General features: G+C 61.8%; 67 protein-coding genes (2 of these 67 only partly in view). 31 read left to right on the top strand and 36 right to left on the bottom strand.

The genetic code is table 11. The features are described from left to right. The 4 genes from ACR9ZQ_RS14425 to ACR9ZQ_RS14410 all read right to left on the bottom strand — a co-directional run. A protein-coding gene (locus ACR9ZQ_RS14425; protein WP_310387805.1) for a porin crosses the window boundary here: on the bottom strand, positions 1-213 show its start. The gene continues 828 nt to the left of window position 1, outside the view; 213 of the gene's 1,041 nt are visible here — the first part of the coding sequence; its start codon is at positions 211-213; the stop codon falls past the left edge of the window. An 869-nt stretch (positions 214-1,082) separates the two neighbouring features. Beyond that, positions 1,083-1,571 carry an Lrp/AsnC family transcriptional regulator gene (locus tag ACR9ZQ_RS14420; RefSeq protein ID WP_007816294.1) on the bottom strand — a complete coding sequence of 163 codons (489 nt, stop codon included), beginning with the start codon at positions 1,569-1,571 and terminating at the stop codon, positions 1,083-1,085. A 70-nt stretch (positions 1,572-1,641) separates the two neighbouring features. After that, positions 1,642-2,283: a uracil-DNA glycosylase family protein gene (locus ACR9ZQ_RS14415; protein WP_481429321.1), complete on the bottom strand. Its 642-nt coding sequence runs from the start codon at positions 2,281-2,283 to the stop codon at positions 1,642-1,644. Beyond that, positions 2,283-2,828, bottom strand: coding sequence for a thermonuclease family protein (locus tag ACR9ZQ_RS14410; protein ID WP_481428144.1), 546 nt, complete (start codon positions 2,826-2,828; stop codon positions 2,283-2,285). The genes ACR9ZQ_RS14415 and ACR9ZQ_RS14410 overlap by 1 nt, the downstream gene beginning before the upstream one ends. A 106-nt stretch (positions 2,829-2,934) precedes the next feature. Here ACR9ZQ_RS14410 and ACR9ZQ_RS14405 point away from each other — a divergent pair, with 106 nt between their 5' ends. Beyond that, positions 2,935-4,470: a sensor histidine kinase gene (locus ACR9ZQ_RS14405; protein WP_310388016.1), complete on the top strand. Its 1,536-nt coding sequence runs from the start codon at positions 2,935-2,937 to the stop codon at positions 4,468-4,470. A gap of 14 nt (positions 4,471-4,484) precedes the next feature. Here the strand turns inward: ACR9ZQ_RS14405 and ACR9ZQ_RS14400 are convergent, their stop codons facing one another. Then, positions 4,485-4,865, bottom strand: a complete 381-nt coding sequence (locus ACR9ZQ_RS14400) for a diacylglycerol kinase (protein WP_310387812.1) — start codon at positions 4,863-4,865, stop codon at positions 4,485-4,487. A gap of 123 nt (positions 4,866-4,988) precedes the next feature. Then, positions 4,989-6,005, bottom strand: a complete 1,017-nt coding sequence (gene cobT, locus ACR9ZQ_RS14395; RefSeq protein ID WP_481428143.1) for a nicotinate-nucleotide--dimethylbenzimidazole phosphoribosyltransferase — start codon at positions 6,003-6,005, stop codon at positions 4,989-4,991. Positions 6,006-6,179: 174 nt separating this feature from the next. Here cobT and ACR9ZQ_RS14390 point away from each other — a divergent pair, with 174 nt between their 5' ends. From ACR9ZQ_RS14390 to ACR9ZQ_RS14380, 3 genes are read left to right on the top strand one after another with little or no spacing between them, the layout of a single operon-like run. Beyond that, positions 6,180-6,959, top strand: coding sequence for an adenosylcobinamide-GDP ribazoletransferase (locus tag ACR9ZQ_RS14390; protein ID WP_310387815.1), 780 nt, complete (start codon positions 6,180-6,182; stop codon positions 6,957-6,959). Between the two features lie 18 nt (positions 6,960-6,977). Next, positions 6,978-7,175, top strand: a complete 198-nt coding sequence (locus tag ACR9ZQ_RS14385) for a DUF1289 domain-containing protein (RefSeq protein ID WP_310387816.1) — start codon at positions 6,978-6,980, stop codon at positions 7,173-7,175. Continuing rightward, on the top strand, positions 7,175-7,873 hold the full coding sequence (locus tag ACR9ZQ_RS14380; RefSeq protein WP_405049769.1) for a TIGR02281 family clan AA aspartic protease: 699 nt from the start codon (positions 7,175-7,177) through the stop codon (positions 7,871-7,873). Before ACR9ZQ_RS14385 ends, ACR9ZQ_RS14380 begins: the two co-directional genes overlap by 1 nt. Here the strand turns inward: ACR9ZQ_RS14380 and ACR9ZQ_RS14375 are convergent. Then, positions 7,870-8,859: an aldo/keto reductase gene (locus tag ACR9ZQ_RS14375; RefSeq protein WP_481428142.1), complete on the bottom strand. Its 990-nt coding sequence runs from the start codon at positions 8,857-8,859 to the stop codon at positions 7,870-7,872. The genes ACR9ZQ_RS14380 and ACR9ZQ_RS14375 overlap by 4 nt on opposite strands. A gap of 301 nt (positions 8,860-9,160) precedes the next feature. Here ACR9ZQ_RS14375 and ACR9ZQ_RS14370 point away from each other — a divergent pair, with 301 nt between their 5' ends. Next, complete coding sequence (locus tag ACR9ZQ_RS14370; protein WP_481428141.1) at positions 9,161-10,006, top strand: NAD(P)-dependent oxidoreductase; 846 nt, start codon at positions 9,161-9,163, stop codon at positions 10,004-10,006. Positions 10,007-10,011: 5 nt separating this feature from the next. Here the strand turns inward: ACR9ZQ_RS14370 and ACR9ZQ_RS14365 are convergent, their stop codons facing one another. Beyond that, a complete protein-coding gene (locus tag ACR9ZQ_RS14365) occupies positions 10,012-10,983 on the bottom strand; it encodes an alpha/beta fold hydrolase (RefSeq protein ID WP_481428140.1) in 972 nt (323 codons plus the stop codon). 147 nt (positions 10,984-11,130) lie between these two features. Here ACR9ZQ_RS14365 and ACR9ZQ_RS14360 point away from each other — a divergent pair, with 147 nt between their 5' ends. Both ACR9ZQ_RS14360 and ACR9ZQ_RS14355 read left to right on the top strand, forming a co-directional pair. Then, positions 11,131-11,568, top strand: a complete 438-nt coding sequence (locus ACR9ZQ_RS14360; RefSeq protein ID WP_037102938.1) for an Rrf2 family transcriptional regulator — start codon at positions 11,131-11,133, stop codon at positions 11,566-11,568. A 158-nt stretch (positions 11,569-11,726) separates the two neighbouring features. Then, on the top strand, positions 11,727-12,164 hold the full coding sequence (locus ACR9ZQ_RS14355) for a hypothetical protein (RefSeq protein WP_477922176.1): 438 nt from the start codon (positions 11,727-11,729) through the stop codon (positions 12,162-12,164). 8 nt (positions 12,165-12,172) lie between these two features. Here the strand turns inward: ACR9ZQ_RS14355 and ACR9ZQ_RS14350 are convergent, their stop codons facing one another. After that, complete coding sequence (locus tag ACR9ZQ_RS14350) at positions 12,173-12,562, bottom strand: Rap1a/Tai family immunity protein (protein WP_481428139.1); 390 nt, start codon at positions 12,560-12,562, stop codon at positions 12,173-12,175. 148 nt (positions 12,563-12,710) lie between these two features. Beyond that, positions 12,711-13,331 carry a TetR/AcrR family transcriptional regulator gene (locus ACR9ZQ_RS14345; RefSeq protein WP_481428138.1) on the bottom strand — a complete coding sequence of 207 codons (621 nt, stop codon included), beginning with the start codon at positions 13,329-13,331 and terminating at the stop codon, positions 12,711-12,713. Between the two features lie 121 nt (positions 13,332-13,452). Here ACR9ZQ_RS14345 and ACR9ZQ_RS14340 point away from each other — a divergent pair, with 121 nt between their 5' ends. Beyond that, positions 13,453-14,310, top strand: coding sequence for an MBL fold metallo-hydrolase (locus ACR9ZQ_RS14340; protein WP_481428137.1), 858 nt, complete (start codon positions 13,453-13,455; stop codon positions 14,308-14,310). Positions 14,311-14,358: 48 nt separating this feature from the next. Here ACR9ZQ_RS14340 and ACR9ZQ_RS14335 read toward each other — a convergent pair whose 3' ends face one another. Further along, positions 14,359-14,811 (bottom strand): pyridoxamine 5'-phosphate oxidase family protein, encoded by a 453-nt coding sequence (locus tag ACR9ZQ_RS14335; RefSeq protein WP_481428136.1) that lies wholly within the window; start codon positions 14,809-14,811, stop codon positions 14,359-14,361. A 147-nt stretch (positions 14,812-14,958) separates the two neighbouring features. Between ACR9ZQ_RS14335 and ACR9ZQ_RS14330 the strand changes: the two genes are divergently transcribed. Then, positions 14,959-15,381, top strand: coding sequence for a helix-turn-helix domain-containing protein (locus ACR9ZQ_RS14330; RefSeq protein ID WP_481428135.1), 423 nt, complete (start codon positions 14,959-14,961; stop codon positions 15,379-15,381). 16 nt (positions 15,382-15,397) lie between these two features. Further along, positions 15,398-15,778 carry a DUF4180 domain-containing protein gene (locus ACR9ZQ_RS14325; RefSeq protein ID WP_481428134.1) on the top strand — a complete coding sequence of 127 codons (381 nt, stop codon included), beginning with the start codon at positions 15,398-15,400 and terminating at the stop codon, positions 15,776-15,778. Between the two features lie 41 nt (positions 15,779-15,819). On the opposite strand, the gene ACR9ZQ_RS14320 is transcribed toward ACR9ZQ_RS14325, so the two are convergent. After that, positions 15,820-16,812, bottom strand: a complete 993-nt coding sequence (locus ACR9ZQ_RS14320) for a squalene cyclase (protein WP_310387836.1) — start codon at positions 16,810-16,812, stop codon at positions 15,820-15,822. A gap of 178 nt (positions 16,813-16,990) precedes the next feature. On the opposite strand from ACR9ZQ_RS14320, the gene ACR9ZQ_RS14315 reads away from it, so the two are divergent. Next, a complete protein-coding gene (locus ACR9ZQ_RS14315) occupies positions 16,991-17,914 on the top strand; it encodes a LysR family transcriptional regulator (protein WP_310387838.1) in 924 nt (307 codons plus the stop codon). Here ACR9ZQ_RS14315 and ACR9ZQ_RS14310 read toward each other — a convergent pair. The 3 genes from ACR9ZQ_RS14310 to ACR9ZQ_RS14300 form a co-directional block, all read right to left on the bottom strand. Next, positions 17,877-18,614: an SDR family oxidoreductase gene (locus ACR9ZQ_RS14310; RefSeq protein WP_310387840.1), complete on the bottom strand. Its 738-nt coding sequence runs from the start codon at positions 18,612-18,614 to the stop codon at positions 17,877-17,879. The two genes, ACR9ZQ_RS14315 and ACR9ZQ_RS14310, sit on opposite strands and share 38 nt — an antisense overlap. Before the next feature lie 111 nt (positions 18,615-18,725). Continuing rightward, positions 18,726-20,123 carry a chromate efflux transporter gene (gene chrA, locus ACR9ZQ_RS14305; RefSeq protein WP_481428133.1) on the bottom strand — a complete coding sequence of 466 codons (1,398 nt, stop codon included), beginning with the start codon at positions 20,121-20,123 and terminating at the stop codon, positions 18,726-18,728. Between the two features lies 1 nt (position 20,124). Then, positions 20,125-20,940: a chromate resistance protein ChrB domain-containing protein gene (locus ACR9ZQ_RS14300; RefSeq protein ID WP_481428132.1), complete on the bottom strand. Its 816-nt coding sequence runs from the start codon at positions 20,938-20,940 to the stop codon at positions 20,125-20,127. 265 nt (positions 20,941-21,205) lie between these two features. Here ACR9ZQ_RS14300 and ACR9ZQ_RS14295 point away from each other — a divergent pair, with 265 nt between their 5' ends. After that, a complete protein-coding gene (locus ACR9ZQ_RS14295; protein WP_481429320.1) occupies positions 21,206-21,802 on the top strand; it encodes a demethoxyubiquinone hydroxylase family protein in 597 nt (198 codons plus the stop codon). 6 nt (positions 21,803-21,808) lie between these two features. Here ACR9ZQ_RS14295 and ACR9ZQ_RS14290 read toward each other — a convergent pair whose 3' ends face one another. After that, complete coding sequence (locus ACR9ZQ_RS14290) at positions 21,809-22,546, bottom strand: SDR family oxidoreductase (RefSeq protein ID WP_481428131.1); 738 nt, start codon at positions 22,544-22,546, stop codon at positions 21,809-21,811. A gap of 196 nt (positions 22,547-22,742) precedes the next feature. Between ACR9ZQ_RS14290 and ACR9ZQ_RS14285 the strand changes: the two genes are divergently transcribed. Next, positions 22,743-23,366 carry a TetR/AcrR family transcriptional regulator gene (locus tag ACR9ZQ_RS14285; protein ID WP_310387848.1) on the top strand — a complete coding sequence of 208 codons (624 nt, stop codon included), beginning with the start codon at positions 22,743-22,745 and terminating at the stop codon, positions 23,364-23,366. A 153-nt stretch (positions 23,367-23,519) separates the two neighbouring features. Here the strand turns inward: ACR9ZQ_RS14285 and ACR9ZQ_RS14280 are convergent, their stop codons facing one another. The 6 genes from ACR9ZQ_RS14280 to ACR9ZQ_RS14255 all read right to left on the bottom strand — a co-directional run bounded on the left by ACR9ZQ_RS14280 (position 23,520) and on the right by ACR9ZQ_RS14255 (position 27,397). After that, positions 23,520-24,053 carry an AAA family ATPase gene (locus ACR9ZQ_RS14280; protein ID WP_310387850.1) on the bottom strand — a complete coding sequence of 178 codons (534 nt, stop codon included), beginning with the start codon at positions 24,051-24,053 and terminating at the stop codon, positions 23,520-23,522. A gap of 49 nt (positions 24,054-24,102) precedes the next feature. Further along, positions 24,103-25,422, bottom strand: a complete 1,320-nt coding sequence (locus ACR9ZQ_RS14275) for an ATP-binding protein (RefSeq protein WP_310387852.1) — start codon at positions 25,420-25,422, stop codon at positions 24,103-24,105. Continuing rightward, positions 25,419-26,096: a response regulator transcription factor gene (locus ACR9ZQ_RS14270; protein WP_025669134.1), complete on the bottom strand. Its 678-nt coding sequence runs from the start codon at positions 26,094-26,096 to the stop codon at positions 25,419-25,421. The genes ACR9ZQ_RS14275 and ACR9ZQ_RS14270 overlap by 4 nt, the downstream gene beginning before the upstream one ends. After that, positions 26,093-26,659, bottom strand: coding sequence for a cytochrome b/b6 domain-containing protein (locus ACR9ZQ_RS14265; protein ID WP_310387856.1), 567 nt, complete (start codon positions 26,657-26,659; stop codon positions 26,093-26,095). Before ACR9ZQ_RS14265 ends, ACR9ZQ_RS14270 begins: the two co-directional genes overlap by 4 nt. A gap of 3 nt (positions 26,660-26,662) precedes the next feature. Then, on the bottom strand, positions 26,663-26,929 hold the full coding sequence (locus tag ACR9ZQ_RS14260) for a PepSY domain-containing protein (protein WP_310387858.1): 267 nt from the start codon (positions 26,927-26,929) through the stop codon (positions 26,663-26,665). Positions 26,930-27,028: 99 nt separating this feature from the next. Continuing rightward, the gene (locus ACR9ZQ_RS14255; protein WP_310387860.1) at positions 27,029-27,397 is read right to left on the bottom strand and encodes an NIPSNAP family protein; all 369 of its coding nucleotides are present in this window, start codon (positions 27,395-27,397) and stop codon (positions 27,029-27,031) included. Position 27,398: 1 nt separating this feature from the next. Here ACR9ZQ_RS14255 and ACR9ZQ_RS14250 point away from each other — a divergent pair, with 1 nt between their 5' ends. After that, a complete protein-coding gene (locus tag ACR9ZQ_RS14250; protein WP_481428130.1) occupies positions 27,399-27,659 on the top strand; it encodes a hypothetical protein in 261 nt (86 codons plus the stop codon). A gap of 372 nt (positions 27,660-28,031) precedes the next feature. Next, on the top strand, positions 28,032-28,742 hold the full coding sequence (locus ACR9ZQ_RS14245; protein ID WP_310387862.1) for a DNA helicase: 711 nt from the start codon (positions 28,032-28,034) through the stop codon (positions 28,740-28,742). A 69-nt stretch (positions 28,743-28,811) separates the two neighbouring features. On the opposite strand, the gene ACR9ZQ_RS14240 is transcribed toward ACR9ZQ_RS14245, so the two are convergent. Continuing rightward, a complete protein-coding gene (locus ACR9ZQ_RS14240) occupies positions 28,812-29,729 on the bottom strand; it encodes a LysR family transcriptional regulator (protein WP_481428129.1) in 918 nt (305 codons plus the stop codon). A 191-nt stretch (positions 29,730-29,920) separates the two neighbouring features. Between ACR9ZQ_RS14240 and ACR9ZQ_RS14235 the strand changes: the two genes are divergently transcribed. Continuing rightward, positions 29,921-30,604 (top strand): glutathione S-transferase family protein, encoded by a 684-nt coding sequence (locus ACR9ZQ_RS14235; protein ID WP_113321543.1) that lies wholly within the window; start codon positions 29,921-29,923, stop codon positions 30,602-30,604. 2 nt (positions 30,605-30,606) lie between these two features. On the opposite strand, the gene ACR9ZQ_RS14230 is transcribed toward ACR9ZQ_RS14235, so the two are convergent. After that, a complete protein-coding gene (locus ACR9ZQ_RS14230) occupies positions 30,607-31,500 on the bottom strand; it encodes a LysR family transcriptional regulator (protein ID WP_310387867.1) in 894 nt (297 codons plus the stop codon). Positions 31,501-31,608: 108 nt separating this feature from the next. Between ACR9ZQ_RS14230 and ACR9ZQ_RS14225 the strand changes: the two genes are divergently transcribed. From ACR9ZQ_RS14225 to ACR9ZQ_RS14210, 4 genes are all read left to right on the top strand, one after another. Continuing rightward, on the top strand, positions 31,609-32,016 hold the full coding sequence (locus ACR9ZQ_RS14225; RefSeq protein ID WP_481428128.1) for a (R)-mandelonitrile lyase: 408 nt from the start codon (positions 31,609-31,611) through the stop codon (positions 32,014-32,016). Then, positions 32,016-32,999: an aldo/keto reductase gene (locus ACR9ZQ_RS14220; RefSeq protein ID WP_481428127.1), complete on the top strand. Its 984-nt coding sequence runs from the start codon at positions 32,016-32,018 to the stop codon at positions 32,997-32,999. The genes ACR9ZQ_RS14225 and ACR9ZQ_RS14220 overlap by 1 nt, the downstream gene beginning before the upstream one ends. 25 nt (positions 33,000-33,024) lie before the next feature. Next, entirely contained in the window at positions 33,025-33,765 is a 741-nt protein-coding gene (locus tag ACR9ZQ_RS14215; protein WP_481428126.1) for an SDR family oxidoreductase, read from the top strand. Positions 33,766-34,162: 397 nt separating this feature from the next. Beyond that, positions 34,163-34,798 carry a DUF1062 domain-containing protein gene (locus tag ACR9ZQ_RS14210; RefSeq protein ID WP_481428125.1) on the top strand — a complete coding sequence of 212 codons (636 nt, stop codon included), beginning with the start codon at positions 34,163-34,165 and terminating at the stop codon, positions 34,796-34,798. Between the two features lie 69 nt (positions 34,799-34,867). Here the strand turns inward: ACR9ZQ_RS14210 and ACR9ZQ_RS14205 are convergent, their stop codons facing one another. From ACR9ZQ_RS14205 to ACR9ZQ_RS14195, 3 genes are all read right to left on the bottom strand, one after another. Next, positions 34,868-35,401, bottom strand: coding sequence for an NUDIX hydrolase (locus ACR9ZQ_RS14205; protein ID WP_481428124.1), 534 nt, complete (start codon positions 35,399-35,401; stop codon positions 34,868-34,870). Between the two features lie 137 nt (positions 35,402-35,538). Beyond that, positions 35,539-36,543 carry an inorganic phosphate transporter gene (locus ACR9ZQ_RS14200; protein ID WP_481428123.1) on the bottom strand — a complete coding sequence of 335 codons (1,005 nt, stop codon included), beginning with the start codon at positions 36,541-36,543 and terminating at the stop codon, positions 35,539-35,541. Next, positions 36,543-37,187: a DUF47 domain-containing protein gene (locus ACR9ZQ_RS14195; RefSeq protein ID WP_481428122.1), complete on the bottom strand. Its 645-nt coding sequence runs from the start codon at positions 37,185-37,187 to the stop codon at positions 36,543-36,545. Before ACR9ZQ_RS14195 ends, ACR9ZQ_RS14200 begins: the two co-directional genes overlap by 1 nt. Before the next feature lie 111 nt (positions 37,188-37,298). Here ACR9ZQ_RS14195 and ACR9ZQ_RS14190 point away from each other — a divergent pair, with 111 nt between their 5' ends. Together ACR9ZQ_RS14190 and ACR9ZQ_RS14185 are read left to right on the top strand one after the other, a co-directional pair. Continuing rightward, the gene (locus ACR9ZQ_RS14190; RefSeq protein WP_481428121.1) at positions 37,299-37,853 is read left to right on the top strand and encodes an NUDIX hydrolase; all 555 of its coding nucleotides are present in this window, start codon (positions 37,299-37,301) and stop codon (positions 37,851-37,853) included. A 156-nt stretch (positions 37,854-38,009) separates the two neighbouring features. Further along, positions 38,010-39,035 carry a DUF1254 domain-containing protein gene (locus tag ACR9ZQ_RS14185; protein WP_481429319.1) on the top strand — a complete coding sequence of 342 codons (1,026 nt, stop codon included), beginning with the start codon at positions 38,010-38,012 and terminating at the stop codon, positions 39,033-39,035. Positions 39,036-39,085: 50 nt separating this feature from the next. Here ACR9ZQ_RS14185 and ACR9ZQ_RS14180 read toward each other — a convergent pair whose 3' ends face one another. The 3 genes from ACR9ZQ_RS14180 to ACR9ZQ_RS14170 all read right to left on the bottom strand — a co-directional run bounded on the left by ACR9ZQ_RS14180 (position 39,086) and on the right by ACR9ZQ_RS14170 (position 41,721). After that, positions 39,086-39,928: an isocitrate lyase/PEP mutase family protein gene (locus tag ACR9ZQ_RS14180; protein WP_481428120.1), complete on the bottom strand. Its 843-nt coding sequence runs from the start codon at positions 39,926-39,928 to the stop codon at positions 39,086-39,088. Positions 39,929-40,036: 108 nt separating this feature from the next. Beyond that, entirely contained in the window at positions 40,037-40,798 is a 762-nt protein-coding gene (locus ACR9ZQ_RS14175; protein WP_481428119.1) for an ABC transporter permease, read from the bottom strand. After that, positions 40,795-41,721, bottom strand: a complete 927-nt coding sequence (locus ACR9ZQ_RS14170) for an ABC transporter ATP-binding protein (RefSeq protein ID WP_481428118.1) — start codon at positions 41,719-41,721, stop codon at positions 40,795-40,797. The genes ACR9ZQ_RS14175 and ACR9ZQ_RS14170 overlap by 4 nt, the downstream gene beginning before the upstream one ends. A 566-nt stretch (positions 41,722-42,287) precedes the next feature. Here ACR9ZQ_RS14170 and ACR9ZQ_RS14165 point away from each other — a divergent pair. The 9 genes from ACR9ZQ_RS14165 to ACR9ZQ_RS14125 all read left to right on the top strand — a co-directional run bounded on the left by ACR9ZQ_RS14165 (position 42,288) and on the right by ACR9ZQ_RS14125 (position 49,444). Next, the gene (locus ACR9ZQ_RS14165; RefSeq protein ID WP_481428117.1) at positions 42,288-43,232 is read left to right on the top strand and encodes an AraC family transcriptional regulator; all 945 of its coding nucleotides are present in this window, start codon (positions 42,288-42,290) and stop codon (positions 43,230-43,232) included. Between the two features lie 173 nt (positions 43,233-43,405). Further along, positions 43,406-44,812 carry a DUF5939 domain-containing protein gene (locus ACR9ZQ_RS14160; RefSeq protein ID WP_481428116.1) on the top strand — a complete coding sequence of 469 codons (1,407 nt, stop codon included), beginning with the start codon at positions 43,406-43,408 and terminating at the stop codon, positions 44,810-44,812. 110 nt (positions 44,813-44,922) lie between these two features. After that, complete coding sequence (locus ACR9ZQ_RS14155; protein WP_113321558.1) at positions 44,923-45,246, top strand: antibiotic biosynthesis monooxygenase; 324 nt, start codon at positions 44,923-44,925, stop codon at positions 45,244-45,246. 137 nt (positions 45,247-45,383) lie between these two features. After that, on the top strand, positions 45,384-45,716 hold the full coding sequence (locus ACR9ZQ_RS14150; protein WP_113321559.1) for a BufA1 family periplasmic bufferin-type metallophore: 333 nt from the start codon (positions 45,384-45,386) through the stop codon (positions 45,714-45,716). Positions 45,717-45,874: 158 nt separating this feature from the next. Then, positions 45,875-46,762, top strand: a complete 888-nt coding sequence (gene bufB / locus ACR9ZQ_RS14145) for an MNIO family bufferin maturase (protein WP_481428115.1) — start codon at positions 45,875-45,877, stop codon at positions 46,760-46,762. A gap of 111 nt (positions 46,763-46,873) precedes the next feature. Beyond that, positions 46,874-47,671 carry an HvfC/BufC N-terminal domain-containing protein gene (locus ACR9ZQ_RS14140; RefSeq protein ID WP_481428114.1) on the top strand — a complete coding sequence of 266 codons (798 nt, stop codon included), beginning with the start codon at positions 46,874-46,876 and terminating at the stop codon, positions 47,669-47,671. After that, positions 47,668-48,171, top strand: coding sequence for a DoxX family protein (locus ACR9ZQ_RS14135; protein ID WP_113321562.1), 504 nt, complete (start codon positions 47,668-47,670; stop codon positions 48,169-48,171). Before ACR9ZQ_RS14140 ends, ACR9ZQ_RS14135 begins: the two co-directional genes overlap by 4 nt. Then, positions 48,168-48,788: a sigma-70 family RNA polymerase sigma factor gene (locus ACR9ZQ_RS14130; protein ID WP_113321563.1), complete on the top strand. Its 621-nt coding sequence runs from the start codon at positions 48,168-48,170 to the stop codon at positions 48,786-48,788. Before ACR9ZQ_RS14135 ends, ACR9ZQ_RS14130 begins: the two co-directional genes overlap by 4 nt. Continuing rightward, on the top strand, positions 48,788-49,444 hold the full coding sequence (locus ACR9ZQ_RS14125; RefSeq protein ID WP_481428113.1) for an NrsF family protein: 657 nt from the start codon (positions 48,788-48,790) through the stop codon (positions 49,442-49,444). Before ACR9ZQ_RS14130 ends, ACR9ZQ_RS14125 begins: the two co-directional genes overlap by 1 nt. 34 nt (positions 49,445-49,478) lie before the next feature. Here ACR9ZQ_RS14125 and ACR9ZQ_RS14120 read toward each other — a convergent pair whose 3' ends face one another. The 6 genes from ACR9ZQ_RS14120 to ACR9ZQ_RS14095 all read right to left on the bottom strand — a co-directional run. Next, positions 49,479-49,961 carry an N-acetyltransferase family protein gene (locus ACR9ZQ_RS14120; RefSeq protein ID WP_481428112.1) on the bottom strand — a complete coding sequence of 161 codons (483 nt, stop codon included), beginning with the start codon at positions 49,959-49,961 and terminating at the stop codon, positions 49,479-49,481. A 90-nt stretch (positions 49,962-50,051) separates the two neighbouring features. Continuing rightward, positions 50,052-50,342, bottom strand: coding sequence for a hypothetical protein (locus tag ACR9ZQ_RS14115; protein ID WP_310387913.1), 291 nt, complete (start codon positions 50,340-50,342; stop codon positions 50,052-50,054). A 7-nt stretch (positions 50,343-50,349) separates the two neighbouring features. Beyond that, the gene (locus tag ACR9ZQ_RS14110) at positions 50,350-50,586 is read right to left on the bottom strand and encodes a hypothetical protein (protein ID WP_007816439.1); all 237 of its coding nucleotides are present in this window, start codon (positions 50,584-50,586) and stop codon (positions 50,350-50,352) included. 208 nt (positions 50,587-50,794) lie between these two features. Beyond that, positions 50,795-51,160, bottom strand: coding sequence for a cytochrome C oxidase subunit IV family protein (locus ACR9ZQ_RS14105; protein WP_481428111.1), 366 nt, complete (start codon positions 51,158-51,160; stop codon positions 50,795-50,797). A gap of 7 nt (positions 51,161-51,167) precedes the next feature. Continuing rightward, complete coding sequence (locus tag ACR9ZQ_RS14100) at positions 51,168-51,887, bottom strand: heme-copper oxidase subunit III family protein (RefSeq protein WP_481428110.1); 720 nt, start codon at positions 51,885-51,887, stop codon at positions 51,168-51,170. Between the two features lie 11 nt (positions 51,888-51,898). After that, positions 51,899-52,364: the 3' portion of a cytochrome c oxidase subunit 3 gene (locus ACR9ZQ_RS14095; RefSeq protein ID WP_481428109.1), read on the bottom strand. Its footprint extends 248 nt past the window's final position; 466 of the gene's 714 nt are visible here — the last part of the coding sequence; its start codon lies beyond the right edge, outside the window; its stop codon occupies positions 51,899-51,901.

Here is a 52,364-nt window from a genome sequence, read left to right as displayed (position 1 = left end):
CGGGCCGACGTTAACCTGGAAACGGATGTAGCCTTCGATCTTCAGGCAGGTTTCCGTGCCCGGGATGTAGAAGTAGCCGGTGCCGTAGGCGTCGCAGACGCGAACGTACTCAACCGGCTCCGGCTCGGCAGCAACGATTGCGTCTGCTGCGAGTACCGGGGTCGATGCAGCAAATGCCGCTGCTGACGCAAGCAATACCATCTTGATGTTCATTGTAGAATTCCACTCCTTTGTCGATCGGGGCTTTACCCTGTCTCCGAAGATCCAAAGCCGACCCGTTTGAACAGCCTCACGGCGTGCGGATCGATCGAACCGCCGAACGTTCATCCCACAGACATCTGACTGTAGCAATTCGTGAAGGGAGCCAACCCCCAGCCTGAGCATGCTTTCTGCGCCAGGCGTGGTTTTTATACAACAATTTCAAGTGGATAAATAGCTAACGCACAAATGCCGCCGCGGTAACCAGTGGCTACCGCAAGCGGCTGAAATGTTCCTCCCAAGGCACCGCAAAAATGGAGCAGAGCTCGAACGTTTTCGCGAAGCAACCAGACTTTAGCGGCGGCTAAGGACTATATAAAGATGGGAGATTAGGACATAGTGTCCTGAAATCGAACCTAATGGTGCAGAAAGCGACCATCAATCGATTTGAGGCCTACTTTTTGTTGCAGAAGCAACCATAGGTGCGCATTTTTGGCGTCGCTTAAACGTTTCGCCAACAACATAAAAAATCGTGCAAGGCGCGATATTGCGCTGCACGGACATTATAAAAGTGTTCCAGATACCCCCGGACCACCCTTCTAAATCGGCCCCCGTGCCTCCCAACGCCTGGGCCAATTCATGGCTTGCGTGGCTTCGCATAGTTCCATGACAGGAAGATTACAATTTGGAAAGGTTTCGCGCCGCCGTCAAGTGGCTGGTGTTCGACGAACACCCTCAGAAGTCACAGATGAACTCCTGATTCTCCCCGCCCAACTTGCCTGAGCAGTCTCCAGAGGAGCTTCTGCTTCCTCACCAGCGCGGGCGCGATGCGTTCGCGCCTGCGTTATAAATCATATGCCCTGTCCTGTAAGCGCCTGCCCGACTCAGTCCTCGTTAGACTTGGCGTTTTCGAGGAGCATGTAGTCGAGCGGCAGCTGCGTCGAATACTTGATCTGCTCCATCGCGAAGGCGGACGAGACGTCGCGAATCTCGATCTTGGCGATCATCCGCTTGTAGAAGGCGTCATAGGCGGCGATATCGGGCACGACGACGCGCAGCAGATAGTCTACATCACCGCTCATCCGGTAGAATTCGACCACTTCAGGGAATTCCGCCACGACCTCGGAGAAGCGGCGCAGCCACTCGATGGAATGGGTTGCAGTGCGGATCGACACGAAGACCGTAACTTTGGTGTTGACCTTTTCCGGATCGAGGATCGCGACTCGGCGCTTGATGACGCCGTCTTCCTCCATCTTCTGGATACGCCGCCAGCATGGAGTCGTCGAAAGCCCGACCTTTTTGGCGAGGTCGGCAACGGCGAGCGTCGAATCTTCCTGGAGCAGGCGCAGTATCTTTCGGTCGAGGCGATCCATGCGAAACTAAGTCCTTTTCGAATTATTTTCTTTGTATAGCGCGATTCCGGCCGACGAAAAGAATTTTGTTTCAGAAGGCAAGCATTTTGATTCGCCGGCGCAACTCAGGAAGCAGTTCTTCTTCGAACCACTGGTGCCGCTTGATCCAGCCGGTATTGCGCCAGCTCGGATGCGGCAGCGGAAGAATCAAAGGCTTGCCCGGCACGGCGAGGCTGTCATGCCATGCCCGCACGGTCTCGGTCATATTCTCGCGCCTTATAGGCCCCATATGCCAGGCCTGCGCATAACCGCCGACGGCAAGCACCAGCTCGATCTGTGGCATGGCCGAAAGCACGCGATTCCGCCAGATCGGCGCGCATTCACGCCGCGGCGGCAGATCGCTGCCCTTGGCATCATAGCCCGGAAAGCAGAAGCCCATCGGCACGATCGCGAATCGATCCCGGTCGTAAAAGGTCGGCCGGTCCACCTGCAGCCACTGCCGCAGCCGGTCGCCAGAAGCATCGTCGAATGGCAGACCGCTTTCATGCACGCGCAGCCCCGGCGCCTGGCCCGCGATCAGCACACGGGCGCGCGATGAGAGCACGGCAACCGGCCGCGGCTCGTGCGGCAGTTGATCCTCGATGCCGCGCAGCGGCGCATCGCGACAGATCCGGCAGGCGGCAATCTCGGCGCGCAGCCCATCCAGTCGGTCCTCGCTCAACGCACTATTCATTACCATCCCGTCCATCCGCCGATTAGCCGCCTCAGGCCGGAGCTTTCATGCCGGGCCTGATCCCTGACATCGCGCGGCATTTCGAAATGGCCGGCCCAGAGTCCTAGCTTTTGCGCCCTCGCCTGCCCTTCCTCCTGCTGATAGCCGCCGTAGGAAACCGCCATCCCGGAAGCCACCATGCGCGCATTAATATTGCCGGCACTATTTCGGCAAGTGACCAGCAGTCGGTCGTAGCGATCGCGCTCGTTTCCGCCGCATTGCGTAGCGTTGTCCGAAACCAGCTGCTGCAGCGCCTGTTGCGCCTGCCTGCCGCAGGCCCAGCCCTGCTCCAGCCGCTCGCAAGTCTGCGACAGTTCCGGTGCATCGATACCCTTCAGCCGCATGCGCTCGCCATCGAGAACGAGACTATCGCCATCGGCGGCGTGAAAAGAGCCCTGGTGCTGGATGTCGGGCCTGTCATTCAGCTTGGCAGCAATTAATGCAACGAGAGCAAGAAAAGCGAGGGCGGTTGCACCGTCTCGGGTCAACACCAGAAGCCGTGCCACGCTTTTGCCTCCTTGCAAAACAAACCCTTGGCAAAGATGGCAAACATCTTCTTAAGACTTTCCGGTTAAGCTCTTATTCATCTGCGGGACAAATTTCAACGTGCACATGAGTACCGGCGTCAGCACATCAACCGACAAGATCATTGTCGATAAATCGCGCGGCCACCGCAATAAGGCGGTTTCAAAGGCCGTGCGGCAGACGCGTGAACGCCTGCAGTCCGGCCATGCCTCCAGCTCCGCCTTCGATCGTGACGTACTGCAGATGTATATCACTGCCGTGCTGCAGGGCGCGGCGATCATGCCGCTTTTCGTCATCATCGTTGCAGCGCTCGGCACCTATTTCACCGAGGATGCAAGCCTGTTCTTCTGGGCGTTGCTGACGCTGACATGCCATGCCGCCAATATTCTTCTCGCCCGCCGCGCCAGGAAGCAGGAAATTACCGCAGAGACCGTACGCCGCTGGCGCAACCTGTTGCTGGCAGGCCAGTTCCTGAGCGGCTGCTGCTGGGCGGTCTTTGCCCTGCAGGGCTGTTCGGCCTGCGAACCTTCGAGCTTCACGCTCTATAAAGGTGCTACCCTGCTGATCGCGCTGTCGGTCACGACCATGTCGAATTTCATGCTGACGCGCGCCGTACTCGTCGGCTTTGCGCCGGCTGTCGTCGCGCTTGCCGCAAAAAGCGGCCTGTCGCGCGATATTCTGGAACTCTCTCTGACCGGCGTCTTCACTATGACGGTGGTCTTCTTCAATTACATCAGCGACCGGCTTTTCCAGTTCAGCCTGAGGATCCTGTCCTTCCAGTCGGAAAAGGATGATCTGATCGCCGAGCTGGAAGTGGCCAAATCCATGTCGGACGAGGCTCGCCGCCGTGCCGAGGAAGCAAACCTCGCCAAGTCGCGCTTCCTCGCCTCCATGTCGCATGAGCTGCGCACGCCGCTGAATGCCATCCTCGGCTTCTCCGAGGTCATGTCGGCGGAAGTCATGGGTCCGCTCGCAAATCCGACCTATAAGGAATATGCTGGCGATATCCATCGCTCCGGCCAGCATCTGCTCGATCTCATCAACGAAATCCTCGATCTCTCGCGCATCGAAGCCGGCAAGTATGAGTTGAGCGAAGAGGCGATTTCTCTGCTCGATATAACAGAGGACTGCATCGGCATGGTGCAACTTCGGGCGCGGGCCAAGAACATCTCCATCCACGATCAGGTCGAGCGCCAGCTTCCGGCGATCTGGGCGGATGAGAAATCCATGCGCCAGGTCGTGCTTAATCTGCTTTCCAATGCGGTGAAATTCACGCCTCAGGGTGGAGAAATCAACGTCAAGGTCGGTTGGACGGCCGGCGGCGGCCAGTACATCTCCATCAGGGATAATGGCCCCGGCATTCCCGAAGACGAAATCCCGGTCGTGCTCTCCGCTTTCGGCCAGGGCTCTATCGCCATCAAGAGCGCCGAACAAGGCACCGGCCTCGGCCTGCCGATCGTTCAGGCGATCCTTGCCAAGCATGACGGCCAGTTCATCCTGAAATCCAGGCTGCGCGAAGGCACCGAAGTCATCGCCATCCTGCCGGCCAAGCGCGTGCTGCAGAGCATCCCGGCGGTAGAAGAAGCCCAGCCGGTCATCAAGAAGCGCCGCAGCTTCGCCTAGTCTTCCCCCATAAGTTAAAAGAACAGATGCCTGACGACGACGAAGCCGAGATAAAGGCAGCAGGCGGCGATCATGCAGGTGACGGCGAAGGAGCCGAGATCCTTCGCATGTTTGCCGACGATGGAGATCTCGGGTGAAATCCGGTCGATCACTTCCTCGACCGCCGTATTCATCGCCTCGATGGAAAACAGCCCGAGGAAAAGCACCGTCGTGACGACGAATTCCGTGGCATCCGCACCGACGAGAAAAAGCGCAATCAGCGCCACGGCGAAGAAGCCGAGCTCCTGCCGGAACGCCGCTTCCCTGAAGACCCGCAGGAAGCCAGCCCAGGAATAGCTGGCCGCTGCCACGAAATGGCGAAATCCCGTTTCCTTGGTCACGGCAGGTTTCGTCAAAGGCGCCTCGTTTCCTCCACGCCGGTCTTTTGCCGACGCTTCCATTCATGAGCGGATACGCAGATACCGTTTCCCCGATCCCAGCGCAAGCAATGCGCTGGTCGGGTTGCGGCTCCGACCACATCAATGCTTGCCGGAAACGCCGGCCTGACTGAAGGTCGCCATGCCGGAATGGCAGGCTGCAGCCGCCTTGACGACGCCGGCAGCGAGCGCTGCACCCGTGCCCTCGCCAAGCCGCATGCCGAGCGCCAGAAGCGGCGTCTTGCCAAGTTGTTCGATGGCCCGCAGATGGCCCGGCTCGGCAGAAACGTGGCCGATCAGGCAGTGATCGAGCGCGGAAGGGTTGGCCGCCCGCAGGATCGCGCCGGCAGCGGTTGCCGTATAACCGTCGATCAGCACCGGAATACGCTCCATGCGTGCCGCAAGGATCGCGCCCGCCATCGCCGCAATCTCGCGACCGCCGAGCCGGCGCATGATTTCCAGGGGATCGTCGAGGTGATCGCTGTGCAGTTCCACGGCGCGCTCGACGGCATCGATCTTGCGCTCCAGCATCTCGCCTTCCGAACCGGTGCCGGGGCCGACCCAGTCGCGCGCCGTGCCGCCATAAAGCGCATAATTGATGGCAGCCGCGATCGTCGTGTTGCCGATGCCCATTTCGCCGATGCAGAGCAGATCCGTGCCGCCGGCAATCGCTTCCATGCCGAAGGCCATGGTGGCGGCGCAGTCGCGCTCGGTCAGCGCTGCTTCCTGGGTGATGTCGCCGGTCGGGTAATCGAGCGCCAGGTCGAAGACTTTCAGGCCGAGATCATAGGCGACGCAGATCTGGTTGATCGCCGCCCCGCCAGCGGCGAAATTCTCCACCATCTGCTGCGTGACTTCAGGCGGAAAAGGCGTGATGCCCTGCCGTACGACCCCATGATTGCCGGCGAAGATCGCCACCAGCGGCCGGTTGACGGCAGGCGGCTTGCCCGTCCAGGCGGCGAGCCAGAAAGCGATCTCTTCCAGTCGTCCAAGCGCGCCTGGCGGCTTCGTCAGCTGCGCGTCGCGTTCGCGGGCGGCGACCAGCGCGCGGGCATCCGGTCCCGGCAGGTCACGAAGAAGGGCGCGAAAATCGTCGAACGGCAGGCCTGAAACGCTCATCTGAATGGCTTTCCTTGTATTCTTGTCTTTTCCCGGCAAATCGGGTTCTTTGCGTGGCGACTCTCTTAAAGCGAGCGGCCCAGGCGAACAATGTGAAAAAGCACACGGCGCCAAAAGCCGCAGGGAGACAAAGACGCTGCGGAGAGGCGGGGGCAGCAGAGAATGATCCCAGGAATGATAAAGGACATCGTGGTCGATGCCGCGCGCGCGGTGGCTTTCTTGAGCCGCATTCCCGTGCCGCCATGGCTCTTTACCGGCTATGACGGCAAGCTTGGCCGGCTGGTTCGTGTCTTCCCCTTGGCCGGGCTCGTCATCGGCGCCCTGCCCGCTCTCGTCTTCCTGCTGATGCTGGCATTTCGCGCCGACCGGCTGATGGCCGCACTGGTAGCGCTCGCTGTGCAGACGATCCTGACCGGCGCGCTGCACGAGGACGGGCTTGCCGATACGGCTGACGGTATCGGCGGCGGCAAATCCCGCGAGCAGAGCCTGCTCATCATGAAGGACAGCCGCATCGGCAGTTACGGCGCGATCGCCCTCATCCTCTCTTTCGCCCTGCGGGCCTCGGCACTTGCCGCCATTGCTCGCGAGGCGCCGCCCTTTGCGGCCGCCCTTGCAATTCCGGCTGTGGCCGCTCTGAGTCGCGGGGCGATCGCATGGCACTGGCAGCGCCTTCCCGCCGCAAAGCCGGATGGGCTCGCTTCTTCCGCCGGAAGCCCAGCGGAAGTGACGATGCAGATCGCCCTCGTCACAGCAGGCTTTATCACAGCCATGTTCGTCTGGCCGGCACTCGGTCTGTTGCCGTTCGTCTCGGCCCTTCTCGCCGCCGGTCTCTCGACGCTCGCCTTCACCTGGTTCATCCGCAGCAGGCTCGGTGGCCACACCGGTGACACGCTCGGCGCCACCCAGCAGATTTGCGAGGTCGCAGCCTTTTGCGCCCTTGCCATGGCCCTCTGAAATCCCGATATATCGCCCATGCGAACACCCTGCATCCGCGTATGCTCCCTGGATCCTATCACCGGTCTCTGCGCCGGATGCGGCCGCACAACGGATGAGATCGCCGGCTGGATGCGCTTTTCCGATGAAGAACGCGAAACCATCATGGAAGACCTGCCCGCGCGGCTCACGGCACTCGCTCCCGAATCGACCAAACTGCTGGAGGCCATCGGCTGATGCGCCTTATCCTCCTGCTTGCCGTCATTGTCATCGGCCTTGCCGTCCTGCTCCTCAACAATGACCAGAGCCGCATCATGGGCCTCGAAAGCGACGATTTCGGCCGCTTCGTCTACCTGTTGCCGATCGCTCTGATGCTGGCAGCCGGCATCTGGGGCAGCCGCCAGAATATCGGCCAGACCCTGCGCCAGCTGATGATCTGGCTCGTCATCATCTTGGCGCTCGCCACCGCCTACCTCTACCGCCAGGACGCAATGGCCGTCGGCAACCGCCTGCTCGCCGGCCTCGTGCCCGGCCGCGCCGTGGTGGTTACGACGAGCGAAGGCGGGCAGGAAGTCATCGTCCACAAGATGCTGAATGGCCATTTCGAGGCCGAGGTCTCGGTCAACGGCCAGTCGGTACCGATGCTGGTCGATACCGGCGCCAGCATGGTGGCGCTCTCGCATGCCGACGCGCTGCGCATCGGCATAGACCCGAAGCAGCTCACCTATTCCATGACAGTGATGACCGCCAACGGTCGCGCCCGCGCCGCCCCTGTTACCCTCGATCAGGTCGCGATCGGCCCGATCGTGCGCAGCAATGTCGCCGCGTCCGTTGCCGAAGACGGCAGGCTCGACCAGAGCCTGCTCGGCATGAGTTTCCTTGAGACACTCGGCTCCCTGCAGATGCAGACGGATGAGCTCAGGATGCGGGATTAACGGTCAATGGTCGCCATGATCCAGTCCGCATAGCGGTTCCCGGATATCGTCCCGGTCACCAGCGCTGCATCGAGCCTCTGCATCTCCTCAGCATCCAGGCGGATAGAGGCAGCAACAACATTCTCTTCCAGATAGGATCTGCGCTTGGTGCCGGGGATCGGCACGATATCGTCGCCCTTGTGCAGCAGCCAGGCGAGCGCGATCTGCCCGGGCTTCACGCCCTTGCTTGCCGCTATGTCGAAGACGATCTGCGCCGCCTGCATGTTGGAATCGTAATTTGCACCTTGGTAACGCGGATCGATCCGCCGCGTATCGCCTTCCGGATAGTCCTCTGCCCGCTTCACGCCACCGGCGAGGAAACCGCGTCCCAGAGGGCAGAACGGCACAAGACCGATCCCAAGCTCCCGCAGAACCGGAATGATCTCAGGCTCCAGATTCCGCTCCCAGAGCGAATATTCGCTTTGCAGCGCCGAAACAGGATGGACGGCATGGGCGCGGCGAAGATTGGCGATACCGACCTCCGAAAGCCCGAAGAAGCGCACCTTGCCCGCAATGACCAGATCCCTGACCGTGCCGGCCACGTCCTCGATCGGCACGCTCCTGTCGAGGCGGTGCTGGTAAAGCAGGTCGATATGATCGGTCTGTAGCCGGCTGAGGCAGCCCTCGACAACCCGGATGATGTTCTCCGGCCTGCTATCTGTGCCGACGATCCTGTCGCCGTCGAAGCGTGAGCCGAATTTGGTCGCGATCACCACCTTCTCGCGCCGATCCCTGAACGCCTTGCCAAGAAGAGCCTCGTTCTTGAATGGGCCGTAGTTTTCGGCCGTGTCGAAGAAATCGCAACCAAGCTCGATGGCGCGGTGCAGGGTCGCGATCGATTCCGCCTCGTCGGCTGGCCCGTAGGATTGGCTCATGCCCATGCAACCGAGGCCGATTGCTCCGACTTCCAGTCCCTGACTGCCAAGTTTTCGTCTGCTCAATGTCATGAAACTTCTCTCTCGATGCGATGTCTGTGCGAAACCGCCAATCGACGGCATGCCAAGCTAAGGCGACCGACCCGGATTATGAATGCTTGAACGTGCGAATTACTTGCGCGATAGTACGGAACTGAGCGCCGACCCATTCTCAGGCATCCTGAAATTCGCCAGCGCCGAAACGCTCGAACCGAGTGCGGACTCGAAGATCTGATTGGCCCGAAGCTGCGGACTGAAGGCCGCACCTGCCTTGCGGCATCGACCATCCCGCCCTAGTCTCTCCGCATCCCCGCCAAAGAGGTCATATCCGTCAATGTCCATTACCATTGCATTGTTCGGGGCCGGCGCCATGGGCAGCGCCGTTGGCCGCCGCCTCGCCGAATCCGGCGCCAAGGTCATCACTTTTCTCGATGGCCGCAGTGAAGCGACGATCGAACGCGCCCGCGCAACGGGCCTCATCGCCGCTCCGCTTTCGGCATTCGCCGAGGCCGATATCATCCTCTCCATCGTCCCCCCGGCCGAAGCTCAGAAGGTCGCGGATCTCATTGCTCCGGTGCTGCACGACAGCCGCAAGAAACCATCCTTCGTCGATCTCAATGCCATCAGCCCGAAGACCATGGAAAAGCTGGCCGCAGGCCTCGCTTCCACAGGCGCCAAGGTTATCGACGGCTCGATCATCGGCGGCCCGCCGGTTCCCGGCAAGGCCGGCCCGGCCGTCTGCCTCAGCGGCGATCTCGCGAGCGAGCCCGATCTCCTCTCCAGCTTCGGCCTGAAGATCCGCCGCGTGAAAGGCCCTGTTGGAGCAGCCTCCGCCTTGAAGATGTGTTATGCCGGCATCAACAAGGGCATCACCGGCCTCTCCGCCGCCATGCTGCTTGCCGCTGCGCGCTCCGGTGCCAGCGAGGCATTGAAGGTAGAACTGGCCGAAAGCCAGGCCGAGCATCTGAAGCGGCTACGCCATTCCATCCCGGACATGTTTCCGAAGGCCTATCGCTGGGTGGCGGAAATGGAAGAAATCTCCGAGTTCCTCGGAGCCGACGATCCCGCTGCCCTCATCTTCAAGGGCATGGCCGGCGTCTTCCAGACCATTGCCGATGACCGGGATGGCAGCCGCGAACTGATCGCCACGCTCGAGGCGATGCTGGATGACGGGCATTAAACTGGTCACAAAGCCTGCACGAAATCGATAATCGCGCGGCTGACGATCTCCGGCCGTTCCTGCGGCAGCCAATGGCCCGCACCGGCCACAAACTGCGTCGCCCTGAGGCCAGGCGCGAGCCGTGGCATCGCATCGATAATCTCCCGTATACCGGGGATGGCAAGGCCCGTGTCGCGTTCACCGGCCATGAACAGCGCGGGAACCTCGACTTTCAGCCCCGCCAAAGCTTTCTGCAATTCCCAGTTCCGGTCGAGGTTCCTGTAATAATTCAACCCGCCGCGAAAACCTGACGCCTTGAATGCATCGGCAAAGACATCGAGGTCGGCTTGCGGCAGCCATTCAGGCAGCGTTTCCCCGTTGGGCAGATCAGCAAGCAGACCGGATGCGCGGGAGACCATGCCAAACGGATTGGGCGTTCCGTCGCCTGGCAGTCTTGGACCCGCCTCGCCGCAGGCGGCGCCATAGATCTTGCGCAGCGTGACATCCATATTCCGCTCGAACTCGGCTTCCGCCAATCCCGGCTCCTGGAAATAGAGCACATAGAGCAGGTGATCCGCTGTCGCCGGAAAAATCTTCGTCGGTGGCACGGGCGGCTGGCCCATGAGAGGCACGCTCATTGCGACAATGCCCCGGAACCTGTCCGGCCGCATCAGTGCGGCCTGCCAGGCAACCGTCGCACCCCAGTCGTTGCCGACGATAACAGCCTTTTCCTCACCAAGCGCATCGACGAGCGCAACCATGTCGGCCACGAGATCGAAGACTGTATAGGCGCCGGTCTCATCAGGGCTTTCCGTTCGGCCATAACCACGCATATCGGGCGCCACGGCATGGAAGCCCGCCCCGGCAAGTGCGGTAATCTGATGGCGCCAAGCATGCGAGGTCTCCGGAAACCCATGGCAGAGCAGCACCAGCGGCCCCTCGCCGGCTTCGGCAATGTTCATCCTCAGGGTTGCGGTTTCAATCATGCGCTGCTGCATCGCTGCCTCCTCGACAATAAGCCCGTCGCTTTCGGAAAAATCGCTTCCGGGCGACATCGAATCTTTAATTCCGTATCTTTTTACGTTACAGAAAACGGGAGTCAATATACCGTAACACTATTTGTTACGCTTTGGAGGGAAGCGCAGATGCGGCAAGACGGAAGACTGGCGCGGATGATCCATGTCCTCGTCCATATGGGGCTGCTTGGCGGCCGGGAAACAAGCGAGCGCATCGCCCAGATGCTCAACACCAATCCCGTCGTCGTTCGCCGTACCATGGCGTCGCTGCGCCAGCACGGCATCGTCGAATCCGAGGGCGGCCGTGGCGGCGGCTGGTCGCTGACGAGACCGCTTTCCGAGATCACCATTCTGGATGTGCAGCGCGCCCTGCAGGGCGAAACCATTCTGGATGCGCCGCTCTCCAACGATCACCCTTCCTGCCCGGTCGAACGCGCCGCCAATGCCAAGCTGCAGCTTGCCTATCAAAGCGCCGAGCAGGCGCTGCAGCGGGAGTTCCAGAAGGTGACGCTGGCCGAGGTCGGCGAGATCGCCATGGCCACCGCCCAGGCAGAAAAGAGAGCGTGACAGCCATCTGGCGGCTTGCTGACGGCGCGTGAATCTGCCAACTTTCAGCAAATCAACAAGACCACAAAGAACAAGAAGAAACTCCTAGTCTGGTGGCACCACATCCCGATCGCCTTCCCTGAAGGCCTCAGCGTGTCCGGTGCGACAGGAGTTTTATCATGACTGCATTCTGGCCCTTGTTCGTCGGCGGCGTGGCCCCCGCCATTCTCTGGGGCATTACCGCTATTTTCCAGAAGCAGAGCGCCGTATCGGGCGCAGGCTCCTCCGCCTATCTCATCGCCTTCGGCCTGACGCTTGCAGTTGCGGGCGGGATCTCCGCCCTGATCTGGCGGCCCGCGCCCTGGACGGCAGAAGGCTTCGGCTTTGCCGCCATCGCCGGCCTCTGTTTCGCCCTCGGCGCCGGCCTCATCAGCTTCGCGCTCTTTGCCTACGGCGTGCCGGTCTCCAAACTCGCACCGATCTGGAGCTGCAACGTGCTGGTGACGCTGGCCGTCGGCGCGGTGTTTCTGGGAGAGGCTGCTGAGGTCGATCTCATGAAACTCTCTGCCGGCACCCTGCTTATCATCGGCGGCGCCATCCTTGTCAGCAACGCCTGACGCCTGCCTTACCGGCAGCTGTAGCTGCGGGTAATGACGGTCATCACCAGATCGTCGCCCTCGGCACTGCGAACGCCTGGGTTCTCCTGCAGGAAGTGGCAGAGCATTTCGCCGATCACGATGGGTGTCGTGCCCGGCGGCAGGCAGATATTCCACCCGACCGAATGGCCGAGACGGGTTATACTGACCATCGCCTGCGGATCCGGGGCCGCATCGGCGAATGCACGCCGCGCAAGAAACTCATCACGGTTCCATTTGTCGAGCCAGCCGGAAACATAGCCGGTGACGAACTGCCGCGAACCGCCGCAATCCGAAAAGAGAAGATCGCCGCTGACATATTCCATCGGCGCCTTGGCCGAAACAGTCGCCAACAGGGTTGCAATGAGAATGCCCGGCATCTGATCCCTCGCCCGCATATCGATGCCGGAAACTTCAGCCCGAACATGTCGGAATTAAGCTGGAACTATTGCCGATCTGTGACGTCGGAAAAGATGGTAAATGCCCGAACCGGAAGGGAAATTTCTCCTTAACCGAGGTAAATGGGCTTCAATGCGCCTTGCCGTGGAGCAGCACGTCAAAGACCATCTGCTTGAATGTCTCGAGCGGCGCCCCGCTGCGTTCTGCGCGCATGCGCAGAAGCGCCCCCTCCCAGCTGTTCAGAATGAAATCGGCAAGTGTCCCGGCCGGCAGCTCGCTGGTCAGTGTGCCGTCTCTCTGCGCTTCGGCCAGGCAGGCCGCAATCACCTCGCTCCAGCGGCTGAAATGCTCTGCCACGTGCTGGCGGATCAACTCGCTATGGTCGACCGTCTCGGCGCTGAAATTGCCGAGCACGCAGCCCTGCGTATGACCTCTCAAGGTGAAGGATGCGACGCGATCGTCGAAATAGGCCTTGAGGCGGCGAAGGGGCGGTTTGTCGGCATCGGCAAGAAAGCTCACGAGCCGGGCAAGTGCCTGCTCGGAATAGCGATCGGAAACCTCGGCGCCGAAGGCCTCCTTGCTGTCGAAATAATTGTAGAAGGAGCCCTTCGGGACCTTGATGTCATCGACGATCTTCTGGATGCCGGTCGCGGCAAACCCATTGGCATGGATCTCCTTCAGACCCGCCTCGATGATTCTCTCCCGCATTTGGATATTCGGCTTGGGGCCGCGGCGGGCCGACTTTTCCACGTTCGTTTCCTCTTGAATAATTAAAGACGACCGGTCATATATTTATTGCTTGACCACAAAAATCAAGGACTTTCCCGCTCGCTCAGCCGTCTTAACTCCAACTTTTCAAGGAATTGCCACCATGACCTCAAGCCCCACTCCCAGCTTGCGCTATGATGTCCTGACAATCCGCCGCCCCGGCCTCAGCCGCGATGTGCCGGCTGGCGATCCATCCCTTCAGTGGGTCGCCAATTCCGCCACGCTGATCTCGGGCGAACGCGATGCCGTGCTCGTCGATACCTTCCTGACCGAACCGCAGACAAAGACGCTCGCCGACTGGTTGGAAGCAAGCGGCAAGCGGCTGAAGGCGATATACATCACCCATGGTCACGGCGACCACTTCTTCGGCATCGGTGCCTTGCTGAAACGCTTCCCGGATACGAAGGCCTATGCCATATCGGATGTAGTGGAGGCGATGCGCCGCCAGAGCGCACCCGACATGCTCGACGGCTTCTGGCGCAAACTCTTCCCCGGCGAAATCGCCGAGAACATGGCTATCGCCGATGTCCTTGAAGCACCGGACCTGGATCTCGAAGGCCACAAGCTGATCCCGATCGACGCCGGCCATACCGACATGTCGCACTCGACCGCGCTCCACGTTCCCTCGATCGGGCTGATCGTCGGCGGAGACGTCGTCTATAACGGTATCCACTGCTACCTCGGCGAAACCACGCGCGAGAGCCGGCTGCACTGGATCGAAACACTGGACCGGCTGAAAGAGCTGAAGCCGAAGGCCGTCGTCGCCGGCCACAAGATCCCCGAAAATGACGACGATCCTCATATCATCGACGAGACCCAGCAATATCTTCGAGATTTCAACAGGCTAGAGCTGGAAGCGACGACGGCGCGAGAACTGTTCGACGCCATGCTGGCGCTCCATCCCAACCGTGCCAATCCCGGCTCGCTCTGGGGCGCCGCCAAGGTCGCCAAGGGCGCCTGACCTTCACGCCGTCAACACCAGGCTGCCGCTTCTGCGCGGCAGGCCGCATCAGAGCGTGACGAGATCGGTGTGCCCGAACCCCTTGGAATAATCGAGCACCGAAATCACCTTCGGCACAACGCGGAAGATGCAGATCTGATCCCGCGTGGGCATGGCGATCGCCAGACCCTCCTGAACCGGATATTTTGCCGGCATCAGTTTGAGCACCCTGTCGGCCTCGGCAGGGTCTTCCACCTTCTCGGCATGCGCAGCCATCGATAGGCCGGTGATCTGCATCAGCTGGCCGGCATCCGGGTTGATCGTCAGCGACAACCTGTTGTCCTGCGCCAGATTGGCGGCCTTCTGGCTGTCCCGGCCGCAGAGGAAATAGAGGGTCAGCCCTTCATTCACGTAGCCGACCGTCGTCGCCTGCGGCCAGCCGTCTGGCCGGAGCGTCGCAACGCTCATGATCCGTTGCCCATCCAGTATCGCCCGGATCGTCTTCCTGATCGCCTCGTCCATGGCTCGCTCCGTTCGGTTGATGGCTGAAGCATGTGCGGCTGCAGGGTATTCCGCATTGATCCGCATCAAGGCGATAATCGATCTGGATTATTCCGAAATATTCCTTATCGTCCGAAATGAAAATCACGATAGAGAATAATACGGATCATGTCGGAAGAGCTCTACACAGCTGAACAGGCGGCCGAGCGCCTGAAACTACACCCGAAGACTGTGCTGCGGCTCATCCGCGAGGAGCGTTTGCGCGCCACCCGCATCGGCAAATCCTACCGAATCCTGCGCTCCGACCTCGAAGCCTTCGCCGGTGTCAGCAACAGCGGCCCGGCCCCGCAGGCCGAGGTCTATGTCACCAGCGTCGTTGAGGTGCCCGATCTCTCCGCCGAAATGTCAAACCGCCTGACGGTGCTGATGCAGGCCATGCTGATCTCGCGGCATCGCCGTCCGCACGCAATGCAATTCAACGCCGCCTATGATGCGGGACGGCAGCTCCAGAAATTCATCCTGATCGGCACGCCGTCGGATACGGCGGAACTGTTGAACAGCCTGGACGCTTATCTGAAGGCGCTCCGCTGACCAGAAAGGACATTCCGTGAGCAATGATATCAGGCTCTCGCACGGCTTTCGCGTGCTCCTCCGCAATCCCGATGGCAAGCCGTTACCGGCTGAAAGCGGCATCAACGATCTGATCGGCCACGCGCTTGGCGAAGCCATCGATTGGGTGGTGCTGCCGGTCGCCTGCCTGCCCGAGGGTTTCCTGACGCTCCGCTCAGGCATTGCAGGTGCTGCGATCCAGAAATTCGTCAACTACAAGGTTCGTATTGCCATCATCGGCAGGATCGATGCGGAGCTTGCCGGTAGCAACGCCCTGCAAAGCTTTGTCCTTGAAGCCAATCGCGGCACGACCTGCTGGTTTCTCGATACGATGGAAGAGTTCGAGGCCAGGCTCTCGGCCTTCAGCACACCGGCATAAACCACTTATTTCGCTGGACAATGCCGGATGTCGCAACGGCTTCACGCAACGGCATGTTCAGCCTGCCGGCCATCCCACCATTTCAGCACCCTGAGGGCCCTGAGCGTCACCCAGCGTGAGGGCTCTCCCTCTCCGTCATCCATCACGAACCAGGCCCTGCCGGACACGCGCCAGTCGAGCGGCCAGCGTCCATCCTCCAGTTGCCGTAAGCGGAGGTATTCGACTGCCTCCTTCAGCCGCATATCGGGCGCAGCCCCTGTCAGCAGGCTTGAGGCGCGAAAGTAATCGAGCGCCCGCAGCACATCGAAGCGCCAGCGGTTCGGGTGCAGGAACTGCATGAACTTCTCGTCGACCGGTTCGCCGGTGCTGAGCCGCCGCATCAGGTGCCGCGCCAACAGATAATCCTCGCCCGACCGTCTTGCCTCGCGCGATTGCTCCGTGCCGCCGGTTGCCCGCTCATATTCCAGCAACCCTTCCAGCACATTGATCGTTGTGTGGAAGGACGAGCGCATCGAGCCATTTGCCCGCTCGCAGTTCCAGCCGCCATCCGACTGCCGCTCGCCGAGTAATCTTTCTACGATGGGCGAAACATCGACACCGAAATAGGCGCCGTCGCCAACCGTGCGGCCATTGATGCATTCCTCCACCTCGCCCTCCCAGAAGGGCTGCCCGCCTTCGTCCCAGCGGCAATTGCCGCCGATGAGCGCGACAGTTCTCCTTGCGCTCTCGGAGCGCGGATCGAGCCCGAATTCACGAAGCTGCGTCAGCGAAAAATTCGTCGCCGTCCAGGGCTGGCCGGTCGCCTCCCATTCCTCGCGCGTGAAATCGCTGGGAAGGAACGAGCCGCCCGCCCATTGCCCATCGGCATCCTGAAAGGACAATAGTCTGGCACCCCACCCCTCCCGCTCGACCTTCTGCCGCTCGGCGGACCAGACGGGTTCGGGCGCATCCAGCAGATCGCGCAGCACCTGCCAGCGGATGGCCGGGTCGGAGGCGAGCAGCCAGTCGATCACGGATGTCTCTGAGGCTGGCATCGGCAAGGCTCCCTTTTGCTTGCAAATACCGACGCAGCTTGGCCAAACCGGCGGCTGCCGTCAACATTACTGGACCCGGCGCGGAGGTGTGACGCCCAAGCGGAGAGACTCCCTCTTCGCACCGCCGCCTGATATAGGCAGCGAGTGCCCATCCTTGCTGGGGAGCACGGAGCCCGAGATGAACCCACGACAATTGAAAACCTTCCTTGCGGTCGCAAAGCACGGCAATTTCACCCGTGCCGCTGGCGACGCGAACCTCGCCCAGTCGAGCCTCAGCGACCAGATACAGGTGCTCGAAGAGGAATTGGGCGTACAGCTTTTCGAGCGCTCCCGACAGGGGGTGACGCTGACACCGGCCGGTGACACGCTGAAAGCCTATGCCGAGGAGATCCTGGCGCTGAACGACGAGGCGAAAGCGGCGATCCGTGCCGCCGCCGGTCTTGGCGGACAGACGCTTGCGATCGGCACACTAGAAACCGTCGCGGCGGAGAAGCTCGCTCCCTTCCTGTCGCGCTTTCGCGGGGCCCATGCCGATATCGGCCTGACGCTGAAGATCGCCGGCAGCGGTGAATTGCAGCGCCGCCTGGAAGACGGCTCGATCGATATCGCCATCACCTTCGATCGCGGAGAACAGGACGAGCGGTTCGTGACCCGCCTCGTCTCGCGCGAACCGCTGATGCTGATTGCGGGCCGCAATGCCGGGGCGATACCGCCCGGGAACCTTGCGGACCTGAGCCAGCTACCCTTCATCGCCACGGAAACCGGTTGCGTCTATCGCCGCCTGTTCGATACCGCCTTTGCCGAAGCTGGCATTGCCGCGCCCGATATCGTCACCCAGGCCGACAGCATCCAGACGATCATCCGCCTCGTAGCATCCGGCGCCGGCTACGGTCTTGTCCCGCGTCTGGCCGCCAATCCGGCCGTCGAGCGCGGCGATGTCGCGGAACTGCTCTGGCCGGGCGACACGCCCACCGCCTCGCTCATCATGCTGTGGCGGCGCCGGCGGGTGCAGCCGCCGGCGCTTTCCCTATTACTCGCATCGGCGAGCGAGGATTTCCGGCCGGTCAGGCCAGCCGATGCCCGCCTTCGACGTGCAGGATAGTGCCTGTCGTAAAGCCGTTGCCGATCAGGAAGCGGATCGCATCGGCAATATCCTCTGGACGGCCGACACGGCCCGCCGGCAAGCGCTTCGCCATCGCGTCCAGCGTCGCCTGCTTGGCGTCACCGGCAACGAAACTCCAGATCGGCGTATCCACCCATCCCGGCGATACCGCGTTGATGCGCAGAGGCGCAAGCTCCACGGCAAGCGCCCGCACCAGCCCTTCCAGCGCCGCATTGACGGCTGCAACAACCGAACCCCGCGCCGCCGGCCGATAGGCCGCCACGCCTGACGTATAGGTGATCGAGCCAGACGGCGGCAGGCACGGCGCGCCGTATTTGGCGAGCAGCAGCGGCCCGTAGAACTTGCTCTCGATAACCCGCTGAGCCGCCGAAAGCTGCAGATCCGGCAGAAGCTGGTAAGCCCCGTCGATATCCGCCGCCGTGCTGACGATATGATCGACCGGCCCGCAATCGCGGAAAAAGACGGCAACCTCCTCCTCCCGCGTGAGATCGAGGACCGTGGTCTTAAGATCAGCAGGATCGCCGAGCTCCCGCCGCGCCGCCTCAAGCCTCTCGGCACTGCGCCCGGCAATCGTCACCCGCGCCCCTTCGGCCAGCAGCCGCTGCGCCAGCGCCAGCCCCATGCCGGAACTGCCGCCCACGATGATAATCTCTGCGCCTTCTATTTTGATGTCCGTCATCTGCATCTCCTTCTTGGCTGGGAGAGCAGATGCCTTGCGCCGGACCGGAAGAAAAACGGAAGAAACCGATGGTGCCATCGGTTCTTCCGATGATGCGGCTGCCGGTGAACCTCAGGCCGGCCAGACCATCCCGGCCACTGCGCAGCCGAGCAGGACCGGAATGACCGCCAGTTTGAACCGGAAGATCGCGATAGCTGCCGCAAGGCTCAGCAATAGCGATGGCAGCGACAGCGACGCCCAGACGGGCAGCTCGATCGAGAAGAGTCCAAGGCTGTGAACTTCGGCGCTCCGGAACAGGAAGTGCAGGCCGAACCAGATCGCGAGATTGAGGATGACGCCGACGACGGCCGCCGTGATGGCCGACATCGCGCCTGCCAGCGCAGCATTGCCGCGCAGCTTCTCGATGAAGGGAGCGCCGAGGAAGATCCAGAGAAAGCAGGGAACGAAGGTTACCCATGTCGTCAGGACGGCGGCGATCGTGGCTGCGGTCATCGGATTCAGGCTGCCGGGATCACGATAGGCTCCCATGAAGCCGACGAACTGGAGAACCATGATCAGCGGCCCGGGAGTTGTTTCCGCCATGCCCAGACCATCGAGCATCTCGGTGGGCTTCAGCCATCCGAAATGCTGGACGGCTTCCTGCGCGACATAGGCAAGCACGGCGTAGGCGCCGCCGAAAGTCACCATCGCCATCTTGCTGAAGAAGACGCCGATCTGCGTAAAGATATCGTCGGGTCCGAGGAAGAGATAGAGCAGCAGCAGCGGCAGCAGCCAGAGCATCAGCAGCACCGACGAGATCCTCAGCGACCAGCGGAGGTTCGGTCGCGCGTGATCAGGTATCTCCTCTCCGAGCAGCGCGTCGGCGTCGGACAGAACCGCGCCGCCCGCCGACCTGTGCCCGCCGCCGCTCTGGAACAGGCGGGAGCCCGACTTCGATCCCAGGAAGCCGATGATGGCGGCTGAAAGGATGATAACCGGAAAAGGCACATGGAGGACGAAGATCGCCAGGAAGGCGGCTGCCGCTATCCCGATCATCGCCCTGTTCTTCAGCGCGCGGCCGCCGACCCTGACGACCGCCTGAATGACGACGGCAAGCACGGCCGCCTTCAGGCCGAAGAACAGCCCCTCGACGGCATCGACGCTGCCGAGGGTCACGTAGAGGTAGCTCAGGGCCAGAATGGACAGGAAGCCCGGAAGCACGAACAGGATACCCGCAACCAGACCGCCGGCAGTCCGGTGCATCAGCCAGCCGATATAGATGGCAAGCTGCTGCGCCTCCGGTCCCGGAAGCAGCATGCAATAGTTCAGCGCATGCAGGAAGCGCTGTTCGCCGATCCACTTCTTCTCATCGACGACGATGCGATGCATGACGGCGATCTGCCCGACCGGTCCGCCGAAGCTGAGGGCTGAAACGCGCAGCCAGACGCGAAAGGCCTCGCCGAAGGTAACGCCATACGGGTTTGGCGACGCGCCTGTATCGGGCGTCGCATGGGTGACGGCACTGGTCACGTTAGCCTCCCTTTTTCGCGGAAGGCCAGTTGTGCGTTTCGTCCGTGGCATCGCGGCACCAGCGGTAGAAGGCATCATAGAGCAGCATGCCGGCATCCAGCTGCTTGAGATCGTCAACAAACATGCGCGACAGGCCGAGCGATGCGGCCAGCAGGCCGGCCACTTCAGGGGCAAGGTCCGGCCGGGCGGTATCGGCGCCGCGGACGAGCGTTGCGAGCCTCGACATCGGCCCCGAAGCAAGGCCGAATTCCTCGATCATCACATCGAAGGTACAGAGCTCGCCGCGGTGGCTCCAGAAAACCTCCTCGATATCGAACGGCGTGGCACCGAAGCGGTCGGCAACCAGGGCGACGTCTGATGTCGGCACGAAAAGAAAGACCGCCGAAGGGTCGACGAAACGCCGGATGAGCCAAGGACAGGCGATGCGGTCGATCTTCGGACGCGCGCGTGTGACCCAGACAGTCCGCCCCTGCCGGTCGCGCGGCGGCAGCTTGTCGATGGGCACGGCCACGCCGCCGGAGCCTATCCAGGCTTCGAAGCCGCCTTCCAGCACCTCCGCAGCACCCCCGGCATGTCTGATATGGGCGGCCACCCCATGGCTGAGCTTGCCGCCCGCCTGGCAGACGACGATGACCGGGCCGGCGAAGCCAGCAGCCCATTCCGTGACATCGGTGTGAGATTTCCGGATCGAGCCCGGCACAAGCCGCGGATCGCGGGCAAAATCCTCCTCGGTGCGCACATCGACGATGACAGGCGCATTGGGTGTGCCGACGATACGGGCGAGCTTATCTGAAGATATTTCGAGAAATGAAGGCATGACGCGTCCCTCCGTTGTTCGGTTTCGATGGACGCGATTCTTCGGCATGTCGCCTCGTGGGGTGATCGCAACCCCATACAGTTTTTATGCGCGCCGCCGTTTTTCGTGTCAAGCAGCAGGAGGATCATCTCTTTTATGTGATGTTGTGCTGCCGGCCATCGGCGATAAGGTCGAAAAAATACCGCTCATAGACTGTGTCCTGCCATTGACGATCGCGGTGGTAGTATTGCCTATTGCAGACAGGGAAGCCGGGGCCGCGCGGATCATGGACAATCTGCCTGATATCGTCAGCAAGCGTGATCCGGCCGTTACCGTCAGGCGTATCCTCAAGGTCAATCACGCCGGCGAGTTCGGCGCAATCCGCATCTACGGGGCGCAGATCTGGATGGCCCGCCGCCTGTTTCCTGATATCGTGCCAGCGCTTCAGGACATGCGGGAAGACGAGATCAGGCATTGCCGCCTGTTTCGCGAGGCCATGCCCACAAGGGGCGCCAAGCCCTGCCGTGTGATGGCCTTCTGGAGCCTCGGCGGTTTTGTGCTCGGTTTTCTGACGGCGCTTGGCGGGCGTAACATGGTCTGGATCTGCACTGAGGCGGTGGAAAGCACCGTTCATCGCCATCTGGAAGATCAACTGGCCATCCTGCAGACCAGAGACCCGGAGCTTCATGCCCTCATCGCCTCGATCCAGGATGAGGAGCTGGCGCATCTGCGCGAGGCCGAGGAAAAGCAGACGGCGCGCGGGCTCAGCCACGCGCTGCTTCTGCCCGTTATCGGCGCGCTCACCGATCTCATGATCTGGCTTTCGACCTGGGGAGATTCGAGCTGGATGGGCGCCGAAATCGCGCGCTTCAGAAAGGCCTAGCGTACATCAGTTCCGCCCGCCATTCGCGCGGATCACCTGCCCATTGACCCAGCCGCTCTCAGCGCTCGCCAGAAACGACACGATCCGGGCAATGTCCTCCGGCTGCCCGAGCCGGCCGAGAGGGATCTCGTTGGTCAGGCGCTGGATCAGCTCCGGGGAGCGGCCGGCGAGCAGCAGTTCGGTCGCAACCGGCCCGGGCGCCACGGCATTGACGGTGATACGGCGGGAGCCGAGTTCCTTTGCAAGGATACGCGTCATCGCTTCCACAGCCGCCTTGGTCGCCGTGTAGACGGCATTGCCCGGTGAATAATGGCCGATGATGCTGGTGGAGAGATTGATGATACGGCCGCCCTCGCGCACCCGCCTTGCGCCCTCGCGCATGCCGTTGAAGGTGCCGGTCAGGTTCACGGCGATCAGCCGCCGGTAGTCTTCGTCGCTCGCGTCGGAGAGCGGGCCGAAGGTGGTGACGCCGGCATTGTTGACGAGCACGTCGACGGTTCCGAATTCCGCTTCGGTGCGCTCGAAGAGGTCGACGACTGCCTGTGGGTAGGAGACATCGGCGCGGAGCGCAATCGCCCGGCCGCCGGCCGCCGCGATGGCCGCAACCACCGCTTCGGCCTGTGGGGTACTTGCCGCATAATTGACGACGGTCTGGAAGCCATCGGTTGCGAGCCGTCTGGCGATCGCCGCACCGATGCCTCTGGATGCGCCGGTGACGATGGCGGTCTTGATCTCGTTTGACATGTGTGACTCTCCTGTTCCTGCAGCGCGAGTGATCGCAGGCACAGCAAGTCGCATGCGCGTCACCGGTCCCGGTAAGGCGCTCGAAGATCTCAGATCCTGCTGTGTTGCCCGATCGCTTGTGCGCTTGATCTGACGCCGGTAATGTGAGCGATAACTCGCTTTCCCGCTACTCGCATTTCAGGCCCCGTTTCCAGCAATGTCCGAAAGCCCCTACGAGAGCCGCTCCTCGCCCAGAAAAGCGCCCAAACAGGCTCGCTCGCTTGTCACGGTAAGCGCGATCGTCGAGGCCGCAGCTCGCATTCTGGAGGAGCGCGGCCACGAGGGTTTTTCCACCAACGCGGTCGCGGAAAAGGCTGGCGTCAGCGTCGGTTCGCTCTACCAATATTTCCCGCGCAAGGATGCGCTGATCGGCGCCCTGATCCTGCGGCAGACGATGTTACTGGTCGGAGATGCGGAAAGTGCTGCCGATCGGCCGACGGGCCAAGAGGCGCTCTCTGCCCTCATCAACCCATGCGTCCACCTCCAGCTTGAACGCCCTGCCCTTGCCCGCCTGCTGGACTATGAAGAGGCGCGCCTGCCGCTCGATGCCGAGACCGAGCAGATCAAGCAACGCTTCTTCGAGCTCACCCGCGATACCCTGCTGCGGCCGGATATGCCGCCGCAGCCCGATATCGATGTCGCTGCGCGCGATGTGGTGGCGATCATCAAGGGCATGATCGATGCCGCCGGCGAGCATGGCGAGGAGGACAGGAACGGGCTGGCGCTACGCGTCAAACGCGCGGTCATCGGCTATCTCAAAACCGCATCGGACAGCGGGTAATTTCAAGAAGAAACCCTCGGTCCGGGAGTGGAATCGAGGGTCTTCATTTGCAGGATCAACGCAGCGATCGCTGGGAACGATCAACCTTTGGGAGGGGAATTAGGTTGCCGCATTGGATAAGGAACAAGCTGCATCGAATTTGGTTCCCGGAAATTACACGGCCTGCAGCTGGCTCAGCAGAAAATCCGCCCGTGCGGCGACATCGACCCTCGGGAGAGTGACGACCTCATAGCCGATTCCAGGATAGGCCACGGTCAGTCGATCATATTCGGCAACCGCTTCTTCAAAACCGTGCCGTCGCTCCGGGTCATTGACATAGATCTCCGGCCAGGGTGGCGTCAGGAACACCGTCTGGTGATAACGATGCCGGTCCCGCAGCGTCTCCAGCACCGCTTCTCCGGTAGCGGCCTGGAGCGCGGCGGCGGCATCGATCAGGCCGCGATCGAAAAACGTCCAGCCCGCCTGCGCCTCCGCCAGTTTCTGATCCTCGAGCGCCATCGCGATCGCCCGCCGGGCAAAAGCCACCGGATCGACCCAGGGCAAGGCTGCGCCCTGCCCGGCCAGTTCATCTTTCACGATCCGGCGTCCGGGCTCTTCGACGGTGGCATAACCGCGCCGGGAAAGCTCTTCGAGCAATGTTGATTTCCCGCCACCCGAACAGCCGGAAATAACGACGGATTTGATCATGGAACCCTCGAAAAACAGATGATGTAAAGGAAGCGTGGTGCAAATGCGGCTATGTGCCGACTTCCAGATCGAAGATGTGGCCCTGCCTGCCGGCAGAGCGGCGAAGCGAACCCCGGTGGATCGCGGCAATGCGCTCCACGATCTTCAGGCCGATTCCAAGGCCGTCCGTATGGGCTGTGACATCGCACGCTTGCCGGATACCGGCGAGATGCCGATCCTCGACGCGGATCAGATTGCGGCTGACCCGCACGACGATATCGGTATGCGCGGGCGTGTGGCGGACGGCATTGTCGATCAGGTTGCGCACGGCATCCTTCAGCAGGGCCGGCACCCCCTGCACGATGGCGGCATCCACCTGCGCGGAAAATTCCAGCGAGTGATCGTTTTCATAAACCCAGGGCGCCAGCTGCTCCACCACGCTGGATGCAAGCGCCACGAGGTCGACCTCCTCGAACATGCCGTGATCGAATGTATCGAGCCTCGCGAGCGCGGTGATCTGGCCGACGAAGCGCACGAGGTCGTCGAGATCGGCTTCAGCCTTTCGCGCCCGTGGATGGTCGATATGGCCGAGCTCCAGCTTGATTGCCGCAAGCGGCGTGCGCACCTCGTGCGCGATGCCCGATGTCAGGATCTTCTGGGATTTCATCAGCTCGCCGACACGCTCGAAGGCCCGGTTGACCGCCTCGGCAAGATGAGCGATTTCCCGTGGCATTTCCTGAAATTGCAGATGCGAGCGGGAGTCCATCGGGTCGATCCGTTCGGCCGCCTCGGCCGCAATCCGTACCGGTTTCAGCGCCTGGCGCACGGAAAGCAGGGTGGCACCGAGCACGAGCACCAGCAGAATGCTCATCGGCACGATCATGTGTTCGAGCACCTCATTCCAGAAGACGTCCGACAGCACGTCCTGCGGATCGCCCGTCGTCGCGACATCGACGACGAAGCGCCGCCCGCCGACCGTAAAGGCGCGCCCGCCCACGAGCGTCAACGGCTTGCCGGGCTTGAGCGATCGCAGCCAGAAATCCGGAGGATTGACATCAGGCGGCAGGAAGCGGCTCTCGCAGGCGGCATCGCAGGATTGGAAAACCAGCCCGCCGTCGGCCTCGCGGATGCGGGCCACATAGCCGGTCTGCGCCTGGCTGTAGCGCCCCTCGACACTTTCGGGAAGCCGGTAGTGGATTGTGCCATCCTCCACAGCAATGCCGGAGGCGAGCCGCTCGGTTTCCTGCTCCACGAAGAGCCGCGAGAGCTCCCCGACATTCCAGTAATAGTCGGAGAAGATCACGGCGAGCTGCAGCACCATGGCCAGCACCGCAAAGAAGGCGATCCGCCGCGCCAGGATCGCGCCCAGTGTCGGCGATATCTGCTTCACGCGCGCGCCTCCCGCATCATGTAGCCGACACCCCTGACGGTCTCGATCAGCGCCTTCGTCGGATGCCCCTCCAGCTTCTTGCGCAGTCTCGAAACGGCAAGCTCGACGGCATTGCTGCTGCGTTCGTCGCCGAATTCCGAGAAGGCGTGCTCGATCTTCGGCTTGGGCACCACCCTGCCGCCATTGCGCATCAGCAGTTCGAGCAGCCCCTTTTCCGAAGGCGCAAGCGCAATCTCGGCGCCGGCACAGATCACCCGGCGCGAGGCGACATCATATTGAAGTGCGGCATATTCCAGGACCGGCATAATGGTTGCCGGCGCGCGCCGCGTCAGCGCGCGGATGCGGGCGATCAGCTCACCGTTGTGAAACGGCTTTACGAGATAGTCATCAGCGCCGGCATCGAGCCCGGCAATGCGTTCGTCGATCGCCCCGCGTGCAGTCAGCACCAGAACCGGCATCTGCACCCTTGTCGCCCGGAGCGACCTCAGGAAGGCGATCCCGTCCTCATCAGGCAGGCCGAGATCGAGAAGCAGCAGGTCGTATTCCGCTTCCTGCAATGCAAGCCGCCCCTCCTGCGCGAGCGCGAAGGCATCGATCTTCCAGCCGGCATCGCGGATGGCTTCGCAAAGCAGTTCGCGAAGCCTGGGACTATCCTCGATCAGCAGTATCCTCATGCCTTCTTTCGACCCGTGACCATCGACCAGACGAGGTTTTCCCTGTGCCTCCAGCTTTCGACGATGGCCGCACCGGCATGGACGAAGGCAAGCACCATGATGCCGTTTGCGATGGTGCCGTGCAGTTTCTCCAGCCACTTTTCGCCCCAGAAGGCGTCGAGCGTCGTCATCCAGCCGGTCAGCGCAGTTGCCGCCAGCAATGCCATCAGGAGCAGCATCATAACCGATGCCAGCGGATTGTGACCAAGGTAACGTTTATCATTGCCATCGATCATATCGAGGATCTGCTCCATGACCCTGCGCGGCGTCGGCAGGAAATCGGAAAAGCGAGCGTGTTTTGTACCGACGAAACCCCAGAGAATACGAATGACGATTGCCGCAGCAACGACATAACCCGTGAAGCGGTGCCAGTATTTGCCCTCTTCGAGAAAGAAGAGGTTGAGCGTGCAGGCGGTAACGATTGTCCAGTGAAACAGCCTGACGACCGGGTCCCAGACCCGGATCGTCTGGCGGGCGGTATCGGAGGGCTCAGCGCCCTCCTTCTTCGACGAGATGGCCGCCATCGCTCAATCGCCCTTCTGGACGATGTCGCCGGAGACCGGATTGAAATAAACTTCGGCGCGTTCGCCGTTCTTGTCGCGGCCGTAGATTTCGTAGCAATTGCCGGTGATTTCGAGGGTCTTGATCTTATAGCCCATGGCTTCGATCTTCGCCTTCATGGCCGCCTCGGGCATCCATTTGGATTTCGGCTCGCCGGTGCAGCTTGGACTTGCAAGCGCCAAAGCCGGCGTCAATGACAGGATTGCGAGAGCGGCGATCAGTTTCAGCTTCATGATTTTTACCCTTTTGTTGTTGCCCCTTGCGGGTGACGAACAATCGGGTAGCGCGGCGAAGCTGTCTGTTTGCTGTCGGCGACTGTAGCTTCGGTTTGCCTAATCGTCGCGCGGCAGCGGTCGAAGAAACAGGCGTTCATAGCTCTTGAAGGGCGGATTGTCCCCGAAGCGCGCATTGGCCGCGATACCCTCAGGATCGGCGGCGACGCTGCTGCGGTAGTTGAGATAGCTCTCCTCATCCGGAAAGGTAAAGAGTGCGATTGCAATATCGCCCGCTCCATCCGACGCGGCAGCGGGAAAGCTCATGCCGGTGCCATCGGGTCTTTCGCGCGGCAGAAAATAGCCGTGATGCGTTCCGCCACAGCGCTCGATCAGCCCCATCCAGATCTGCGCATAGGCTTCGAATTCCGCGAGCTTTTGCGGATCGAGGCGATAGCGCACCTCGCATGTAACCGGTGTATTTGACATCGTGAATGTCCTTCTCATTTCAGTAACGCATGAAGAGGATGCCGGCCATGCACACATCGCCGGATCTCGGGGAATTGCAGGAAACGTGCCTGCGCATGGAAGCCAAATATCTGCCAGCTCCCCGTTCCGCTTGAGCTATGAGCGTCTTTATCGGCGCTTCCAAGACGGTCTTGGCGATGAGCGCGACAGGCTGCTCAGCCAATGCGCTGGTCTCATGCTGATCAAGTTCATTCAGCAAGACGATCAGGGGCGCATTGATTGAGGTGAAACATGGCTTTTTCCAGGGTTTGGAGCCGACGCCGCGACCTCGATCCCGGGGCCACTCGCAAAGAGGCCGCTGCTCGCATTGCGGACGAATCGTCGGGATGGATCAGACCGTGACATTATCAGCGCATTCACCAATCCGGAAGGGAAGCGAGCGGCAGGCAGCGGCTCAGCGACAGCCCACGCCGATGCCGTCATTTCCCCCTTGTCGCGAATCGCAACGCCCGCTACCTCTTGGACAAGGCCCGACCCAGGCCTCCTCCCTCCAGCCGGGAAAGCATCGTCCATGCGGGGTTCATCCACCATCGAACCATCTGTTCGAGCACCGCATAAGGAGGGGTTGCGTTTCCGGCTCGCAATGGAGGTTTGAATGAAACTGTCTGCACCCATCTATCAGCTGAAGCGCCGTGCGAAATTGCTGGCGCGTACGGATACGATCCCGCTTCACCAGGCATTGGACCGTATCGCGCAGGAAGAAGGTTTTACGGCCTGGAGCCTGCTTGCTTCCCAGCATGAAACGCTGCTACCGGCCACACCCATGCTGTCGCAGCTTGCCGAAGGCGATCTGCTTTTGATCGCCGCCCGTCCTGGGCACGGCAAGACCCTGCTCGGCCTCCAGCTTCTGCTCGATGCCGTCAGGGAAAGCCGTAAGGCCACCTTCTTCACGCTCGAATATACCGAACAGCAGACCATGAAGCGTATTCATGCTCTGCCGGAAGGCGAAGCGCTTGGCGAGAAGATCGAGATCGTAACCTCGGACGAGATCAGCGCCGATTATGTCATGCGGCATCTCGCGGGTGCGCCGCGCGGAACGGTGGCTGTCATCGACTATCTGCAGATCCTCGATCAGCAGCGCAGCAAGCCCGGCCTTTCGGAACAAGTGTCTGCACTCCAGACCTTCGCTCGCGAAACCGGTATCGTGCTAGCCTTCATCTCGCAGATCGACCGATCCTTCGAGGCTGATGGCAAGGGTTTGCCGGATCTGGCGGATGTCCGCCTGCCGAACCAGCTCGACCTCACGCTGTTCAGCAAAGCCTGCTTTCTCCACAATCGCGAAGTCCAGCTTCAGCACGTGGCTTAAATCTTAGAGCGAGGGCCGGTGTCGATTGGACGCCGGCCCTCAGCTTTCTGGTGACCGCTGCGGCTGCACCTAGAACGCGTCCGACGTCATTCCCTGCCGCATGCGCTTCGTCGCGAAATCGACGAAGGCCCGGAGCTTGGGCAGCGACTGGCTGCGGCTGGGGTAATAGAGGCAGAGCCCCGGCACATCGCGGGCGTGATCCTCCAGCACCGGGATGAGACTTCCCTGCTCGATATAGTGCCTGACAACAGAGCCGACCGTGTAGAGGAAGCCGACGCCGCGAAGGGCAGCCCGGATCGAGGCCTCGTAATCGTTGAGAATGAGCGGACCATCGACGGTAACCTTCAGGCTCTCGCCGCCATCGACGAATTCCCAGGTCCGCGACACCTGCCCGCCTCTCCGGGTCAAGAGAGCGGGCAACCCCTGCAACTCTCGTGCATGGCCGGGCCGTGGATATTTCTTGAGCAGGCTCGGCGCACCGACGACAACGAACTTGTCCGGCGGCGTCAGCCAGGTCGAGACCATATCGAGCTCGATCGTGTGCCCGAGCCGGATACCGGCATCGAACCCTTGCTCGACGATGTTGGTGAACTCATCGTCGCCGACAAGCTCCAGGGTGATACCGGGATAGGCCTCGTGGAAGTCAGGCAGGAGGCTGTTGATCAGCAGCGAAACCGCCGGGCGCGGCGCATTGATGCGTAAATTGCCGCTCGGCTGTTCGCCGAGATCGCGGGCGGCGTTCACGCCGGCCTGAAACATCGCCGCTGCCGGCTTGGCATGCGCAAGCAGCTTCTGGCCCGCTTCCGTCAGCCGCACGCTGCGGGTCGTTCGCGCAAACAGCGCAGCGCCCACCCGCCGTTCCAGCGTCTGGATGCCCTGGCTGATTGCCGATGGGGTCAGCCCCAGCTGGCGTGCGGCTGCGCGAAACCCGTTCTGCTCGGCCACCGCCAGAAATATCGCAAGTCCGTCCAGTTCCGCTCGATCCATTGTGTAGCCTTGCTTTACAGCGTGATCAGATAGGGGATCATTATCAAACAATAGGCTGCATGCCATATCTTGGCAAGAAGCGCGGCCAACAGCTCTCCGCCTTCCAAACCTTGATCAGCAATCCCTCGGGCTCGGTGTCCTCTCGATCGAAGAGGCGCGCCTTCACGCCTGCCCAAACGAAAGAGAATTCCATGAAAATCTACGACAGACCGGGCTTCCCCAACCCCATGCGCATCCGCATCGTGCTGGCGCAAAAGGGCCTGGATTCCGAAATCGAATTCGTGCCGGTCGACCTGATCGCCGCCGAGCACAAGCAGCCTGCCTTCCTTGCGAAGAACCCGTCGGGCGTCCTGCCGGTGCTGGAGCTGGATGACGGCACGCTGATTTCCGAAAGCACAGCGATTACCGAATATCTCGACAATCTCGATGGCAAGCCGGAGCTTACCGGCCGCACCCCGCGGGAAAAGGCGCTCATCCACATGATGCAGCGCCGCGCCGAGGCCTATGTGCTCGATCCCGTCGGCATCTACTTCCATCACGCCACACCCGGCCTCGGCGCGGCATTGCAGGCCTTCAAGAGCCCGCAATGGCCGGGCCGCACCGAAATGGGCGAGCGCGAGGGCGAGAAGGCAAAGGAGGGTCTGCGCTATTTCAACGAGATCCTCACCAGGCAGCCCTTCCTGACAGGCGAGACCTATTCGATGGCCGACATCACGCTGCTCGCCGGCCTCGCCTTTGCCGAAGTTGCCGGCATCGTCCCGTCAGGCCTCGACGCGCTGGCACAGTGGCAGGCACGCATGGCTGGTCTGCCCGCCGTCAGGAACCGCAGTGGCCAGAATTTCCTGCCCGAAGATCTCAAGCGCTTGGGCTTCTGAACTCAGCCGCGATAGCGCAGCGCATCCACCACAACAGCGAAGGCCGGCGTCGGTTGGCGCCGGCTGGGATAATAGAGATGGAAACCTGAAAAAGGCGGGCACCAGTCCGAGAGCACGCGAGTCAGCCGGCCCGCCTCGAGATCGTCGCCGATGCGGTCTTCCAGCACGAAGGCAAGACCCGCGCCGGCAAGAGCCGCCTTGACGGCCAGCGCACCGGTATTGACCGCGAGCTGACCCTCCACCCGCACGCGCAGCTCTCGGCTACCCTGCTCGAATTCCCAAGCATAGAAACCGCCAGCCGTCGGCAGCCGCAGATTGATGCAATTATGCTCCGTCAGGTCATGCGGCGTGTGCGGGCGATCTCGCCCCGCGAAATAACCGGGGGAGCCGACGACAGCCATCCTGACATCCGGGCCGATGCGGACGGCCACCATGTCCTTCGCAACCTGTTCGCCGAGCCGCACGCCGGCATCGAGACGTTCGGCGACGATATCGGTCAGGCCGTTATCGACGAGGATTTCGATAGCAATATCGGGATATTGCGACAGCAGCCTCTCCACGGCCGGCAGGAGGATCAGTTCTGCCGCCTGTTCGCCTGCCGAAATGCGCACTGTGCCCGAGGGCTTGTCGCGCAGCGCCGATAGTTGCGCGAGCTCCGCGTTGATCTCATCCAGCCGCGGCCCGACCGACTGGATCAGCCGCTCGCCGGCATCGGTCGGCGAAACCTTGCGTGTTGTGCGCGTGAGCAGACGCAGACCCATCCGCTCCTCGAGCCCGCGCACCGTCTGGCTGAGCGCCGACTGGGACACGCCGAGCATGGCGGCAGCCCGCGTAAAACTTCCCTCGCGCGCGACAGTCAGGAAGGCGGCGATATCGTCAAGGTTGGTCCGGCTCATTCATAAGTTGCCCTAATAGGTTCATGCCGGTTTTAGCGTCTAATAGCAGAACTGCGTAGCCGCTAAATGATGATCGGCAGAAATTATCCGCAGGCAAGGACATCAGACATGCAGATCAAACGAAGCGGCTTCGCACCCTCCATTCCGGGTCCGGAGGCCTATTTCACCGGAACCGTGCGTCTCGACTCCCGTTTCGACAGCGATGATCCCGACCGCGTCGGCGGCGCCACGGTGACTTTCGAGCCGGGCGCGCGCACCGCCTGGCACACCCATCCGCTCGGCCAGACGCTGATCGTCACCTCCGGCCTCGGCTGGGCGCAGCGCGAAGGCGGCCCGATCGAAGAAATCCGGCCGGGCGACATCGTCTGGTTCGCACCCGGCGAAAAACACTGGCACGGCGCCACGGCAAGCACGGCCATGAGCCACATCGCCATCGCTGAAAAGCTCAACGGCAGTCCCGTCGACTGGATGGAGAAGGTCACGGACGAACAATATCACCTGATGGAGATACGATAATGCAGAAGCGCAAACTCGGAACGCATGGCCCCGAAGTCTCGGCCCTCGGCCTCGGCTGCATGGGGCTGAGCTATGGCTACGGCCCGGCAACGGAAAAGCAGGCCGCCATCACCCTCATCCGCACCGCTTTCGACCGCGGCGTGACCTTCTTCGATACGGCCGAAGCCTATTCCCAGGGCGCCAACGAGGAACTGCTCGGCGAAGCCCTCGAACCCTTCCGCGATCAGGTGGTGATCGCCACCAAATTCGGCTTTCGCGACGGTGATGTCAGCAAGGGCCAGGACAGCCGCCCCGAGCGCATCCGGGAGGTAGCCGATGCTGCCCTCAAGCGACTGCGCACGGATTGCATCGATCTCTTCTACCAACATCGCGTCGATACCGAAGTGCCGATGGAGGATGTCGCGGGCGCGGTGAAGGATCTGATCGCCGCAGGCAAGGTCAAGCATTTCGGTATGTCCGAGGCCGGCGCCGGCTCGATCCGCCGGGCGCATGCGGTGCAGCCCGTTGCCGCCCTGCAGAGCGAATATTCCCTCTGGTGGCGCGAGCCCGAGAAGGAAATCCTGCCGCTGCTCGAAGAGCTCGGCATCGGCTTCGTGCCCTTCAGCCCACTCGGCAAGGGGTTCCTGACAGGCGCGATCACCGAGAGCACCAGTTTCGACAAGACGGATTTCCGTAACGTCGTGCCGCGCTTTTCGGAAGAAAACCGCAAGGCTAATCAAGGTCTCGTTGCGGTGCTGAGCGGGATCGCCGCGAGCAAACAGGCCACCCCGGCGCAGATCGCCCTCGCCTGGCTGCTCGCCCAGAAGCCGTGGATCGCCCCGATCCCCGGAACCACCAAGCTGCACCGGCTGGAGGAGAATATCGGGGGCGCGGCAATCGAACTCACCGCTGAGGACCTGCAAGAGATCGAGGCCGCCCTATCTGATGTCACCGTGCAGGGAGATCGCTATCCGGCGCACCTGCAGGCCCGCGTCGGCCGGTAAGTTGCCGACCTTGAATGGAGTTGTCATGACCGACAATATCAAGGGAAAGACGGTTGTCATCACAGGCGCAAGCAGCGGCCTCGGCGAAGCAACCGCCCGTCATCTTGCCAATGCCGGCGCCAAGGTCGTGCTTGGCGCCCGCCGGATCGACCGGCTCAAGGCGCTGGTGGCCGAGATCGGCTTGGTCGAGGGTTCCGCCATCGAAACCGACGTGACGCAGGCTGATCAGGTCAAGCACCTCGTCGATCAGGCCGTCCGCCTGCATGGTCGCATCGACGTCATCGTCAACAATGCCGGCCTCATGCCGCACTCGCCCCTGGAGCGCGGCAAGATCGACGACTGGGACCGGATGATCGACGTGAACCTCAAAGGCGTGCTCTACGGCATTGCCGCCGCCCTTCCCCATATGAAGGAACAGAAGAGCGGCCATATCATCAACGTCTCCTCGGTCGCCGGCCACAAGGTCCGGCCCGGCAGCGCCGTTTACGCGGCGACCAAGACTGCCGTCCGCGTCATCTCGGAAGGCCTGCGCCAGGAGGTGAAGCCCTACAATATCCGCACGACGATCGTCTCGCCCGGTGCCGTTGAGTCCGAACTGCCGCAGAGCGTTACCGAGGCCGATGTCGCGGTCGGCATTGCCGATTTCTACGAACGCTACGCCATCCCGGCCGACAGCTTCGCAAGGGTGGTCGCCTTCGCGATGGCCCAGCCTGACGATGTCGATATCAACGAGATCCTGTTCCGGCCGACTGCGCAGGAACTCTGACGGGAACAAGCTGGCAGACGAAGCAACCTTCAGCACAAAGTTGCATAAATGCCGCAATGCCGCAGCCGATATCATCGGGCTGCGGCGTCGCTCTCCCCTTTGAGCCGATCATTTGCTATCCGTATCCGCGAAGAGCATAGGCGCATCGAGGTAGACTTTGCCTAAGTAAGTACCGGTCTCAATCCAGTTTCACCCCTATCGCCGGATAGCCGCGGGCTATCGGCGGTTGAACACGTTCATCGGGTGGCGGCAAGAGACCGGTTTGGCATTGTTCCGAACGCCAGTGCAGCTCCGCTGTCTCTGCTCTTCACCCATCCGAAAGCATCGCCACGCCGCGCCCTCATGGGTTTTCTCACGCGCCATCTTGGTGGACTTCCGAACGGAAGACCAAGATACTATGTGCTATGCACTTCGGGTCCGATGGACCATTACCCCGAAAACCGCCCCTCAGCCCTGGATTGCCTGTGGCGGATGCGGCGGATTGAGAGCCTTTCAATCGAGTGACAAGATCCGGCTGAACGCCAATGGCCGCAAGCTGGATGCCTGGCTGATCTATAAATGCCTGGCCTGCGACGAGACCTGGAACCGGCCGCTCTTCGAGCGCAAGAATGTCCGCGACATCGATCCGGCAACGCTCGACGCACTCCAGTCCAACGATGTCAAATGGATCCGCGCCGAAAGCTTCAACCTCGACGCATTGAAACGCAAGTCGCAGCGCGTCGACGAATTCCCTGAATTCGAGATCGGCAAGCAGGTGCTGCGCGAGGCCGCCGACTGGACGCGGCTGGAGATCGAACTGGCGGTGCCCTTGCCTGCGGGCACACGTCTCGACCGTCTGCTGGCATCCGAGCTCAAGCTTTCGCGCACGCGGCTTCAGACGCTGCACGAGAAGGGCCTGCTCCGGACGAATTCCGATCGCGCCGACATCCTGCGGCGGCGTGTCAGGACCGGCATCGAAGTGGTGGTCGATCTTGCGACCATCGCGGATCGCGAGCTCTCCTGGGGACCCTTGGCGACCGGCAGTCCCCGATAGCCTGTAACGCGAAGGCCCGTATACCGGGCCTTCGTCATTTCAAAGTCCATTCCGCGCAACTGACGGACGTCAGTGCGATGCCGGCGACGTGGCGAGCGATACCGCCGCCTCATGCACCGGCCGCCGCCCGGCAATCCGGCGCGGCTTTAGCCGGTCCTGCGATGTCAGGGGATTATCCGTATCGATGGACCGGAAGAGCGCCTGCAGCTCCGGCTCCTCGACAAGTAACGCTGCTTCCGCCGGAGAAATCCAGATCTTCTGCCTCTCGGCATATTCGCGAAAATGCGCGGCCTCGCTCTCCAGCCGCAGCAGATGAACAGAAACCGTCAGCGGCGTCTCGTGATCCTTCAGATAGGTGTAAAAGCCGAGCGGCTTCTTCCTGACCCTGCCGATGATCCCAGCCTCTTCGAAAGCCTCGCGCTGGGCGCAGCGATAGGGCCTCTCCTTTCTTCCGAGAGTGCCCTTCGGGATCACCCATCGTCCGGTATCGCGGCTGGTGACGAGCAGTACGCTCAGCCTCCCGCCTCGCTCGACGCGGCAGCAGATGGCGCCGCACTGGTCGATCTCGCGGCGGCCTGTCTTTGCCGGGGTTTCCTCATTCAATTCAGATAAATGCCTGGGTAAATGCATGGTCCGCTCGTTGTCTCCTTCTCCTTGCATGGAGAATAGAGCGCAACATCCGATCGAAAATAGTGACCCCTAAAATTAGGGTATCCGATACATCGAGCGGACCCCTGCCCTTAGGCAAACAGGCTTGCAATCCCATAGCAGGCGGCCGCGATGGCAGCGGCAGCCGGCATGGTGACCACCCAGGCGATGACGATGTTGCCCGCAACACCCCAGCGCACGGCCGACAGGCGTCGCGCGGCACCGACACCGATGATCGCTCCGGTGATCGTGTGCGTCGTCGACACGGGAATGCCGAGCCAGGTCGCGGCAAACAGCGTCAGCGCCCCGCCGGTCTCGGCGCAGAACCCCTGCATCGGGTTGAGCCTGGTGATCTTCGAGCCCATCGTGTGAACGATCCGCCAGCCGCCGAAGAGCGTGCCGAGCGCCATGGCCGACTGGCAGGAGATGACCACCCAGAGCGGCACATGGAAACTCGGGCCGAGCTGCCCCTGGCTGAAGAGAAGAACGGCGATGATGCCCATGGTCTTCTGCGCATCGTTGCCGCCATGTCCGAGCGAATAGAGCGAGGCCGACACGAACTGCATGAAGCGGAAGGTGCGGTCGACGGCAAAGGGCGTCTGGCGCACGAAGATCCAGGAGACGACAAGGACGAAGAACAGCGCGAGCAGGAAGCCGATTGCCGGCGACATGAAGATCGCACCGACCGTCTTCAACAAGCCGCCCCAGACGATGGAACTGAAGCCGACCTTCGCCCAGCCGGCGCCGACGAGCCCGCCGACCAGCGCATGCGACGACGAAGAGGGAATGCCGAACAGCCAGGTGACGATATTCCAGACGATCGCCCCCATCAGTGCCGCAAAGATCACCTGCGGCGAGACGATGGCCGGATCGATGATGCCGGTGCCGAGCGTTTCGGCAACATGCAGGCCGAAAAACAGGAAGGCGATAAAATTGAAGAAGGCCGCCCAGCCGACGGCATATTGCGGCCTCAGCACCCGGGTGGAAACGATGGTCGCAATCGAGTTTGCCGCATCATGCAGCCCGTTCAGGAAATCGAAGAACAGTGCCACACCGATCAGCCCGATCAGCAGCGGAAGGGAGAGAGAGGCTTCCATCAGACGTTCTCGATAACGACGCCGCTGATTTCGTTGGCCACGTCCTCGAACCGGTCGACGATCTTTTCCAGATTGGAGTAGATCTCGCTGCCGATCATGTAGGCCATGGCATTGCCGCTGGCGCCATGCCGGCGATAGAGGTCCTTGAGCCCCTCGTCATGCAGTTCGTCGGAGCGGCCTTCGACCCGGGTGATCTCTTCGGCGATGACAGCCAGCCGCTGCGCATTCGCACCCATCTTGTTGAGAAGCGGGATTGCTTCCTCCATCAGGGCCGCCGCCTTGACGATCTCCCCGCCCATCTCCTGCATCAGCGGGTCGAAACTCGTCTGCTCGAACAGGCGGATGATCTTCACCGTCTTGTGCATCATGTCGATCGCATCATCCATGGACTGGATCAGATCCTTGATGTCGCCGCGGTCAAAGGGCGTGATGAAGCTGCGCCGGACAGCAACCAGCACTTCGCGGGTGATGTCGTCAGCCTGGTCTTCCAGTGCGATGATCCTGTCGCAATTCTCCTGAACCGCCTCGCCCTTCAACAGCTTTTCCATAGCATGGGCGGCTGCGACGACCGTCTCCGAATGCCTGCAGAACATCTCGAAGAAGCGGTCCTCCCGCGGCATCATCTTGCGAAACACGCTCATCATCTCGGGCGATCCTTCCTGAACCGGGGACTGTCGTAGAAGACTGTCATAAATCTGTCATAAAGCGTCGCAGGCAATTGATCGAAAAAGTAAAATTTGACAATGCTAGATGTCATGAAATCCCGCAAAAAAGGCGCAAAATCCTACGCCGGACCCTCAAAGCCCCTGCTGAAGCAGCTTGCAGAAAGACCCGAGAAGCTTTTCTCCGGCGCCTTTCGCCAGCAATATGGCGCGCTCTGCTTCCGTTACCGAAACGGCGGTGCCGAGACTGATCACTCCGAAATCGAAGTCCTCGTCGTCACCACGCGCGACAGCGGCCGCTGGATCATTCCCAAGGGCTGGCCGATGAAAAAGAAGAAGCCGCATGAGGCAGCCGCCATCGAGGCCTGGGAGGAAGCCGGCGTGCGCGGAACGGTAAGCAAGCAGCCGGTCGGCCGCTACACCTATCTGAAGGAGCTGGATGACGGCGACGTCGCGCCCTGCATCGTCGATATCTTCCAGATCGAAGTGGAGCATACGCAAGGGCAGTTCCGCGAAACCGGCCAACGCATGCTGGATTGGGTGAGCCCCGACGAAGCGGCACGGCGCGTGCGCGAACTCGAATTGAAATCCCTGCTCGTCGATTTTCACCCGCGGCACGGCAAGCGGCAGCGCAGGAAAAAGGGCTGAGCCGCAGCTGTTGCTGCCCGCCATTTACGGCGTGGTTTACGGTAACGTACTTCTCCCGAAATCGGGCCTGTGAAAGGCTTTTCCTCGTAAAATTGACCGAAACGGGAGAGAGCCATGAGGTGGTCAAAGCCTGCACCTGCATTAGTGCCTGTCCGCATTGCCTGCCGTGCCGCCATCGCCACGCTGGCACTTGCGCTCGCCTCACAGGCCGGGGCGCAGACGGCCAAGCCGGTCACCGTCGACAATTTCGCCCGTGCCGAATCCGATCTCTATTTCCGCAATGCGGTGAAGGACGGCGGCGGCAAGACCGGTATCTTCAACCATCATCGCGAACCGATGGACATCGATCATCAGTCCGTGATCCGGGCCAACCGCGATACGCTCTATTCATCCGCTGTCATCGATCTCGATGCCGGGCCGGTCACCATCACGCTTCCGGACGCCGGCAAACGCTTCCGCTCGATGCAGATCATCAACGAAGACCATTACGTAGTCGGCGATGTGAAATATGACGCCGGCAGCTACACCTATGATCGGGCAGCGGCCGGCACGCGCTACATCCTCGTCGGCACCAGGACCCTCGTCGATCCCAACGACCCCGATGATGTCAAGCAGGTCCATAATCTCCAGAACGCTCTCACCATCAGCCAGGCAAATGCGGGAACGTTCGAGATCCCGGACTGGGACAAGGCGAGCCAGAAGAAGGTCCGTGACGCGCTGATCGTGCTGGGCACGACCATTCCGGATTTCAAGGGCGCCTTCGGGGCCAAAGATCAGGTCGATCCGATCCGCCATCTCATCGGCAGCGCCGTCGGCTGGGGCGGAAATCCCGAGAAGGACGCGACCTACCTCAACGAGACGCCGCCGAAGAACGACGGCAAGACGGTCTACCGGCTCTCGGTCAAGGATGTTCCCGTCGGCGGCTTCTGGTCGGTCAGCGTCTACAATGGCAAAGGCTACTACGAGAAGAACAAACTCAATGCCTATACGCTGAACAATATCACCGCTGACAAGGATGCCGACGGTTCAGTCAAGGTGCAATTCGGCGGCTGCGACGGCAAGATCGCCAATTGCTTGCCCGTAATGAAGGGCTGGAATTACACCGTCCGCCTCTACCGCCCACGCCAGCCGGTCCTCGATGGAAGCTGGACATTTCCGGAACCGCAACCGGTGGGGAAGTGAGGAGCACAAACCGCAGGCTATATCGAACCGGCCCCCACCGGCTTCCTGGTTTACTGCCGGTCGCCGCGTTTCTCCTGCGACATAAGCTGGCTAAGCGTGGCTGCCGGGATCGCATCGGCTGCATAGGTGAAGGTGCCGGATGATCTCACCTCCTCGGCCGCCCGCAGCAGTGCACCAAGTGCAGCGCGTGCAAAGGACCCGCCGACACTCACTCGGCGCACGCCTGCCGCCGAGAGTTCGGCAACGCTGTAGCGCGGCCCCTTCAGGCCCATCACCACATTGACGGGCTTGTCGACCGCGGCGCAGACGGTTCGGATGGCGTCGATATCAGGCAGACCGGGCGCATAGAGCACATCGGCGCCGGCTGCCGAGAAAGCCTGCAGCCGCTTGATCGTGTCATCGAGATCGGGCCGCTCCCAGAGAAAATTCTCTGCCCTCGCCGTCAGCAGGAAAGGAAGCTTCCGCGCCGCCTCCGCCGCGGCCTGCACGCGCTCGACAGCCTGAGAGAGATCATAGATCGGCCTTGCCGGATCGCCGGTGGCATCTTCGATCGATCCGCCGACCAGCCCAATCGCAGAGGCCAGCCGGATCGTTTCGGCGCAGATCTCCGGTGCTGCGCCGAACCCGTCTTCGAGATCGGCCGATACGGGAAGATCGGTTGCCCCGACGATCTCGCCGGCATTGTTGAGGATTTCGTCGCGCTTCAGGCTCGCAAAGGAATCCCGCTTGCCCTTGGAAAAGGCATAGCCGGCGCTGGTCGTTGCCAGAGCCTCGAAACCAAGGCTCGTCAGAATCCGGGCCGAGCCGGCATCCCATGGGTTCGGAATAACGAATGCCGCATCCCGCTGATGCAATGCCCTCAGTTGATCGAACTTCGCCTGTTGCTCCGCCACAACTCTCCTCCTCCGCAAATGACAATGAGGCCAGACTAGTAGTCGCGAACAAAATGTGAACGATTTTGTGCCGCCTACTCGGATTTTGCTGGTGGCTGCGGCCACCCATCAGTTGCGTAGCCGATACCCCGTCTTGAAGATCCACCCGAGCGTGCCCAGGCAAATCACCAGAAACAGCGAGATCATGCCGAGGCTGACCAGCGGGTTGACGTCAGCGATGCCGTAAAAACTCCAGCGGAAGCCGCTGACCAGATAGAGCACCGGATTGAAATGGCTGACCGCCTGCCAGAAGGGCGGCAGCATGTTGATCGAGTAGAAGCTGCCGCCGAGGAAGGTCAGCGGCGGCACGACGAGCATGGGGATGAGGTTCAGCTGCTCGAAATTCGTCGCCCAGATGCCGATCATGAAGCCGAACAGGCTGAAGCTGATCGCCGTCAGCAGGAAGAACAGCACCATCATGAAGGGATGCTCGATCCGGACATCGACGAAGATATTGGCCGTCACCAGGATGATGACGCCGATGAGCAGCCCCTTGGTGGCGGCCGCCCCCACATAGCCGATCAGGATTTCCGTCATGGCGACGGGGGCCGACAGGATCTCGTAGATCGTGCCGGTGAATTTCGGAAAATAGATGCCGAAGGAGCCGTTGCCGATGCACTGGCCGAGCAGCGTCAGCATGATGAGACCGGGCGTGATGAAGGCGCCGTAGGAGACGCCCTCCACCTGCTGGATGCGCGAGCCGACGGCCGCACCGAAGACGATGAAATAGAGCGACGTGGAAATGACGGGCGAAATGACGCTCTGAAGCAGCGTGCGCCGGGTACGCGCCATCTCGAAATAATAGATCGACTTGATCGCTTCGAAGTTCATCTTGCGCCTCCTACCAGCGATACGAAGATGTCTTCGAGCGAGCTCTGCCGCGTCGAGAGATCCCGGAAATGGATGTTGTTTTGCCCGAGCCGCGTCAGAAGCGATGCCACGCTTTCATGCTCGTTGTGGGTGTCGAACTCATAGACCAGCCGGTTGCCCTCGGCCTCGATCGACAGGCCGTTGCCGGCGAAGCAGTCCGGCAGTTTTTCAAGCGGTTCGTTGAGCTCGAGGATGAGCTGCTTGCGGCCGAGCTTGGCCATCAGCGCTTGCTTGTCTTCGACGAGCAGCAGCTCGCCGCCATTGATAACGCCGACGCGGTCGGCGATCTCTTCGGCCTCTTCGATATAGTGCGTCGTCAGGATAATGGTGACGCCTGAGGCGCGCAGCCGCTCGACGACATGCCACATGTCCTTGCGCAGCGTCACGTCCACGCCCGCCGTCGGCTCGTCGAGGAAGAGGATGGAAGGTTCGTGCGACAGCGCCTTGGCGATCAGCACGCGCCGCTTCATGCCGCCGGAGAGCTGGCGCAGCGTGTTGTCCTTCTTGTCCCAGAGCGACAGGTCGCGCAGCACCTTTTCGATATGGGCGGGGTTGGCCTTCTTGCCGTGCAGCCCACGCGAGAAGCTCACCGTATTCCACACCGTCTCGAACTGGTCGGTGGTCAGCTCCTGCGGCACGAGCCCGATCAGCGTGCGTGTGGCGCGGAAATCCTTCACCACATCATGTCCATCGACGATGACCGCGCCGCCGCTCGGATTGGCGATGCCGCAGATGATCGAAATCAGCGTCGTCTTGCCCGCCCCATTCGGCCCAAGCAGCGCCAGGATTTCGCCGCGTTCGATTTCGAGGTTGATGCCCTTCAGCGCCTGGAAGCCATTTGCATAGGTCTTGGTGAGATTTTGGATGGAAATGATCGGTGCCATGGGGCTCTTTGCGGATATCAGATCGAATTCGCCCGCTATATAGCCCCTTTGTGAAGCTTTGACATCCGCAAGGGCCTGAACACAGCATTCACACGATCCGGGTATCCGCCTAAAATGTCAGGCTCGGACGTCCATCCACAGGACAGATCGGCCTATGAAAAGAAAATCACCGCCCGGTTTGCCGATGTCATCAATCGGTGATGTTCCTCCCTCATAAACACACCCGAGGACAGCACCGGTCTCCGCCCGCCGCCCACCCCTTTGCGGAGCACCCCTCATGGCGATCTCGTTACGCCTTCTCTGCTGACCTCGGCATTGTAGTGAAATTTATTGTCAGTCACGAAATGCAAGGAACCGGCCCAGTATCCCCTGTTCAGCCGCGTTCGTCTAAGCCGGCCCTGTGCCGGCTTTCTTTTTTCAGCAGACGAGAACCGATAGAACGAAACAAGGTCTCCAGCGTGCAGCATCCTGCCTGCAGCAGCCTCATTTCAACCACCGGAACACTTCAACCCGCCGCCAAAAACCTCTACCCTGACATCAGCACAACCTGGATTGGCCGAACTGTCATGAACGAGCCGCACCCAATTTCGCCGTCAGGACAAAAGCTCGTCTCCATCGAGGAGATCGTCGACATCAAGCCGCGACGGCCGCTGGCGACGACGCGGGATCGGGGATGGAGCGGAGTGACTGTCGATCTTTATCGGCCGCGGCTCGATTGTTCGCAGACCTATCCGCCCCTCGATCACCACCTGATTTCCTATTGCCCCTCCGGCCGCGGCCGCCTGATCCAACGGCGCGACGGGGTCGTCCACGAGGGCACGATTTCGGCCGGCATGTCGCTTCTGATGCCTGCGGGCTGCGTATCGACGTGGGAGGGCCGCACGCCGACATCGGCGCGGCTGCGTGTTCCGGCCCGGCTGGTGGCAGCCGCGGGCGAAGAGCTTGGGTCGCGCGCGGCGGCAAGCATCGAAATCAGGAATATATTCGAAACCCGCGACAGGCTGATCGAAAATATGGCGCTCGTGCTGCTCGCTGAACTGGAGCAGCAGGCCCATCCCGCCCAGGCGCTGATCGTCGACCAGGTCTCTGCCGCCCTCGCCGCGCATCTCCTGAGGGCCTATAATGCCTTCGGCATTGCGGAGCGCAGCACACTGCCCGGCCTCGGCACGGCCGAAATTGAGCGCATCACCGACTATATCGAGGACAATCTCGACCGGATGATCGGGCTTGCGGAACTGGCGGCCCTCGTCGATGTCAGCCGCTTTCATTTCGCCCGGCTTTTCAAGCAGAGCACCGGCGTAAGCCCGATCAATTTCGTCGAACAGCGCCGGATCGAGCGCGCCCGGGTGTTGATTGCCGAAACCGATACGTCGCTGGCGGAAGTGGCCCTTGCGACCGGCTATTCGGACCAGAGCCATTTCACCCGGCGTTTCCACCGCCTGACGGGTGGCACACCCGCCGCTTTTGCACGCGAGCACGGACGTCGGCTGCGGCGGCGCCCGCCGAATTAGGGCCAGGTTTTACTCGAAGCAAGCGGCCGCCTGCACGGAGCGATCAGCTGTTTCGCTCCGGTACGCAAAAGGTTACTTAAAGGCGAAAAAATAAACGGCTCGCCTTCCTGCCGCCGCCGCCCTATTTTGTTCCTCTCGGCCCTGTTTTTGACCCCTATCTGATGGGATGAGCGATGCCCGATATAACCAACCGCGTCATGGCCGTGCGCCAGCATGTCGACGAAACCGTTGCCAGTGCGATGGCACATCTAATCGAAGACGCGCCGGATTTTCGCCTGAACCGCGTCAATCCGCTGGCCTTTGCGCGGGCGAACGGGCTCGGCGAACAGGAGAGTATCGCAGCCTTCCTGCATGCCACCCAGTTCGGCCTTTTCGAACTCTCCTGGAACGTCGTCTGTCAAAGCTGCGGCGGGGTGCTCTATCAGGCGGAATCGCTGCAGGGCATCGACCAGCATCACTATAATTGTTCCTTCTGTTCGCTCGATTGCGAACCGACGCTCGACGAAACCGTAGAGATCACCTTCACGGTCGACCCGCGCATCCGCCACATCGCCGCCCACGATCCCGACAACCTGCCGCTCTGGGATTATACGCGCCAGATTTTCTGGAGTTCCGGCAGCGATCTCCCCGAACATCTTGCCCCCATCGTCGGCGAAGTCGTTCTCGACGCGTTCGAGATTGCGCCGGGTGCGCGCATGGGCCGGCAGGTTCAGATGAGTGAGGGTGTGGCCATCCTCTTCGATCCCGTGACGCACAGCTCGCGCTTCCTGGAAGTGACCGGCGAACCGGCCGAAGGCCAGCGCCTGTCGATCGAGATCGATGACGCGCATCAGGCCGGCGAAACGCTGCGGGTGGCGCCCGGCCTTCTGACGCTCGATCTGGAAAACCGGACGAACCGCAGGATACTGCCGATCCTCTGGATCGCCTGCGAGGCGCTGGAGGCGATCCTTACGCGGCGTGTGCCTGTCCTGACCGCCAAGCGGCTGCTCACGCATCAGACCTTTCGGGATATCTACCGCACCAATGTTCTCGATATCAATCAGCGCTTCAGGATCACCAGCCTCACCTTCCTGTTCACGGACCTGAAGGGATCGACCGAACTCTACGAGCGGATCGGCGACCTTGCGGCTTTCGATCTGGTGCGCTCGCATTTCCAGCTCATGCATCAGGTCGTTTCCGCCCATGGCGGCGCAGTGGTCAAAACGATCGGCGATGCGATCATGGCAACCTTTCCGAGCCCGGCACAGGGCGTGGCGGCCGCGCTCGACATCCGCAAGGTTATCGATGAACTCAACCGCCGCGACAGCCGCGACGACCTGTTCCTGAAGGTCGGCCTGCATAGCGGCCCCTGCCTTGCCGTGCTGATGAACGAACGGCAGGATTATTTCGGCCAGACGGTCAATGTCGCCTCGCGCCTGCAGGCGATCGCCACCCCGGACATGATCTTTGCAACGACACCAGTGGTCGAGGACGAGGACGCGCGTGCGCTGCTTGCCGCGCGCGGCCGCAGCCTGCATGGCACCACGGCCTTCCTGCGGGGGCTCAGCGGCGAAATACCGGTCTATGGGATTCCCGCCTGAACTGAACGTCAGGCAGTAGCAAGGCGGTACCAAGAGCCGCAACACCCTTCAATACTGGCCCGGATTTTTCACCCTTAATGGCTCGGACAGACCATTGAGGGGAATTTACGATGAACGAACTTGCCGCTGTCATTCCGTTCCGCGCCAGGACCGGAAGCGGAGAGGATGTCGCGCGCCTGATTGCTGGCGCGCTGCCGCACGTCGAAAGCGAGGCCGGCACGACGACCTGGCTCGTGCTGCGCTCCGAGGCCGATCCCGACCTGATCTTCCTCATCGATCTCTTCACCGATCGCGAAAGCCGCAATGCGCATATGAACGGCGAAGCGGCAAAGCTGATCTTTGCGAGCGTGCCGCCGCTGCTCGCTGAGCCGCCCTCCATCCATCCCGCAACGATCGTTGCGCGCAAACCCGCGCCCGGCAAAGGCAGGATGTGAGCGTCCTGCGCAGAACAAAAGAGGTAGCAGGAGCAGGTAACCTTTCGACCGCTGCAGCGAACTTCAAGACAGGCGGATCGCACCGCCCCAGGCGACTGAACAGTCTTCTGGCCATCATCGAAAACCGGAGAATATCAATGTCCAATCGCATGTTGTCCACGCTTGTCGTCGGCGCCTTCGCCAGCGCCATCGGTGCCCTCACGGCCCTGCCGGCCGGTGCGGAAGAATTCACCGACGCGCAGAAGAAGATCCAGGCGGAACACACGGCCCAGGTGAAATCCGGCAAGGTCGAGCCCTGCTTCGGCACGGCGCTGAAGGGTCAGAACGATTGCTATGCCGGCGCCGGCACGACTTGCGCAGGCACGAGCACCGTCGATTACCAGGGCAATGCCTTCAAGCTCGTTCCGAAGGGCACCTGCACCACCATGTCCACACCGAAGGGCGCCGGCAGCCTCACTCCCAAGGCCTGATCCGACGCCGATCCGGGAGGCTTGCTCCGGGCAGAACCGGATGACCGCCCGCCGGAAAACTGCCCCCGAGGACCGACATCCTCCCAAGACTTGCCTCCCGAAAAGACCGGCCCGCTCCTGCGCGGGCCGGTCCCATCCCGACCCACGCCAGGTGCCCCATGCAAAGTCCAGACATTGCCCTACCTGATCAAGACATGCCGGCCCGCGCCGGTGTCGGCCTCAAGGCGGAGCATTACAGCCACATCATCAAGACCCTGCCCGATATCGGCTTCTTCGAGGTGCATGCGGAAAACTACATGGGCGAAGGCGGCCCGCCGCATCGTTATCTCGCCGCCGTGCGCGAACATTATCCGCTGTCGCTGCATGGCGTCGGCCTGTCGATTGGCGCCGACCGGCCGCTCGACAGGCAGCATCTTTCCCGGCTGAAGGCGCTGAACGAGCGCTACCGGCCCGCTCTCTTTTCCGAACATCTCGCCTGGTCGTCGCATGATGCCGGCTTCTTCAACGATCTCTTGCCGCTGCCATACACGGACGAGACGTTATCTCGCGTCGCCGATCACGTAGACGAGGTGCAGCAGGCGCTCGGCCGGCAGATGCTGCTCGAGAACCCCTCGACCTATCTTGCCTTCTCCGAAAGCACGTGGTCGGAGAGCGACTTTATCGCCGAGATCGTGCAGCGCACCGGCTGCGGCCTGCTGCTCGATGTCAACAATGTCTACGTCGCCTCCACCAACCAGCACTGGGACGCCGTCGCCTATATCGATGCCTATCCGCTGGATCATGTCCGCGAAATCCATCTGGCTGGCCACGCGCGCGAAGCCGACGAGGAAGACCGGCCGCTGCTCATCGACACGCATGATCGCCCGGTCGATGCCATCGTCTGGGATCTCTACGCCCATGCGCTCTCTCGCATCGGGCCGGTGGCGACGCTGATCGAATGGGATGCCGATCTTCCGGAATGGCCTGTTCTGGCCGAGGAAGCGGCGCGCGCCGAAAGGCTGATGCGCGAGGCGGCCTTGCACCATCGACGCGTGGCCGCCGAATGAGGAGCCCCCGATGACCGGCCACAGAGTTGCCACACTCTGGAGCTCGACCGCCGGCGGTCTCGATCGTCTGCGCCGGTTCTGGCGCAATGTCGTCACACGGGGGATCGGCTGATGCCGACGGCACCTTCGACCGCCAAACGCCAGCATGATTTCGCCACAGCCCTTCTGGACCCCGCGCAACCCTTGCCCGAAGGTCTGGTCGGGCCGGATGGCCGGCCCAGCCTGAGGCGCTTCAACGTTTACCGCAACAACGTCATCGCCGGACTGACGGCGACGTTGAAGGATGCGTTTCCGGGCGTGGCGCGCATCGTTGGCGACGAGTTCTTCCTTGCCATGGGGCGGATCTATGTCGCGCTCGATCCGCCCACTTCACCGATCATGCTCGATTATGGCCGGGGCTTTGCCGATTTCATCGAGACTTTCGAACCCGCGGCAAGCCTTCCCTATCTCGCGGACGTGGCGCGCATCGAACGGGCCTGGGTGGAGGCTTACCATGCCGCCGAGGCAGAACCGATCGCGTCCGGGGCCTTTGCCGCAATCAAGGCCGATAACGTGCCGCATCTCAGCGTCGCCCTGCATCCCTCGCTGCGCATCGTGCGCTCGCCCTTCCCGGCGCTGACGATCTGGCGGATGAACGTTGCGGACGGGCAGCCGGCCGAAGTGGATATATCCGCCGGCGGCGAAGACATATTGCTGCTGCGCCCCGGCGCAGATGTCGAAGCGCGCGCGCTGCCGCCGGGTGCGGCCGCCTTCATCATCGCACTCGGCAAGGGACGGACGATGATCGACGCGATGAAACAGGCGCTGGAGGACAGTCCCCGTTTCGACCTGCCTGCCTGCCTCTCTGGCTTGATGACGGCGCGCGCTTTCACCGCCTTCGCGATCGCATTCGGGAGCGGCAGCAAATGACGGACAGCCGCTTTACGCCTGCCGCACTCTATCTGCGGCTTCTCAACATCGTCAGCCTGATCGGCCTCGCCGTCGCCCCGCCGGTCGTGCGCATTGCGCTTGCGCTGCCCTTCCTGCGCTCGGGGCTGACCCGCTGGGACGGCTTCCTGCAGCTCTCGGTCGGCACGCAATTCCTGTTCGAAGACCAGTTCAAGCTGCATATATTCGGCAATCTCTACGGTTTCCCCGCCCCCGATACGGTCGCCCTTCTCGTCGGCTGTGCGGAGATCGCGCTGCCGGTCCTGCTGCTGGCAGGCTTTGCCACGCGCCTTGTCGGCCTTGCGCTGCTGATCATGACCGGCATCATCCAGCTGGTCTTTCCAGACGGCTGGGTGAATTTTCACCTCTACTGGGCTGCCCTTGCGCTCGCCGTCATGGCGCTCGGCCCCGGCCCGCTGTCGCTCGACTATCTCATGTCACGCGTGTTTGCCCGCCCGCGGAAAAGGAGCGCGCCCGCATGAGCGAGGAGCGCGGCGACCGACTGAAACTCGTCTCCTCCCGGCCGGCGGGCTCTGACATCAGGCGCGCACGCCATCGCGAGCTCGACTGGACGATCCTGATGGCCCGCGCCCAGGATGGCGATGCTGCCGCGTATCTTCGCCTGCTGCAGGAGATCACGCCCTATTTGCGCTCGCTGGCGGTGCGCTATCACCGCGACCCGAGAGACGTGGAGGACACGGTTCAGGATATCCTGCTGACCATTCATTCGATCCGCGAAACCTACGACCCGACCCGGCCCTTCGGCCCCTGGCTCGTCGGCATTGCAAACCGGCGCGCCTTCGACCGGCTGCGCCGGCAGGGACGCCAGCGCGCCCATGAATTTCCGCTGTCGAGCGAACATGACGCGGTTGCAACCAGTAACGATATCGAGGAAGCTGCCAACCGGGTTCATCTCGAAGGCGCAATCAGCGACCTGCCGCCGGCGCAACAGCAGGCGATCAACATGCTGAAACTGAAGGAAATGTCGCTGAAGGAGGCTGCCAGAGAGAGCGGGATGTCCGTCACGTCGCTGAAGGTAGCCACTCATAGGGCGCTGAAAAGCCTTCGCAAGATCCTTCTCGATCATGGTGAGCCGTAATGGAGACCTCCGATCTCATCCGGTCTCTCGCGGACAATGTCACACCCGTCAGGCGGCTGCGGCCGCCGCTGCTGCGCGCCGCCCTTTGGCTGGCGCTCGCCTTCGCACTGATGGGCATCCTGACGATGATCCATGGCCTGCGCCCGCAATTTGCCGAACGCATGGCCGATCCCGTCTTCTTGACGGGCATGCTGTCCTCGCTCGCAACCGGCATTCTCGCGGCAATCGCCACATTCATGATGAGCCTGCCCGACAAATCCCGTCTGTGGATGCTGCTTCCGCTTCCCACGCTCGTCATCTGGATGGCCAATATCGGCTATCAGTGCTTTGCCGGCTGGGTGGCGCTGCCGCCGGCCGCCGTCACCGTCGAGGCCGCCACGAGCTGCCTGCTGACGCTCATCGTCACCAGCATTCCGCTCTCGCTGCTGATGCTGATCATGCTGCGCTACGTCGCCTTCCTGCGGCCGGTCTCAGTTGCCCTCATCGGCAGCCTCGCCGTCTCGGGCATCACCTCGTCGGCACTCTCGATGTTTCATCCGCTGGACGCGACCGTCATGGTGCTTGGCTGGAACCTCGGGACGGCAGTGCTCTTCGTGGTGATCGCCGCGATCATTGGGCGCAACGCGGCGCGGCGCGGCGGGCAGACGCTTCCATGATCGATGTCGTCGTTGCGAAGAAGGGCTCCCGCCCTCAAAGCTCCCTGTACATGACAAGCGCATCGACAAACCCAAGTGTGGGATGCCGAAACGCCCCCGGAAGCCGGCCGACCACCTGAAAATCGAGCGACTGCCACAGCCGCACGGCCCGCTCGTTGGAGCTGACGACGAAATTGAACTGCATGGCGCGGAAGCCCCGCTGGCGTGCATGGGCAAGCGAGTGCTGGTGCATGATGCGCGCCACACCACGGCCTGCCGCCTCCGGCGCGGTCATATAGCCGCAATTGCAGACGTGATTGCCGCCGCCCGCCTGATTGGCCTTGATATAATAGGTGCCGATGATGCTGCCGCCGTCATCGGCGACGAATGTTTCCTTGTCGGGGCCGAGCCAGTAGGCCAGTGCATCGGCCTCGCTCATGTCGCGGTCGAGCGTATAGGTTTCACCCTCCCGGATGACAGGCTCCAGGATCGTCCATATGGCGCTGCGGTCTTCCGCTCTGGCAGGTCGGATCAGCATGGCCGGATGTTCGCATGAGCGGATGGCGCTGTACAAGTGCGGCGTGGCGCTCGGAAGGGTGCAGCGGAACAAGAAGGCGTGAAGGCTGCTTCAGTCGTTGACGCTCTCGAGGATATCGTCGAGCAGCCGCTCGGCATAGCGCATCGTTTCGAACTGCTCTTCCGGCGACAGCTTGTGCGCAACGCATTCCGCCCGCATGGCGGTCCTCAGCTTCGCCAGCAGGGCCGCCTGTTCATAAGGCGTGAAGGCGCTGTCGCGAACGGTGATCTTCGCGATCGTCTCCAGAATGGCGATCCTCCCCTCCACCTGCCTTGCCGAACCGACATAGGATGGCCGCTGCGGTCGGAGGTTCCGGCGCGGGAATGTTACGACATTGCTCATGGCCCCCTCACAGGGCCGGTGTCTTGAAATCGGAGCCTGACAGCATGGTGTGCAACTTGTATTCGCTGTCAGCACCCTGCCGGTAAAGGTCGATTGTTATACGAGCGAGTTCGCGCGCCTCTGCGCAGTCGCGTGACCAGCCGCGCTCCGCGCAAAGCTTGTCGAATGCCTTCTGCACGATCGCAAGCTCAACAGCACCAATCCAGCGGTCCGCAGGCGCATCCATTCCGATCTTCGGTTGCATGATCTCCTCCCGATCGCTCCATAAAGATGCTGCCAAACGCACAGAGAGGCAGAGAGTTCCACACAAAATACAGCACGCAAAAATTTTCCTGGGAGCCTGTCTTGATGCCCCGGTTCAGGGCCTGCAAGCGACGCTGAAGTCGCGTTGAAAGGAAAAACAAATGCATTTCGCCATCGCTGTCAGGACAGCAGTTCGGACCCCGCGTCTTCTACGGCCCGGCGCCAAAAAAGGCGAGCCGGGTGAAGATCGTATAGTCCGCTTCCGATACCATGAGTGCCACGAAAACCAGCACCAGCAGCGGCGGCAGCAGGATGGCGTAGACCAGCGCCAGCCGCTCCCAGGCCATGTGCATGAAGACGGCGACGATGAGGCCGGCTTTCAGCATCATGAACAGCAGGATCAGCGTCCATCGGAGATAGCTCTGGACGCCGAGATAATCGACCATGTAGGAGGCCGCGCTGAGCACGAAGAGCAGGCCCCAGACGAGGAGATAGAGCCGGATCGGGTGCTGCTGCCCGGTATGCGCCTGTGCATGCGCCGTTTGGACTTGTGCATGCGCCGTTGTCTCGCTCATGACGACCTCACCACAGATAGAAAAATGCGAAGATGAAGACCCAGACAAGGTCGACGAAGTGCCAGTAGAGGCCCATGATCTCGACGGCCTCGTAGCGGCCTTTGCGGCTGGTGAAGAAGCCGCGCCGTTCCACGTCGAAATCGCCGCGCCAGACCTTGCGGGCGACGATGAGGAGGAAGATGACGCCGATCGTCACGTGCGTGCCGTGAAAGCCCGTGATCATGAAGAAGGTCGAGCCGAACTGTGCCGCTCCCCATGGGTTTTCCCAGGGGCGCACGCCTTCGGTGATAAGCTTCGTCCATTCGAAAGCTTGCATGCCGACGAAGCATGCGCCCAGAACCGCCGTCAGCAGCATCAGGATCGCGGTCGTGCGGCGGTCGCGGCGATAGCCGAAATTGACCGCCATCGCCATGGTGCCGCTGCTCGAGATCAGCACGAAGGTCATGATCGCGATCAGGATCAGCGGAACGTCCTGGCCGCCGATATGCAGCGCAAAGACCTCGCTCGGATTGGGCCACGGGACCGGCGTCGACATGCGGGCGGTCATGTAGGCGATCAGGAAGCAGCCGAAGACGAAAGTGTCGCTGAGCAGAAAGATCCACATCATCGCCTTGCCCCAGGAGGCGGTCTTGAAGGCGCGCTGATCCGAGCTGAAATCGGCCGCGACACCGCGAAGACCTGCCGGCCCGAGGCCGGGCTCGCCATGTGTCTGGACAGGATGTGCCATCTGCAAATCTCCTAGTTCAGTAATGTGCGGCAGAGATCGACGAAATCATTCGCCCAGCCGGCAAAAAGCGCGAAGAGCAGGAGCCAGACGGCGAGCATGAAATGCGAATAGATGGCCGAGAGGTCGACGCTGAGCCGCAGCCTCTCCGGCTGAACGTCGGCGGAAAATGCCCTGACCGTCGTGTGCGCGAGCACGGCAAGCCCGCCCAGAATATGCAACCCGTGCAAGCCGGTCAGCATGTAGAAGAAGCTGTTGGCGGGATTGTCGGCAAGCACATAACCGGCGGCCGTCAGTTCCCGCCATGCCTGGATCTGCCCGACGAGAAAGAAGACGGCAAGCGCAAGGCCTGTCACAAGCGCCGGCCGCAGGCTTTCCATGCGACTGTGCCGCGCTTCACGCTTGGCCCATTGCAGCGCGGCACTGCTCAAGGCGAGTGCTGCGGTGTTCACCCAGAGCAGGCGCGGAACCGGCATCCCC

The organism is Rhizobium sp. KNZ14-9A (assembly GCF_056755015.1).
This window is presented reverse-complemented; position numbering and strand designations above follow the sequence as displayed.

Bases quoted from the DNA above. Each gene is read 5' to 3' on its own strand.
- ACR9ZQ_RS14160 (WP_481428116.1), top strand. From the start codon at position 43,406: ATGCCCGATATAACCAACCGCGTCATGGCCGTGCGCCAGCATGTCGAC.
- ACR9ZQ_RS14155 (WP_113321558.1), top strand. From the start codon at position 44,923: ATGAACGAACTTGCCGCTGTCATTCCGTTCCGCGCCAGGACCGGAAGC.
- ACR9ZQ_RS14405 (WP_310388016.1), top strand. From the start codon at position 2,935: ATGAGTACCGGCGTCAGCACATCAACCGACAAGATCATTGTCGATAAA.
- ACR9ZQ_RS14270 (WP_025669134.1), bottom strand. From the start codon at position 26,096: ATGAGGATACTGCTGATCGAGGATAGTCCCAGGCTTCGCGAACTGCTT.
- ACR9ZQ_RS14240 (WP_481428129.1), bottom strand. From the start codon at position 29,729: ATGGATCGAGCGGAACTGGACGGACTTGCGATATTTCTGGCGGTGGCC.
- ACR9ZQ_RS14115 (WP_310387913.1), bottom strand. From the start codon at position 50,342: ATGAGCAATGTCGTAACATTCCCGCGCCGGAACCTCCGACCGCAGCGG.
- ACR9ZQ_RS14195 (WP_481428122.1), bottom strand. From the start codon at position 37,187: ATGATGAGCGTGTTTCGCAAGATGATGCCGCGGGAGGACCGCTTCTTC.
- ACR9ZQ_RS14375 (WP_481428142.1), bottom strand. From the start codon at position 8,859: ATGACATTGAGCAGACGAAAACTTGGCAGTCAGGGACTGGAAGTCGGA.
- ACR9ZQ_RS14360 (WP_037102938.1), top strand. From the start codon at position 11,131: ATGCGGCAAGACGGAAGACTGGCGCGGATGATCCATGTCCTCGTCCAT.
- bufB (WP_481428115.1), top strand. From the start codon at position 45,875: ATGCAAAGTCCAGACATTGCCCTACCTGATCAAGACATGCCGGCCCGC.
- ACR9ZQ_RS14420 (WP_007816294.1), bottom strand. From the start codon at position 1,571: ATGGATCGCCTCGACCGAAAGATACTGCGCCTGCTCCAGGAAGATTCG.
- ACR9ZQ_RS14365 (WP_481428140.1), bottom strand. From the start codon at position 10,983: ATGCAGCAGCGCATGATTGAAACCGCAACCCTGAGGATGAACATTGCC.
- ACR9ZQ_RS14415 (WP_481429321.1), bottom strand. From the start codon at position 2,283: ATGAATAGTGCGTTGAGCGAGGACCGACTGGATGGGCTGCGCGCCGAG.
- ACR9ZQ_RS14215 (WP_481428126.1), top strand. From the start codon at position 33,025: ATGACCGACAATATCAAGGGAAAGACGGTTGTCATCACAGGCGCAAGC.
- ACR9ZQ_RS14235 (WP_113321543.1), top strand. From the start codon at position 29,921: ATGAAAATCTACGACAGACCGGGCTTCCCCAACCCCATGCGCATCCGC.
- ACR9ZQ_RS14220 (WP_481428127.1), top strand. From the start codon at position 32,016: ATGCAGAAGCGCAAACTCGGAACGCATGGCCCCGAAGTCTCGGCCCTC.
- ACR9ZQ_RS14245 (WP_310387862.1), top strand. From the start codon at position 28,032: ATGAAACTGTCTGCACCCATCTATCAGCTGAAGCGCCGTGCGAAATTG.
- ACR9ZQ_RS14300 (WP_481428132.1), bottom strand. From the start codon at position 20,940: ATGCCTTCATTTCTCGAAATATCTTCAGATAAGCTCGCCCGTATCGTC.
- ACR9ZQ_RS14150 (WP_113321559.1), top strand. From the start codon at position 45,384: ATGTCCAATCGCATGTTGTCCACGCTTGTCGTCGGCGCCTTCGCCAGC.
- ACR9ZQ_RS14320 (WP_310387836.1), bottom strand. From the start codon at position 16,812: ATGCCAGCCTCAGAGACATCCGTGATCGACTGGCTGCTCGCCTCCGAC.
- ACR9ZQ_RS14135 (WP_113321562.1), top strand. From the start codon at position 47,668: ATGACGGACAGCCGCTTTACGCCTGCCGCACTCTATCTGCGGCTTCTC.
- ACR9ZQ_RS14315 (WP_310387838.1), top strand. From the start codon at position 16,991: ATGAACCCACGACAATTGAAAACCTTCCTTGCGGTCGCAAAGCACGGC.
- ACR9ZQ_RS14390 (WP_310387815.1), top strand. From the start codon at position 6,180: ATGATAAAGGACATCGTGGTCGATGCCGCGCGCGCGGTGGCTTTCTTG.
- ACR9ZQ_RS14120 (WP_481428112.1), bottom strand. From the start codon at position 49,961: ATGCTGATCCGACCTGCCAGAGCGGAAGACCGCAGCGCCATATGGACG.
- ACR9ZQ_RS14130 (WP_113321563.1), top strand. From the start codon at position 48,168: ATGAGCGAGGAGCGCGGCGACCGACTGAAACTCGTCTCCTCCCGGCCG.
- ACR9ZQ_RS14175 (WP_481428119.1), bottom strand. From the start codon at position 40,798: ATGAACTTCGAAGCGATCAAGTCGATCTATTATTTCGAGATGGCGCGT.
- ACR9ZQ_RS14280 (WP_310387850.1), bottom strand. From the start codon at position 24,053: ATGATCAAATCCGTCGTTATTTCCGGCTGTTCGGGTGGCGGGAAATCA.
- ACR9ZQ_RS14230 (WP_310387867.1), bottom strand. From the start codon at position 31,500: ATGAGCCGGACCAACCTTGACGATATCGCCGCCTTCCTGACTGTCGCG.
- ACR9ZQ_RS14350 (WP_481428139.1), bottom strand. From the start codon at position 12,562: ATGCCGGGCATTCTCATTGCAACCCTGTTGGCGACTGTTTCGGCCAAG.
- ACR9ZQ_RS14310 (WP_310387840.1), bottom strand. From the start codon at position 18,614: ATGACGGACATCAAAATAGAAGGCGCAGAGATTATCATCGTGGGCGGC.
- ACR9ZQ_RS14255 (WP_310387860.1), bottom strand. From the start codon at position 27,397: ATGTCAAATACACCGGTTACATGCGAGGTGCGCTATCGCCTCGATCCG.
- ACR9ZQ_RS14295 (WP_481429320.1), top strand. From the start codon at position 21,206: ATGGACAATCTGCCTGATATCGTCAGCAAGCGTGATCCGGCCGTTACC.
- ACR9ZQ_RS14285 (WP_310387848.1), top strand. From the start codon at position 22,743: ATGTCCGAAAGCCCCTACGAGAGCCGCTCCTCGCCCAGAAAAGCGCCC.
- ACR9ZQ_RS14290 (WP_481428131.1), bottom strand. From the start codon at position 22,546: ATGTCAAACGAGATCAAGACCGCCATCGTCACCGGCGCATCCAGAGGC.
- ACR9ZQ_RS14105 (WP_481428111.1), bottom strand. From the start codon at position 51,160: ATGAGCGAGACAACGGCGCATGCACAAGTCCAAACGGCGCATGCACAG.
- ACR9ZQ_RS14335 (WP_481428136.1), bottom strand. From the start codon at position 14,811: ATGGACGAGGCGATCAGGAAGACGATCCGGGCGATACTGGATGGGCAA.
- ACR9ZQ_RS14355 (WP_477922176.1), top strand. From the start codon at position 11,727: ATGACTGCATTCTGGCCCTTGTTCGTCGGCGGCGTGGCCCCCGCCATT.
- ACR9ZQ_RS14340 (WP_481428137.1), top strand. From the start codon at position 13,453: ATGACCTCAAGCCCCACTCCCAGCTTGCGCTATGATGTCCTGACAATC.
- ACR9ZQ_RS14190 (WP_481428121.1), top strand. From the start codon at position 37,299: ATGAAATCCCGCAAAAAAGGCGCAAAATCCTACGCCGGACCCTCAAAG.
- ACR9ZQ_RS14380 (WP_405049769.1), top strand. From the start codon at position 7,175: ATGCGCCTTATCCTCCTGCTTGCCGTCATTGTCATCGGCCTTGCCGTC.
- ACR9ZQ_RS14385 (WP_310387816.1), top strand. From the start codon at position 6,978: ATGCGAACACCCTGCATCCGCGTATGCTCCCTGGATCCTATCACCGGT.
- ACR9ZQ_RS14370 (WP_481428141.1), top strand. From the start codon at position 9,161: ATGTCCATTACCATTGCATTGTTCGGGGCCGGCGCCATGGGCAGCGCC.
- ACR9ZQ_RS14200 (WP_481428123.1), bottom strand. From the start codon at position 36,543: ATGGAAGCCTCTCTCTCCCTTCCGCTGCTGATCGGGCTGATCGGTGTG.
- ACR9ZQ_RS14330 (WP_481428135.1), top strand. From the start codon at position 14,959: ATGTCGGAAGAGCTCTACACAGCTGAACAGGCGGCCGAGCGCCTGAAA.
- ACR9ZQ_RS14110 (WP_007816439.1), bottom strand. From the start codon at position 50,586: ATGCAACCGAAGATCGGAATGGATGCGCCTGCGGACCGCTGGATTGGT.
- cobT (WP_481428143.1), bottom strand. From the start codon at position 6,005: ATGAGCGTTTCAGGCCTGCCGTTCGACGATTTTCGCGCCCTTCTTCGT.
- ACR9ZQ_RS14125 (WP_481428113.1), top strand. From the start codon at position 48,788: ATGGAGACCTCCGATCTCATCCGGTCTCTCGCGGACAATGTCACACCC.
- ACR9ZQ_RS14225 (WP_481428128.1), top strand. From the start codon at position 31,609: ATGCAGATCAAACGAAGCGGCTTCGCACCCTCCATTCCGGGTCCGGAG.
- ACR9ZQ_RS14100 (WP_481428110.1), bottom strand. From the start codon at position 51,887: ATGGCACATCCTGTCCAGACACATGGCGAGCCCGGCCTCGGGCCGGCA.
- ACR9ZQ_RS14165 (WP_481428117.1), top strand. From the start codon at position 42,288: ATGAACGAGCCGCACCCAATTTCGCCGTCAGGACAAAAGCTCGTCTCC.
- ACR9ZQ_RS14265 (WP_310387856.1), bottom strand. From the start codon at position 26,659: ATGGCGGCCATCTCGTCGAAGAAGGAGGGCGCTGAGCCCTCCGATACC.
- ACR9ZQ_RS14260 (WP_310387858.1), bottom strand. From the start codon at position 26,929: ATGAAGCTGAAACTGATCGCCGCTCTCGCAATCCTGTCATTGACGCCG.
- ACR9ZQ_RS14140 (WP_481428114.1), top strand. From the start codon at position 46,874: ATGCCGACGGCACCTTCGACCGCCAAACGCCAGCATGATTTCGCCACA.
- ACR9ZQ_RS14170 (WP_481428118.1), bottom strand. From the start codon at position 41,721: ATGGCACCGATCATTTCCATCCAAAATCTCACCAAGACCTATGCAAAT.
- ACR9ZQ_RS14210 (WP_481428125.1), top strand. From the start codon at position 34,163: ATGTGCTATGCACTTCGGGTCCGATGGACCATTACCCCGAAAACCGCC.